This window comes from Streptococcus sp. LMAG:39, from assembly GCF_008680485.1.
GTDB classification, from domain to species: domain Bacteria; phylum Bacillota; class Bacilli; order Lactobacillales; family Streptococcaceae; genus Streptococcus; species Streptococcus pasteurianus.
In genome coordinates this window covers 576,715-634,385 of sequence record NZ_NALE01000001.1, presented here as the reverse complement: position 1 = coordinate 634,385, position 57,671 = coordinate 576,715, and the positions used below count along the sequence as shown (strand labels likewise).

Annotated in this window: 56 protein-coding genes and 3 pseudogenes (2 of these 59 only partly in view); 47 read left to right on the top strand and 12 right to left on the bottom strand. The window is 36.5% G+C overall.

Annotated features, from left to right (window positions below):
* The 7 genes from CCC20_RS03000 to scrK form a co-directional block, all read left to right on the top strand.
* A protein-coding gene (locus CCC20_RS03000; RefSeq protein WP_058692432.1) for an ABC transporter substrate-binding protein crosses the window boundary here: on the top strand, positions 1-1,162 show its 3' portion. Its footprint begins 299 nt before the window's first position; only the last 1,162 of its 1,461 coding nucleotides appear in the window; the start codon falls outside the window, past its left edge; it ends in the stop codon at positions 1,160-1,162.
* 264 nt (positions 1,163-1,426) lie between these two features.
* Positions 1,427-3,028: a glycoside hydrolase family 13 protein gene (locus CCC20_RS02995; protein WP_003065933.1), complete on the top strand. Its 1,602-nt coding sequence runs from the start codon at positions 1,427-1,429 to the stop codon at positions 3,026-3,028.
* A 19-nt stretch (positions 3,029-3,047) separates the two neighbouring features.
* Positions 3,048-5,807 carry an endo-beta-N-acetylglucosaminidase gene (locus tag CCC20_RS02990; RefSeq protein ID WP_013852149.1) on the top strand — a complete coding sequence of 920 codons (2,760 nt, stop codon included), beginning with the start codon at positions 3,048-3,050 and terminating at the stop codon, positions 5,805-5,807.
* Between the two features lie 350 nt (positions 5,808-6,157).
* Positions 6,158-6,766, top strand: coding sequence for a YesL family protein (locus CCC20_RS02985; RefSeq protein WP_003065929.1), 609 nt, complete (start codon positions 6,158-6,160; stop codon positions 6,764-6,766).
* A gap of 12 nt (positions 6,767-6,778) precedes the next feature.
* Positions 6,779-8,206, top strand: a complete 1,428-nt coding sequence (locus CCC20_RS02980) for a glycoside hydrolase family 1 protein (protein WP_003065927.1) — start codon at positions 6,779-6,781, stop codon at positions 8,204-8,206.
* 39 nt (positions 8,207-8,245) lie between these two features.
* Positions 8,246-9,118, top strand: a complete 873-nt coding sequence (locus CCC20_RS02975; RefSeq protein WP_013852148.1) for an ROK family protein — start codon at positions 8,246-8,248, stop codon at positions 9,116-9,118.
* Between the two features lie 334 nt (positions 9,119-9,452).
* Entirely contained in the window at positions 9,453-10,334 is an 882-nt protein-coding gene (gene scrK, locus CCC20_RS02970) for a fructokinase ScrK (RefSeq protein WP_013852147.1), read from the top strand.
* A 120-nt stretch (positions 10,335-10,454) separates the two neighbouring features.
* On the opposite strand, the gene CCC20_RS02965 is transcribed toward scrK, so the two are convergent.
* Positions 10,455-11,102 (bottom strand): metal-dependent transcriptional regulator, encoded by a 648-nt coding sequence (locus tag CCC20_RS02965; protein WP_013852146.1) that lies wholly within the window; start codon positions 11,100-11,102, stop codon positions 10,455-10,457.
* A 152-nt stretch (positions 11,103-11,254) separates the two neighbouring features.
* Entirely contained in the window at positions 11,255-12,091 is an 837-nt protein-coding gene (locus CCC20_RS02960; protein ID WP_013852145.1) for a peptidylprolyl isomerase, read from the bottom strand.
* Positions 12,092-12,276: 185 nt separating this feature from the next.
* On the opposite strand from CCC20_RS02960, the gene CCC20_RS02955 reads away from it, so the two are divergent.
* Positions 12,277-14,685 carry a DNA translocase FtsK gene (locus tag CCC20_RS02955; protein WP_013852144.1) on the top strand — a complete coding sequence of 803 codons (2,409 nt, stop codon included), beginning with the start codon at positions 12,277-12,279 and terminating at the stop codon, positions 14,683-14,685.
* Positions 14,686-14,718: 33 nt separating this feature from the next.
* Here the strand turns inward: CCC20_RS02955 and CCC20_RS02950 are convergent, their stop codons facing one another.
* On the bottom strand, positions 14,719-15,069 hold the full coding sequence (locus tag CCC20_RS02950) for a DUF3397 domain-containing protein (RefSeq protein WP_172456433.1): 351 nt from the start codon (positions 15,067-15,069) through the stop codon (positions 14,719-14,721).
* Positions 15,070-15,421: 352 nt separating this feature from the next.
* Here CCC20_RS02950 and rplK point away from each other — a divergent pair, with 352 nt between their 5' ends.
* The 23 genes from rplK to CCC20_RS02835 all read left to right on the top strand — a co-directional run bounded on the left by rplK (position 15,422) and on the right by CCC20_RS02835 (position 36,759).
* A complete protein-coding gene (rplK, locus tag CCC20_RS02945; protein ID WP_003065913.1) occupies positions 15,422-15,847 on the top strand; it encodes a 50S ribosomal protein L11 in 426 nt (141 codons plus the stop codon).
* 154 nt (positions 15,848-16,001) lie between these two features.
* A complete protein-coding gene (rplA, locus tag CCC20_RS02940; RefSeq protein ID WP_003065909.1) occupies positions 16,002-16,691 on the top strand; it encodes a 50S ribosomal protein L1 in 690 nt (229 codons plus the stop codon).
* A 205-nt stretch (positions 16,692-16,896) separates the two neighbouring features.
* Complete coding sequence (pyrH, locus tag CCC20_RS02935; protein WP_003065905.1) at positions 16,897-17,634, top strand: UMP kinase; 738 nt, start codon at positions 16,897-16,899, stop codon at positions 17,632-17,634.
* A gap of 22 nt (positions 17,635-17,656) precedes the next feature.
* Entirely contained in the window at positions 17,657-18,214 is a 558-nt protein-coding gene (gene frr, locus CCC20_RS02930) for a ribosome recycling factor (RefSeq protein WP_003065902.1), read from the top strand.
* A 57-nt stretch (positions 18,215-18,271) separates the two neighbouring features.
* Positions 18,272-19,138, top strand: coding sequence for a CvfB family protein (locus CCC20_RS02925; protein WP_003065900.1), 867 nt, complete (start codon positions 18,272-18,274; stop codon positions 19,136-19,138).
* Positions 19,139-19,422: 284 nt separating this feature from the next.
* On the top strand, positions 19,423-19,932 hold the full coding sequence (gene msrA, locus CCC20_RS02920; protein WP_003065898.1) for a peptide-methionine (S)-S-oxide reductase MsrA: 510 nt from the start codon (positions 19,423-19,425) through the stop codon (positions 19,930-19,932).
* Positions 19,929-20,144: a YozE family protein gene (locus tag CCC20_RS02915; RefSeq protein ID WP_003065897.1), complete on the top strand. Its 216-nt coding sequence runs from the start codon at positions 19,929-19,931 to the stop codon at positions 20,142-20,144. Before msrA ends, CCC20_RS02915 begins: the two co-directional genes overlap by 4 nt.
* 320 nt (positions 20,145-20,464) lie before the next feature.
* On the top strand, positions 20,465-21,634 hold the full coding sequence (locus CCC20_RS02910) for an MFS transporter (protein ID WP_003065895.1): 1,170 nt from the start codon (positions 20,465-20,467) through the stop codon (positions 21,632-21,634).
* A gap of 89 nt (positions 21,635-21,723) precedes the next feature.
* Positions 21,724-22,794 carry a PhoH family protein gene (locus CCC20_RS02905; RefSeq protein ID WP_003065893.1) on the top strand — a complete coding sequence of 357 codons (1,071 nt, stop codon included), beginning with the start codon at positions 21,724-21,726 and terminating at the stop codon, positions 22,792-22,794.
* Positions 22,795-22,896: 102 nt separating this feature from the next.
* On the top strand, positions 22,897-23,097 hold the full coding sequence (locus CCC20_RS02900; RefSeq protein WP_003065890.1) for a hypothetical protein: 201 nt from the start codon (positions 22,897-22,899) through the stop codon (positions 23,095-23,097).
* Positions 23,098-23,343: 246 nt separating this feature from the next.
* Positions 23,344-23,841 carry an rRNA maturation RNase YbeY gene (gene ybeY / locus CCC20_RS02895; protein WP_003065889.1) on the top strand — a complete coding sequence of 166 codons (498 nt, stop codon included), beginning with the start codon at positions 23,344-23,346 and terminating at the stop codon, positions 23,839-23,841.
* Positions 23,822-24,229 (top strand): diacylglycerol kinase family protein, encoded by a 408-nt coding sequence (locus tag CCC20_RS02890; protein WP_003065887.1) that lies wholly within the window; start codon positions 23,822-23,824, stop codon positions 24,227-24,229. The genes ybeY and CCC20_RS02890 overlap by 20 nt, the downstream gene beginning before the upstream one ends.
* Before the next feature lie 58 nt (positions 24,230-24,287).
* Positions 24,288-25,184: a GTPase Era gene (gene era / locus CCC20_RS02885; RefSeq protein WP_003065885.1), complete on the top strand. Its 897-nt coding sequence runs from the start codon at positions 24,288-24,290 to the stop codon at positions 25,182-25,184.
* 365 nt (positions 25,185-25,549) lie between these two features.
* Positions 25,550-26,371 (top strand): DNA-formamidopyrimidine glycosylase, encoded by an 822-nt coding sequence (mutM, locus tag CCC20_RS02880; RefSeq protein ID WP_117575479.1) that lies wholly within the window; start codon positions 25,550-25,552, stop codon positions 26,369-26,371.
* On the top strand, positions 26,368-26,961 hold the full coding sequence (gene coaE, locus CCC20_RS02875; protein WP_282184897.1) for a dephospho-CoA kinase: 594 nt from the start codon (positions 26,368-26,370) through the stop codon (positions 26,959-26,961). Before mutM ends, coaE begins: the two co-directional genes overlap by 4 nt.
* Positions 26,962-27,078: 117 nt before the next feature.
* A complete protein-coding gene (locus CCC20_RS02870; protein WP_003065879.1) occupies positions 27,079-28,287 on the top strand; it encodes a multidrug efflux MFS transporter in 1,209 nt (402 codons plus the stop codon).
* Positions 28,284-28,430 carry a 50S ribosomal protein L33 gene (gene rpmG, locus CCC20_RS02865; RefSeq protein WP_013852139.1) on the top strand — a complete coding sequence of 49 codons (147 nt, stop codon included), beginning with the start codon at positions 28,284-28,286 and terminating at the stop codon, positions 28,428-28,430. Before CCC20_RS02870 ends, rpmG begins: the two co-directional genes overlap by 4 nt.
* Before the next feature lie 127 nt (positions 28,431-28,557).
* Positions 28,558-28,794, top strand: a complete 237-nt coding sequence (gene secG / locus CCC20_RS02860; RefSeq protein ID WP_003065877.1) for a preprotein translocase subunit SecG — start codon at positions 28,558-28,560, stop codon at positions 28,792-28,794.
* A gap of 225 nt (positions 28,795-29,019) precedes the next feature.
* Entirely contained in the window at positions 29,020-31,353 is a 2,334-nt protein-coding gene (gene rnr, locus CCC20_RS02855; protein ID WP_003065875.1) for a ribonuclease R, read from the top strand.
* Positions 31,354-31,399: 46 nt separating this feature from the next.
* Positions 31,400-31,867, top strand: a complete 468-nt coding sequence (gene smpB, locus CCC20_RS02850; RefSeq protein ID WP_003065873.1) for an SsrA-binding protein SmpB — start codon at positions 31,400-31,402, stop codon at positions 31,865-31,867.
* 144 nt (positions 31,868-32,011) lie between these two features.
* Positions 32,012-34,273, top strand: a complete 2,262-nt coding sequence (locus tag CCC20_RS02845; protein WP_003065872.1) for an alpha-galactosidase — start codon at positions 32,012-32,014, stop codon at positions 34,271-34,273.
* Complete coding sequence (locus CCC20_RS02840) at positions 34,263-35,438, top strand: MFS transporter (RefSeq protein ID WP_061100093.1); 1,176 nt, start codon at positions 34,263-34,265, stop codon at positions 35,436-35,438. Before CCC20_RS02845 ends, CCC20_RS02840 begins: the two co-directional genes overlap by 11 nt.
* 466 nt (positions 35,439-35,904) lie before the next feature.
* Positions 35,905-36,759, top strand: coding sequence for an AraC family transcriptional regulator (locus CCC20_RS02835; protein ID WP_003065868.1), 855 nt, complete (start codon positions 35,905-35,907; stop codon positions 36,757-36,759).
* A gap of 303 nt (positions 36,760-37,062) precedes the next feature.
* Here CCC20_RS02835 and CCC20_RS02830 read toward each other — a convergent pair whose 3' ends face one another.
* Positions 37,063-37,812 (bottom strand): MurR/RpiR family transcriptional regulator, encoded by a 750-nt coding sequence (locus CCC20_RS02830; RefSeq protein WP_003065866.1) that lies wholly within the window; start codon positions 37,810-37,812, stop codon positions 37,063-37,065.
* A 166-nt stretch (positions 37,813-37,978) separates the two neighbouring features.
* Between CCC20_RS02830 and CCC20_RS02825 the strand changes: the two genes are divergently transcribed.
* From CCC20_RS02825 to CCC20_RS02800, 6 genes and pseudogenes are all read left to right on the top strand, one after another.
* On the top strand, positions 37,979-39,850 hold the full coding sequence (locus CCC20_RS02825; protein ID WP_270619880.1) for a glucose PTS transporter subunit IIA: 1,872 nt from the start codon (positions 37,979-37,981) through the stop codon (positions 39,848-39,850).
* Positions 39,850-41,322 carry a glycoside hydrolase family 1 protein gene (locus tag CCC20_RS02820; RefSeq protein WP_013852135.1) on the top strand — a complete coding sequence of 491 codons (1,473 nt, stop codon included), beginning with the start codon at positions 39,850-39,852 and terminating at the stop codon, positions 41,320-41,322. The genes CCC20_RS02825 and CCC20_RS02820 overlap by 1 nt, the downstream gene beginning before the upstream one ends.
* 555 nt (positions 41,323-41,877) lie before the next feature.
* Complete coding sequence (locus tag CCC20_RS02815) at positions 41,878-42,015, top strand: hypothetical protein (protein ID WP_013852134.1); 138 nt, start codon at positions 41,878-41,880, stop codon at positions 42,013-42,015.
* 12 nt (positions 42,016-42,027) lie between these two features.
* Positions 42,028-42,129 (top strand): annotated as a pseudogene (locus tag CCC20_RS02810) (hypothetical protein); the annotation flags it as partial.
* Entirely contained in the window at positions 42,126-42,428 is a 303-nt protein-coding gene (locus CCC20_RS02805) for a bacteriocin immunity family protein (RefSeq protein ID WP_353733551.1), read from the top strand. The pseudogene CCC20_RS02810 and the gene CCC20_RS02805, both read left to right, overlap by 4 nt.
* 47 nt (positions 42,429-42,475) lie before the next feature.
* On the top strand, positions 42,476-42,772 hold the full coding sequence (locus CCC20_RS02800) for a bacteriocin immunity protein (protein WP_043910274.1): 297 nt from the start codon (positions 42,476-42,478) through the stop codon (positions 42,770-42,772).
* Between the two features lie 126 nt (positions 42,773-42,898).
* Here CCC20_RS02800 and CCC20_RS02795 read toward each other — a convergent pair whose 3' ends face one another.
* Positions 42,899-43,576 carry an NAD(P)H-dependent oxidoreductase gene (locus CCC20_RS02795; protein ID WP_268700208.1) on the bottom strand — a complete coding sequence of 226 codons (678 nt, stop codon included), beginning with the start codon at positions 43,574-43,576 and terminating at the stop codon, positions 42,899-42,901.
* Between the two features lie 161 nt (positions 43,577-43,737).
* Here CCC20_RS02795 and CCC20_RS02790 point away from each other — a divergent pair, with 161 nt between their 5' ends.
* On the top strand, positions 43,738-43,884 hold the full coding sequence (locus CCC20_RS02790; RefSeq protein ID WP_287178974.1) for a hypothetical protein: 147 nt from the start codon (positions 43,738-43,740) through the stop codon (positions 43,882-43,884).
* Positions 43,885-43,909: 25 nt separating this feature from the next.
* Here the strand turns inward: CCC20_RS02790 and CCC20_RS02785 are convergent, their stop codons facing one another.
* Both CCC20_RS02785 and CCC20_RS02780 read right to left on the bottom strand, forming a co-directional pair.
* Positions 43,910-44,086: a hypothetical protein gene (locus CCC20_RS02785; protein ID WP_236718662.1), complete on the bottom strand. Its 177-nt coding sequence runs from the start codon at positions 44,084-44,086 to the stop codon at positions 43,910-43,912.
* 144 nt (positions 44,087-44,230) lie between these two features.
* Positions 44,231-44,659 (bottom strand): MarR family winged helix-turn-helix transcriptional regulator, encoded by a 429-nt coding sequence (locus CCC20_RS02780; RefSeq protein ID WP_287178970.1) that lies wholly within the window; start codon positions 44,657-44,659, stop codon positions 44,231-44,233.
* A 140-nt stretch (positions 44,660-44,799) separates the two neighbouring features.
* Between CCC20_RS02780 and CCC20_RS02775 the strand changes: the two genes are divergently transcribed.
* The gene (locus tag CCC20_RS02775; RefSeq protein ID WP_003065849.1) at positions 44,800-47,373 is read left to right on the top strand and encodes a PRD domain-containing protein; all 2,574 of its coding nucleotides are present in this window, start codon (positions 44,800-44,802) and stop codon (positions 47,371-47,373) included.
* A gap of 87 nt (positions 47,374-47,460) precedes the next feature.
* On the opposite strand, the pseudogene CCC20_RS11385 reads toward CCC20_RS02775, so the two are convergent.
* From CCC20_RS11385 to CCC20_RS02765, 3 genes and pseudogenes are all read right to left on the bottom strand, one after another.
* Positions 47,461-47,622 (bottom strand): annotated as a pseudogene (locus tag CCC20_RS11385) (IS3 family transposase); the annotation flags it as partial.
* 3 nt (positions 47,623-47,625) lie between these two features.
* Positions 47,626-48,003, bottom strand: a pseudogene (locus CCC20_RS02770) (transposase); the annotation flags it as partial.
* Positions 48,004-48,089: 86 nt separating this feature from the next.
* The gene (locus tag CCC20_RS02765) at positions 48,090-48,512 is read right to left on the bottom strand and encodes a DUF3284 domain-containing protein (protein WP_231729903.1); all 423 of its coding nucleotides are present in this window, start codon (positions 48,510-48,512) and stop codon (positions 48,090-48,092) included.
* Between the two features lie 303 nt (positions 48,513-48,815).
* On the opposite strand from CCC20_RS02765, the gene CCC20_RS02760 reads away from it, so the two are divergent.
* The 4 genes from CCC20_RS02760 to CCC20_RS02745 all read left to right on the top strand — a co-directional run bounded on the left by CCC20_RS02760 (position 48,816) and on the right by CCC20_RS02745 (position 52,356).
* Entirely contained in the window at positions 48,816-49,130 is a 315-nt protein-coding gene (locus CCC20_RS02760) for a PTS lactose/cellobiose transporter subunit IIA (RefSeq protein ID WP_013852129.1), read from the top strand.
* Between the two features lie 25 nt (positions 49,131-49,155).
* Positions 49,156-49,455: a PTS sugar transporter subunit IIB gene (locus tag CCC20_RS02755; protein ID WP_003065842.1), complete on the top strand. Its 300-nt coding sequence runs from the start codon at positions 49,156-49,158 to the stop codon at positions 49,453-49,455.
* A gap of 35 nt (positions 49,456-49,490) precedes the next feature.
* Complete coding sequence (locus tag CCC20_RS02750) at positions 49,491-50,789, top strand: PTS sugar transporter subunit IIC (RefSeq protein ID WP_003065840.1); 1,299 nt, start codon at positions 49,491-49,493, stop codon at positions 50,787-50,789.
* Positions 50,790-50,871: 82 nt separating this feature from the next.
* Entirely contained in the window at positions 50,872-52,356 is a 1,485-nt protein-coding gene (locus tag CCC20_RS02745; protein ID WP_003065838.1) for a glycoside hydrolase family 1 protein, read from the top strand.
* 245 nt (positions 52,357-52,601) lie between these two features.
* Here the strand turns inward: CCC20_RS02745 and CCC20_RS02740 are convergent, their stop codons facing one another.
* Entirely contained in the window at positions 52,602-53,330 is a 729-nt protein-coding gene (locus CCC20_RS02740) for a DUF554 domain-containing protein (RefSeq protein ID WP_013852127.1), read from the bottom strand.
* Between the two features lie 192 nt (positions 53,331-53,522).
* On the opposite strand from CCC20_RS02740, the gene CCC20_RS02735 reads away from it, so the two are divergent.
* From CCC20_RS02735 to lpdD, 4 genes are all read left to right on the top strand, one after another.
* Positions 53,523-54,413, top strand: coding sequence for a LysR family transcriptional regulator (locus tag CCC20_RS02735; protein ID WP_061458305.1), 891 nt, complete (start codon positions 53,523-53,525; stop codon positions 54,411-54,413).
* An 82-nt stretch (positions 54,414-54,495) separates the two neighbouring features.
* The gene (locus CCC20_RS02730) at positions 54,496-55,971 is read left to right on the top strand and encodes a UbiD family decarboxylase (RefSeq protein ID WP_003065832.1); all 1,476 of its coding nucleotides are present in this window, start codon (positions 54,496-54,498) and stop codon (positions 55,969-55,971) included.
* A gap of 559 nt (positions 55,972-56,530) precedes the next feature.
* Entirely contained in the window at positions 56,531-57,100 is a 570-nt protein-coding gene (locus tag CCC20_RS02725; protein WP_003065829.1) for a UbiX family flavin prenyltransferase, read from the top strand.
* The gene (gene lpdD, locus CCC20_RS02720; protein ID WP_013852123.1) at positions 57,101-57,502 is read left to right on the top strand and encodes a prenylated flavin chaperone LpdD; all 402 of its coding nucleotides are present in this window, start codon (positions 57,101-57,103) and stop codon (positions 57,500-57,502) included.
* Positions 57,503-57,617: 115 nt separating this feature from the next.
* On the opposite strand, the gene CCC20_RS02715 is transcribed toward lpdD, so the two are convergent.
* Positions 57,618-57,671, bottom strand: the 3' end of a protein-coding gene (locus CCC20_RS02715) for a MurR/RpiR family transcriptional regulator (protein ID WP_231729904.1). 363 nt of this gene lie beyond the right edge of the window; only the last 54 of its 417 coding nucleotides appear in the window; the start codon falls outside the window, past its right edge — the gene reads right to left on this strand; its stop codon occupies positions 57,618-57,620.

The following is a 57,671-nucleotide window of genomic DNA, read 5'->3' as shown; positions in this document are numbered from 1 at the left end:
TTATGCGACTAATGCTTCTAAGGGAGCGTTTGCTGATTTGACAGACTTAGCACCTAAGTATGCTAAAACTGCATATGAATCTCTCAATCCATCTTATATTGAAGGAAATAAGATTAATGGTAAACTTTATGCTTTTCCTGTAAATGCGAATATTTATGCCCAACAAGTAATTACTTTTAATAAACAGTATCTTGATAAGTATAATTTATCAATTAATGATGTGAATTCCTTTGCGTCAGCTCAAAAAGTTTTAGAAGAATTTCATGAAAAAGAGCCAAATATTGCAGCTCTAGCTGTTGGTCAAGGGTATAAAACACCAGGAAATGTTGATTATGTATTAGGAAATGGCCTACCATTTGCGGTTGATGTGACTGGAGATGGAAAGAAAATTCAAAATGTATATGATATTTCTTCTTATGTTGAGAATTTAAAACTAATGCATGAATATTATACAAAAGGACTTATTCCAGCAGATGCTGCTACTTCTAGTACTGCTTATGATTTGAACTCAAACAACTGGTTTGCTCGAATTGAGACTCAAGGTCCTTACGATTATGGTGATACCATCTTAACGCAAGCTGCAGGTCAAGAATTAGTTTCAAAACCTTTGACAGAATCATTGATTACAACTGACCAAGCACGTGTAGCAAATTTTGTTGTCTCAAATACTTCTAAACATAAAAAAGAAGCAGTGCAAGTTCTTGGATTAATCAACAGCAACGAAAAGCTACTTAATACTCTTGTTTATGGTATTGAAGGTAAACAATGGGAAAAAACGGGTGATAAGAAGATTAAAACATTGAAATCTTATAGTGAAGGTGTAACACACATGCCTGCTTGGAATACTGGAAATAATGCCCTTCTTTACACTACAGATGCTGTTACAGATGAGATGATTGCTAAAAGAGATGAGTCTATTAAAAATGCTTCTGTTTCACCATTATTAGGTTTTACTTTCGATCAATCAAAAGTAAAATCTGAGATTTCAAATCTTTCTAATGTGATGAGTCAGTACTTGGACCAATTAAATACAGGAAGTGTTGATCCGACTGAAACATTGCCAAAACTAAAAGATGATTTGAAGAAAGCTGGTTTTGATAAAGTACAAAAAGAAATGCAAGCACAATATGATGATTATCTTAAAAGTAAAGAATCTAACTAAAGGTATGGTTAACAACAGTCGTTTTTAAAATTAGAGTTTAATTGGTCTAACGTATTAAAACTTTGCTATACCAGAAATCTACTTGACTGAAATTCGGTAGAAAAATTAGTAAGTATCGGGACCTCTCTTGTTGTTTTTTTAAAACATCTTGGGAGGTCTTATTTACTAATAAGTTAACTCAACATTTTATTTTCTTCCTCTTGTATCTATCTTATTCTTAAGCTACATTGGAAGTTGTTCACAATAAAAAATGATTTGGAGTATATGATGACTAATTGGTGGAAAAAAGCTGTTATTTATCAGATTTATCCACGTTCTTTTAAAGATAGTAATGGTGATGGAATAGGAGATATACGTGGAATCTTAGAGAAGTTAGATTATCTAAAAAACTTAGGAATTGATGCTATTTGGCTATCTCCTGTTTATCAATCTCCCATGGTTGATAATGGTTATGATGTGGGGGATTATTGTAAAATCGACCCAATTTTTGGAACGCTATCAGATTTTGATAAGCTTGTCAATCAGTCAAAAAAACTAGGAATTCGTCTGATTATGGATATGGTGGTAAATCATACTTCGGACCAACATGCTTGGTTTCAAGAATCTTGTAAATCTAAGCATAATTCTAAAAGAAATTTCTATATCTGGCGTGATCAGCCTATCGGAAATCCTAGTAACTGGACCTATGATTCGCAGACCAATCAGTATTATTACCATCTCTTTAGTCCCCAGCAACCTGATCTTAACTGGGAAAATAAAGAAGTTCGTCAGCAAATTTATCAGATGATGAATTTTTGGTTAGACAAAGGTATTAGCGGTTTTCGTTTGGATGTGATTGATTTGATTGGTAAGCAAGTCGATAAGGAAGTGACAGTAAATGGGCCGCATCTTCATGATTATCTTCAAGAAATGCATGAGGCTACCTTCGGAAAGCGTGATTGTCTTGTCGTTGGTGAGGCTTGGTCGAGTTCACCAGAGTTGGCAAAGCTTTACAGTGCGCCAGAACGTAAGGAATTGTCGATGGTTTTTGGCTTTTGGCATATCTTGACTTCAGCTGGAAATGGTGACAAATGGAATAAACTTCCTTTAAATGTACCAAAACTAAAAGAGGCTCTACTTGCTTGGCAATCACTAAAGCCAAATCAAGCATGGAATGCTTTATTTACAAATAATCATGATTTGCCACGCATAGTATCTTTCTGGGGTGATGAAGGAGACTATCGTGAGCGTTCGGCTAAAGCTTTTGCTATTCTTTTTCACTTGCTACGAGGCACACCCTTTATTTATCAGGGAGAAGAATTGGGCATGACCAACTATCCCTTTACTGACTTGTCGGAGTTTAAAGATATAGAATCGTGGGATTTTTACAAGTTACAACGACAAATTGGGAAGTCAAAAGAAGATATTTTGAATATCTTACGTGATATGAGTCGTGACAATGCTAGAACCCCTATGCAATGGACAAGTGATATCCAAGCAGGATTTACAACGGGGATTCCTTGGATATCAGTAAATCCTAATTATGTCAATATTAATGCAAAGGATGCTTTAGCAGAGCCTCAATCTATTTTTACGACTTATCAAAATCTGATTCGTCTGAGACACGATGAAGATTGGGTCACTACGGGAGAAACTTTATTTCTAGATAGTGTTGATAGCGTTATTGCCTATCTCAGAAAAACATCTCACCAGACAATTCTTGTGGTCATTAATTTGTCATCCTATCCACAGAATTTTGAGTCTGATTTTATTATAAAACGTCTTATTATTGGTAATGTCTCATTTCCAGATTCGCTGAGTATGGTTTTGCTCCAACCTTGGCAAGCTTTTGCTATCGAAATCGATTCGGTGACTAGGGAAGACTAACTATTTATTGGAGAATGATATGAAAATAACGAAGAAAATGCTCGTTCGATTAGGTCTGTCAACAACAGGAGTGTTAACAGTAGCAACTTTATTAGCAGCTTGTAATAATATGTCTAGTGAGACAAACTATAAAGTAACCTCGGAAGCAATAGCGGACTATCAAAGTAAAAATACCCCCATTTCCTCCTATTGGATGCCCGAAAAATTCTTGAAGTGGTCAGCTAAAAAAGATAAAGATTTACTTTATAATCAATCAAGAGTTCCTCTGGCAAAACGTGTTGCTACAGAGAATTTAACTTCGTCAAATTCCTCACAAAATGAGAAGACTAAAATTGTAGCTCTTTCGATGATGAACTCGTCTACTTCGGGGAACCCATCACGTGGTAGTTCTGAATTTTCGACTTATACTTTCGACTATTGGCAATACATTGATACACTAGTGTATTGGGGTGGTTCAGCTGGAGAGGGGTTGATTGTGACTCCATCAGCAGATGTTATCGATGAAGCTCATATCAACGGTGTACCTGTTCTGGGCACGATTTTCCTACCTCCTAATGAATATGGTGGTAAGGAAGATTGGGTTAAGAAAATGCTTGCAAAGGATGATAATGGTCAATTTCCATTTGCAAGTCAAATGGTAAAAGTGGCAAAAGCATATGGATTTGAAGGTTGGTTTATCAATGAAGAAACAGATGGACTTAGCGCTGAAGATGCGGCAAATATGAAAGCCCTTATTCAACAAGTCAAAAAAGAAGAGCCTAATCTGCAAGTGATGTGGTATGATGCCATGACAAAAGATGGTAAGGTAGATTGGCAAAATCAACTTAATGATCAAAATGCAACCTTCATAGAAGATAAGGCAGCTGATAGCATGTTCTTGAATTTTTGGTGGAATACTAATAAGCTAGCCGATCAAAAGTTACTTGAGAAATCAAATCAATACGCTAAAGAACATAGTTTGGATCCGTATCAAATTTATGCGGGGATAGATGTTCAAGAAAAAGATGTGCAGACATCGGTTAAATGGGACTTATTGGAGCAAGGAGACAATAGCACCCAAACTTCTATCGGTTTGTATGCTGCTAGTGCCACCTATACCAATGCTACTGATTGGGATGATTTCCAAAATCGCGAGTCAACTTTTTGGGTCAATCAAGAAGCAGATCCAAGAAAAGTCGATGCCTCTGATGATGAATCTTGGATCGGACTTTCTAAATATGTCCTGGAAAAATCAGCAATCACAGGAGATTCGTTTACTACTAATTTCAATCTAGGAAATGGTTATAATTATTTTAAAGACGGTCAAAAAATATCCGAAAGAGACTGGAACGATCGTAGTTTGGCGGGTATTCTACCGACTTATCGTTGGATTATTGACAATGAAGGCGATAATCAGATAACTCCAAGTTTTGATTTTGCTAATGCTTATAATGGTGGTAATTCTCTTAAATTGCAGGCAGACTATCTTGCAGCAGGTAAATCTTCTACGCTTACTTTGTTTGCCACAGATTTGACCGTCAAAAAAGATGCCATTTTTTCTGTCAAGATGCGTTCCGATCAATCAGTTAAAGTTAAAGCGATTTTTGAATTATCTGATGGTAAAAAAATTGAGTTATCTGGGGATAAAAGCTTAGATAGTGATTGGTCTAATATTACTTTTGATACCAAAAAACTGGTTGGAAAAAACATTCGAAAAATTGGACTTCGCTTGACAGCAGATAAAGATATGGAGGCTCAATCTATTCATATTGGCGAAATGACATTGACAAATGGAGACAAAGCTAAAAATATTTCTGTAGCAGAGGCTAAAGTCTCTGATAAAGTCTTTGAAGAAGAAGGAACTATTGGTGGTTTTAGACTAACTTGGAAGTCAGATGCAGATGAGAGTAATCAAGTACACTATGAGATTTATCAGATCAATGCGGATAAAAGCAAGGAATTTTTAGGTAGCTCCAATATTAATGCTTTCTTTGTAAACGCTTTAAAACGTGGTAAAAATGTAGAGAAAACAAGCTTTGAGATTGTACCTGTTAACCAAGAGGGTAAAGCAGGAAAATCATCAACTACTACAGTTGATTGGCCAGACAATTCTTTACCAAAAGCAGCATTTGTAGCAGATAAAACAGTGGTTAGTATTGGTGAAAAAGTGCACTTTATAAATAAGTCAAACTTAGCTTCTGTAAAATACAAGTGGAAAATCGAAGGTGCCGATAAGGAAAGTGCAACAGCGAAAAATCCGACAGTAAGTTTTGCAAAAGCAGGTACCTATTCAGTTAGTTTGACAGCAGTAAATAATAAGGGCAAGGAAAATAAAGTGACGCAAAAAGCTTTAATAACTGTCGTAGATAAAACAGTGGAATTAACAAATTTTGCTCTCAATAAAGTAGTTGAAGTGGATGGATTTACCAATGAATCAGAAGCAGGCGAAATGGTTGTTGATGGTAAATTAGATACGAAGTGGTGTGCTGTTGGCCCCCGTAAACATAATGTGACGATTGATCTTGGAAAAGCAGAAACAATTAACCAAGTATCAATCAGCCATGCAGAAGCTGGTGGAGAATCGGCGGACATGAATACTTCCGATTATATTGTTGAAGTCTCAGCAGATAAGCAAAACTGGACAGAAGTTGCTAATGTGAAAAAAAATAAGGCGGAAGAAACACAACACGCCTTTAAGCAATGTCAAGCACGTTATGTGCGTATCACAGCAAAAAAACCAACTCAAGGTTCTGACTCGGCGGTTCGCTTGTATGAAGTTCAAGTACAAGGTTTAAAATAAATACAAAATTCACTTAGAAAAGATACTTCCTTATATTTCGGCATTTCTTAATGAATCATTATTTATGAATTTGCAACTCTTATTTGAGTAAAATAATCCTTTAGAAATAAGTAATTCTGAGAAAAATGGATCATGTACACTCTTCGAAAGTTAAAACGATACTGTACCTTCCTTGACTTACCAAATCTTGGTTATGGGGTAGTTCATTATCTAGTATAGTTTTAATTTTCGTTGAGCGCTATTTGATATTTACTGTTTACCTTAAAACGATATTAACGTTGTTTAAAAACAGTTAAGTCCTCAGAGAAGTGGTACAATAAGGAAAAACACAAATAGAAAGATAGTGAAAAATGATTGGAAAAGCATTAGAAACTTTTTTTATTCGAATATGGGTTATCGTAAAATTGACCCTATTCTTTTGGATTTTAACGGCTACTGGTTTAATTGTTGCGGGAATCGGACCTGCTTTAAAAGTTATTACCATTCTTTATTTATCATATGACTTCGATTATAAATCTATTACGTTAAGGGAAGCGTTTCAACTTTTTCGAAAAGAGTTTGCACGCGCGAACCTAATTTTTTGGATTTATACAGCTATACTTATTTTACTTAGCTACAATTTATATTTATCAGTGCAGATTTCAGGTCTATTATTCTTAGTAGTTGATTTTATTTTGTTCTTCGCTTTAATTTTTGTCATAATAGCTTTTGAGTATGCTTTATTGATCGATAGTCAATTTGAGATAAGTATAAAGAATTTAATAGGATTAAGTTTTATTTCAAATTTTGTTAATTTTATGACCTATTTAAAACTATTAGTAGGTTTAGTTTTGATTTTAGCTCTCACATATCAATTTAAGGGATTAATTCTTTTTGGGATGATAGGGCTTTTACAGGTCTATTGTGTAGCTGTTACTAAGGATTGGCGAAATCATGTTGAGGAACAATTAGCAGAATAAAAGGAGCTTTGTATGTTAGTAACATTTCCAAAGGATTTTTTATGGGGGGGAGCAACGAGTGGCCCGCAAACCGAGGGACGATTTAAGAAAAAGCACGATAGTGTCTTTGACTATGATTTTGATCACTATCAAGAGCGTTTTTGGGGAGCGCTAGGTCCAGACACTGCCAGCAATTTTTTTCATGATTTTAAAGAAGACATACGTTTGATGAAAGAAGCTGGTTTAAAATCACTAAGGACCAGTATTCAGTGGACTCGTTTAATAGATGATTTTGAGAAAAACACTGTCAATGAACAAGGACTTGCCTTTTATAATGCTGTTATTGATGAGTGCTTGGCACAAGGCATTCGCCCCATGTTGAATTTAAATCATTTTGATTTACCAATGGAGTTGATGGAACGGTATGGTGGTTGGGAGAGTCGTCATGTAGTGGATTTGTACGCAAAATTTGCTTCTGTTTGCTTCCAAGCATTTAGCGATCGTGTGGTTGATTGGTTTACCTTCAATGAACCGATGGTAGTGGTTGAATGTGGCTATCTTCTAGGTTTTCACTACCCAGATCTAGTTGATGGCAAAAAAGCAATTCAAGTCGCTTATCACCTTCAATTAGCTTCCTCGTGTGCTATTGCGAATTACCGAAAATATAATCAAAACCCCAAAGGACGGATTGGTATTATATTAAATGTTACGCCTGCCTATCCAGCGACAGACAATATAGAAGATATCAAAGCAACAGAGATGGCAGATCTTTGGCAAAATCGTTTCTTTCTAGATGCTTCAGTTAAAGGCCAATTTCCAAAAGATTTTGTGGAATTATTGGTTAAAGAAGGTATTATCTGGAACTCTAATGTAGAGGATCTGGCTTGTATTCAGAATAATACCATTGATATTTTAGGGATAAATTATTATCATCCAAATCGTGTTAGAGAACCAGAGTATTCAAGTGACAGTTTAGCGCAAGATTGGCGTCCAGATAAATATTATGCTTCTTATCAAAAACGAGGAGTACGTATGAATGCAGATAGAGGATGGGAAATTCATCCTCAGACGCTATATGCTATTGCAAAACGTTTACAAAATGATTACGGAAATCTTCCTTGGTTTGTATCAGAAAATGGAATTGGAGTTGAAAATGAAGAACGCTTCAAAGATGCAGATAATATGATCTGCGATGATTACCGTATTATTTTCATGACTGAGCATCTTTTTTGGTTATATAAAGCTATAGAGGAAGGTGCTAATTGTTTAGGATATCATGTCTGGACTCCGATAGATTGTTGGAGTTGGCGAAATTCATATAAAAATCGTTATGGATTAATTGCTCTAAATACGCATACTCAAATTAAGACGTTAAAAAAATCTGCTTACTGGTATAAACAGCTAACAGATACGTCTACTCTAGATATTTCTGAAGAAATTTTAGAAAAGTATCGAACTTGATAGTAATTTTTTAACTAATTATCTGTATAAGGAGATATTATGCCATTACTAGCTATTGATATCGGTGGAACAACCATAAAATACACCCTTTATGATAAAGGAAAATTAGGAGATATTACCAGTGTTAAAACACCGATAGATTTAGAATCTTTTTATCATTGCCTAAGTAATATAGTGGAACAGGCAAAGAAGGAACACATTATTCAAGGTGTAGCGATTAGTTCCCCGGGTGCTGTTAATAAAAACACTGGTGTTATTGAAGGAGCAAGCGCTCTACCTTATATACATGGATTTAATATTCAGTCGGAACTTGAAACACTGTTTGCTCTTCCTGTATCCATTGAAAATGATGCCAATTGCGCAGCTTTAGCAGAAGTAGCTTTTGGAGCGGCTAAAGGCTGTACGACAGCTTTGTTGTTAGTTCTTGGAACTGGTGTGGGAGGTGCTGTTGTTATCGATGGTAAGGTTCACCATGGCGAGCATCTTTTTGGTGGGGAATTCGGTTATATGTTGGTGGATGATACTCAAACTTTCTCAACTGTTGGAACGACTGTTAGCATGGCTAGACGTTATTATAAACGTACAGGGGAAAAGTTAGATGCAGTTGAGATTTTTGAAAGGGCTTTTCTTGGTGAAACCATTGCTTGTGAGGAAAAAGCTTTTTTTGTACATCAGGTAGCCAGAGGAATTTTTAATTTATCTTATGCTTTTGATCCAGACATTATTTTAATAGGTGGAGGTGTTTCTCAGGCAGATTGGTTAATTCCCGACTTGACAAAAGAATTGAATAATCTGAAGCAAATCGTTGGTATTGCGCCTTTTGTCCCAAATATTGCCAGATGTCGATTTCAAAATGCTGCTAACTTAATGGGGGCTACTGTTGATTTTTTACAAAAAAACAAATTATCTTAACATAGTAGCAGCATATTTTTTGAAAGACTTGCTATACTTAGGTTGACCACTCTTGTTCTTATTACATTTCCGGCGAAATAAACAGTGATAGAGTGGAACTATGGATGTTATTGCAATTAAGGTAAATTATTTTTAGTGTGAGGCATCTTCTTTCATAAGATTTAAGAATTGTCCATCTATTGATTGTTTGTTACTGTTACAAATGATTTACTTCTTTTCTAGTGATTTGGAGTGATGGAGCTTCTCAAAATGTTATTATGAAAATAAAAAGCGTAACACTTCTTTTTCGTTTAGTGTTGTGCCTTGAGTGAAACGAAAGGAATGATTTATAAAAATGACTAAATTATACGGTAGTGTAGAAGCGGGCGGAACCAAATTTGTTTGTGCCGTTGGAGATGAAAATTTCCAAGTTGTTGAAAAAGTACAATTTCCAACAACAACCCCTTATGAAACCATTGACAAAACAGTAGCATTCTTTAAACGTTTTGAAGCTGATTTGGCAGGAATTGCTATTGGTTCTTTTGGTCCAATCGATATTGATGAAAATTCAGAAACTTACGGCTATATCACAACCACTCCAAAACCACATTGGGCTAATGTTGACTTGGTTGGATTGATTTCAAAACACTTTAAGGTGCCAATGTATTTCACAACAGATGTTAACAGCTCTGCTTATGGTGAGACAATTGTTCGTAAAGGTGTTAAGAGCCTTGTCTATTACACAATCGGTACAGGTATCGGTGCTGGTGCAATTCAAAATGGTGAATTCATCGGCGGTATCGGTCATACAGAAGCTGGTCACGTTTATGTGGCTCCACATCCACAAGACGTTGCGAACAACTATACTGGTTTCTGTCCTTTCCACAAAGGTTGTTTAGAAGGTATGGCAGCAGGACCATCACTAGAAGGCCGTATAGGCATTCGTGGTGAATTGATTGAGTTGAATTCAGAAGTTTGGGACGTTCAAGCTTACTATATCGCACAAGCTGCAGTTCAAGCTACTCTTCTTTACCGTCCACAAGTTATTGTCTTTGGTGGTGGTGTTATGGCTCAAGAACACATGTTGAAACGCGTTCGTGATAAATTCACTGCTTTGTTAAATGGTTACGTACCAGTTCCAGATGTAACAGAATATATTGTGACACCAGGTGTTTCTGAAAATGGTTCTGCTACTCTTGGTAACTTTGCTTTGGCTAAAAAAGTATCTGAACGCTAATTATTAATGTCTAATAAACCATTGAGATTGAGGGAATCTAAGGAGATTCTATCCAATAAGCGAGCTCCAAATGAAAGGACTCCAAAACCTGGGTTTTGGAGTCCTTTTGTTATTGACTGATTATACTCGTTCAACATAAATTTGTTCAGCAATTCTTTCTGGGATAACCAATTGACGTGAGTGGTAGGCGAGTGTGTGTGTTTTGGCATAATCATCGACTTTTATCAACTCGACGACATCATTAATGGCTAATTCATGTTCTTCAAGGTAGTTTAGTAAATGAGCTTCATCGTGTGTTCGACTGATTTTGTAAGTTCCCAATGTTTCAATTTGACTGAGCGTTTGATGATGAATTTCTACTAAAAAGTCACCCTTTTTTGGAATTGTTCCACCGTGTGGACAAAATGCGGGAAAATTAAGATTTTCTTCCAAACGATCGATAAAAATGGTAGAAACCGTATGTTCTAAAACTTCAGCTTCTTGGTGAATTTCATCAGCATTGTAATGAAGATGGTTGGCTAGAAAAACTTCTATCAAACGGTGTTTTCGGTAAAGTTCTGAAACCAAAAGCAAGCCTTTTTTGGTCAGGTAGTAGCCAAGCTCTTTATCTTTGACAATGAGGTCCTCGGCAATCATTTTTTTGATCATTTCAGAAACAGCTGGCGCAGATACTTTCATTAATTCAGCAATGCGTTTGTTCGTGATTTTAGTTCTGGTTTCTCCAAGTTCATGAATACATTTTAAGTAATCTTCTTTATTTGGCGTCATATCGTCTCGCTTTCTGTTCTTATATTATAGCAAAAAATCTGTTTTTCTTGGGAGATTTGGCGTTTTAGCGGAATGATTTTAATAAAAAGGTAAGCAAAAAATCAAGGCAGGTTATCCTAGCTTGATTTTTTAATTATTTGAGGATCAATTCATTAATCAAAATCGTAGTCTTTCACGACCTCAATGCTTGTGATGGTAACATCAGTCGTTGGTTTATCATTGTCATCAGTGTCAACCGCAGCGATTTTATCAACTACATCCATGCCATCAATAACTTGTCCAAAGACAGTATAATTTTTATCTAAGCTTGGGTTACCGCCGTTAGCATAAGCATCAATAATCGATTGAGGATAATTATCTGATGAGAGTTGACTTGATTGGTCATCTGAATTTTGGTTGATGAAAAATTGGCTACCGTTGGTATCAGCACCAGCATTTGCCATGGCAAGAGCACCACGAATATTATAGAGGTAGGGTGAGATTTCATTGACAAATCCATTTCCTGAGTCGATACTCTTGTCTTTACCATTCCAGATAGATTGACCACCTGTGCCATCTCCGTTAGGATCACCTGATTGAATCATGAAATCTGAAATCACACGGTGAAATAGCAGACCATCATAATAACCGTCCTTGGCGTGTGTGAGGAAATTCTCGACCGCCAAAGGTGCGTATTTTGGAAAGAGTTTTAAGGTAATATCTCCCATAGAAGTGTGCATAATAACTTCTGCTTCGTCATTTGCGACATCTGTTGATAATTGAGGAAAGGCAGATTGGTCAGCACTCAAAGCTTTCTTTAATTCTTTTTGGTAAGCTTTTGATGAGGATGCGCTGGCGCTTGCTGAAGCAGAAGCAGCAGCTTCTGAAGAACTCGCTGCTATTTTTGCATTGACATAATCATCACCCCGAATAGCGCGTGTAATGCTTTCACAACCAGATAAACTAGCTAGGCATAATACCATTAATCCAAAAGACCAAAATTTTTTCATGTTGCCTCCTAAACAGCTCAAAATCATCAACAGCTTGTGGATATTCTGGTGATAACACGTGTGCATAATCATCATTTGAAATCAACTTATCCACAAGTTTATAAATAGAAGTGATATTAGTTATTCCATTTTATCATATTTTTATCGAAATAACCTAAAAGCTTAAAAAATGCTATAATAAGGTTATGGCAAAATCAAAAAGTAGAAAAAAAGGTCGTAAATCACGGCGACCAACAAAAGCAGAAATAAAAAGACAGAAAGCACTGCAACGTTTTATTTTGGCAATTGTGACAGCTGTTATTTTTTTCTTTGCGATTGCTCGTCTAGGAATTTTTGGCATAACAGTTTACAATATCGTCAGATTCGTGGTGGGAAGTTTGGCTTACTTCCTAATGTTTGCGGTACTTATCTATTTAATTGGATTTAAATGGTTTCATAAACAGACAGGGCTTGTCGGTGGTTTTGTGGTGACAATGATTGGGTTGTTGCTTGAATGGCATGCTTACCTATTTTCATTGATAGCTTATCGTGACAAGGAAGTCTTTTCCACAACAGCTCGCTTGCTTTATGGTGACATTATCAATTTTAAAGTAAGCAAGTTTGTCGGTGGAGGAATGCTTGGTGCTGTTCTTTATAAACCCGTAGCCTTTCTTTTTTCAAATGTTGGCACATTTCTGATCGGGACGTTGTTTATCATCTTGGGGCTCTTTTTGATGAGTCCGTGGGAAGTTTACGATATCGTAGAATTTTTTAAAGAAAAATCCCAAGAATGGGCTGCTAAAAACGAAATTAGAAAGCAAAAACGCTTTGTAAAACGAGAAGAGAAAAAAGCACTTGCTGAACAAAAACGTCAGGAAAAAGCTCAGAAAGAGGAAGAAGAACGCTTGGCTCAAATGACTGTTGACCAAGAAACAGGAGAAATTTTAGAGAATCCTACTGACAATGAGACTTCGCTATTTGATAATCTTCCAGAAAATGACTCACCTACTGAACCTGAAATTTTGGCATATGACCACACTTTGGATGGCTTAGAAGAACCGCCACTTGAAGATTATCCGACAATGGATTCGTCACCGTCGCAAGAAGCTACGCAAGCTATACTTGATGAAGAAGATGACGGCGAACCGTTAGAAGTTGATTTCACGGCGAAAGCAAATCTTCTTTATAAACTACCAACGATTGACTTATTTGCACCAGATAAACCTAAAAATCAGTCTAAGGAAAAAAATCTCGTTCGCAGAAATATCAAAGTCTTAGAAGATACGTTTAATAGCTTTGGGATTGATGTCAAAGTTGAACGTGCGGAGATTGGACCGTCTGTTACGAAATACGAAGTCAAACCAGCAGTTGGGGTGCGTGTTAACCGCATTTCAAATTTGGCCGATGATTTGGCACTTGCACTTGCCGCTAAAGATGTTCGTATCGAGGCACCAATTCCAGGAAAATCGTTGGTCGGTATCGAAGTTCCTAACTCAGAAATTGCAACGGTAACCTTCCGTGAACTTTGGGAACAAGCAAATACAGACCCTAATAAATTATTGGAAGTACCACTTGGTAAGGCTGTTAACGGAACAGCACGTACTTTTGACCTTGCTCGTATGCCACACTTGCTTGTCGCTGGTTCAACAGGTTCTGGTAAATCAGTTGCCGTTAATGGGATTATTGCAAGTATCTTGATGAAAGCTCGCCCAGACCAAGTCAAATTCATGATGATTGACCCTAAAATGGTTGAATTGTCAGTTTATAATGATATTCCGCATTTGCTAATTCCTGTAGTAACCAATCCACGTAAGGCAGCAAGAGCACTTCAAAAAGTGGTTGATGAAATGGAAAATCGTTATGAACTCTTTAGTCATTTTGGGGTGCGAAATATCGCAGGCTACAATGCTAAAGTTGAAGAATTTAATGCGCAATCTGAACAAAAACAAATTCCTTTACCATTGATTGTAGTTATTGTTGATGAGTTGGCTGACTTGATGATGGTTGCCAGCAAAGAAGTGGAAGATGCGATTATTCGTCTAGGGCAAAAAGCGCGTGCTGCGGGTATTCACATGATTCTTGCCACACAACGTCCGTCTGTTGACGTCATTAGTGGTTTAATTAAGGCTAATGTGCCATCACGTGTTGCCTTTGCTGTATCATCAGGGACAGATAGCCGTACCATTTTGGATGAGAATGGTGCTGAAAAACTTCTCGGTCGTGGTGACATGCTTTTCAAACCAATTGATGAAAATCACCCAGTCCGCTTGCAAGGCTCTTTCATTTCTGATGATGATGTGGAACGCATTGTTGATTTCATTAAAAACCAAGCTGACGCAGATTATGATGATAGCTTTGACCCAGGTGAGGTTTCTGAATCAGATTTGAAATCTGGTGGTGGCGTCCAAGAAGGTGACCCACTCTTTGAAGATGCTAAAGCTTTGGTACTTGAAACACAAAAAGCAAGTGCCTCAATGCTCCAACGTCGTTTGTCTGTTGGATTTAACCGTGCCACCCGTTTAATGGATGAATTAGAAGCAGCAGGTGTCATCGGACCAGCCGAAGGAACAAAACCACGTAAAGTTCTGATGACTAACCCAAATCCAGAAGCATAATAAAAAAACGTTAGCTCAATTGGCTAGCGTTTTTTATGTAATCGTAAAAATTAAAATCAGTATCATAATGTAAAAGAGAAAAGTCAAAATAAAACCAGAGCGCCAGAAAAATTTCCCAAAACGGCGGTAAGAAAAAGAATGATCTCTCCTAAGAAAAGTTACCGTTAAAATAATAGCGAGTAGTGACAGACAAATCAAATAATAAAAGAAAATACTACTCCCTAAAAATTTATTTCCCACCAATCCGATTTCAAAAGCAAAAATCGGAAAAGCAATGTCGGTAAATAGAATGCCAAAACGTTTTAATTTGAAAAATGTCACTAAAATATAAGCAAAAATTGGTGTCAAAAACACAAACGAGAAAGAAAATAATTTGTACATCATCATACTTTATATTTTATACTGAAACCTAAAAGATGTAAATGATTAGAGGGCTTTTCCTAAAATTTAGTTTGACTTTCTTTGTTAGTAAAAATGGACATCAATAATTTAACGTGGAATGGAAATAGGTTATTAGGAAAATCAATAGTGTCTGACGAAAAAATAGCTGGAAAGTGCTTAAATTTGATAACAGTTAATAAAAGTTGTCAAATCAAGGATTTTTAAGAAAATAAATGCAATAAACTCCTTGCTTTTTCCAAAAATTAATGTATAATGATAAGGTATGCTATTGAGCATATCTGTGGGAGGTAAAAATCTTAATTACCGCCAAAACCACAACAGGAGGATTTTATAAATGGCTAAAAAAGTCGAAAAAGTTGTTAAACTTCAAATTCCTGCTGGTAAAGCTACACCAGCTCCACCAGTTGGTCCAGCTCTTGGTCAAGCAGGTATTAACATCATGGGATTCACTAAAGAATTTAACGCTCGTACAGCTGATCAAGCTGGCATGATTATCCCAGTTGTTATCTCAGTATATGAAGATAAATCATTTGATTTCGTAACTAAAACTCCACCAGCTGCTGTTCTTTTGAAAAAAGCTGCAGGTGTTGAAAAAGGTTCAGGAACACCTAACACAACTAAAGTTGCAACAGTTACTCGTGCACAAGTACAAGAAATTGCTGAAACTAAAATGCCAGACTTAAACGCTGCAAATATTGAATCTGCAATGCGTATGATTGAAGGTACTGCTCGTTCTATGGGATTCACTGTTGTTGACTAATCAATAGCAACCCAATCTGTGATTAATTGAGGTAACCACACTGTACCGTTGAGATTAATTCACGTTAGACCCGCAAGACTTCATCGTAATTTGATGAGTGACGTGGGAGATTTTAAATCAAATCGATATGACCACATTACAAGGAGAATTTTAAATGGCTAAAAAAAGCAAACAAATGCGTGCTGCACTTGAAAAAATCGACAGCACAAAAGCTTACAGCGTAGAAGAAGCTGTGGCTCTTGCAAAAGAAACTAACTTCGCAAAATTTGATGCGTCTGTGGAAGTTGCATACAAACTTAACATTGACGTTCGTAAAGCAGACCAACAAATCCGTGGTGCAATGGTATTGCCAAACGGTACTGGTAAAACACAACGTGTTCTTGTATTTGCACGTGGTGCTAAAGCTGAAGAAGCTAAAGCTGCTGGTGCAGACTTCGTTGGTGAAGATGACCTTGTTGCTAAAATCAACGACGGTTGGCTTGACTTTGACGTAGTTATCGCTACACCAGACATGATGGCTATCGTTGGACGCCTTGGACGTGTTCTTGGACCTCGTAACCTTATGCCAAACCCTAAAACTGGTACAGTAACTATGGATGTTGCTAAAGCAGTTGAAGAATCTAAAGGTGGTAAAATCACTTACCGTGCTGATAAAGCAGGTAACGTACAAGCTATCATCGGTAAAGTATCATTTGATGCAGATAAATTGGTTGAAAACTTCAAAGCTATCCACGAAGTTGTCGTTAAAGCTAAACCAGCTACTGCTAAAGGTACATACATGACTAACTTGTCTATCACAACTACACAAGGTGTAGGTATCAAAGTAGATCCAAGTTCATTCTAATGTGATGATACAACAGAAAATCCGTTTCGTTGAAACGGATTTTTTTATGGACTGTGTGATTAATATAGAAAACAAAAAGGGAGCATTTTGTCATTGTAACATCATGATTTTGAAACCTTGAATCTTTCAAAATTCAGAGAATTTTGCTAGGTAAAACAGGTAAATTATGATAAAATAGTAAAGATAAAAGAAGGAGTAACTTGTAGTGGAACCTAAGTATAAACGTATTTTAATTAAATTATCTGGTGAAGCGTTAGCTGGTGAAAAAGGTGTGGGAATCGATCTTACAACCGTTCAAACTATCGCAAAAGAAATTGCTGAAGTACATAGTTCAGGTGTTGAAATTGCTTTGGTTATTGGTGGGGGAAATCTTTGGCGTGGAGAACCAGCTGCTGCAGCTGGTATGGATCGCGTACAAGCCGATTACACTGGTATGTTAGGTACAGTGATGAATGCCCTTGTAATGGCTGATAGTTTGCAACAATATGGAGTTGATACTCGTGTTCAAACAGCTATTCCAATGCAAAATGTAGCAGAACCTTATATTCGTGGTCGTGCACTTCGTCATCTTGAAAAAGGTCGCATTGTTATTTTTGGTGCTGGTATTGGTTCACCATACTTTTCAACAGATACAACAGCTGCCCTTCGTGCTGCTGAAATTGAAGCAGAAGCTATTTTAATGGCGAAAAATGGTGTTGATGGTGTCTATAATGCCGATCCTAAGAAAGATGCTAATGCCGTGAAATTCGATGAATTGACACATGGCGAAGTCATTCAACGTGGACTTAAAATTATGGATGCAACAGCTTCTACTCTTTCAATGGACAATGATATTGACCTTGTTGTCTTTAACATGAATGAAGCTGGTAATATTAAACGTGTTGTCTTTGGGGAATCCATTGGTACAACTGTTTCAAATAAAGCTGAACACCACAAAAAATAAGAAATGAGGATTAATAAAATCTATGGCTAATGCTATTATCGAAAAAGCTAAAGAACGCTTTGAACAATCACACAGTTCATTGGCACGCGAATTTGCAGCTATCCGTGCTGGTCGTGCTAACGCATCTCTTTTGGACCGTATCCAAGTAGAATACTACGGTGCCATGACACCACTTAATCAATTGGCTTCTATCACCGTTCCAGAAGCACGTGTTCTTTTGATTTCACCATTTGATAAATCATCTTTGAAAGATATTGAACATGCTATCAATGCTTCAGACCTCGGTATTAACCCCGCGAATGATGGTTCAGTGATTCGTTTGGTTATTCCTGCGCTTACTGAAGAAACTCGTAAAGAACTTGCTAAAGAAGTGAAAAAAGTTGGTGAAAATGCTAAAGTTGCTATCCGTAATATCCGTCGTGATGCTATGGACGAAGCTAAAAAACAAGAAAAAGCTAAAGAAATCACTGAAGACGAATTGAAAGTTCTTGAAAAAGATATTCAAAAAGCAACTGACGAAGCTGTTAAACACATCGATGCTATGACAGCTAACAAAGAAAAAGAATTGCTTGAAGTCTAATCAAAAAAGAAGGTATGGGGGTGGACTTTCCACCTCCTTTTATAAAGGAAAGAATACATGAATAATTTACTTGCCACTATTATCACAGGTCTTGTGATTGATGAGAATGCGAAAGCGTATTTTGTGCAAAAAGATGGCGTGACTTTTATGCTAGATAAGGCAGAAGGTGAGCATAAGATTGGCGATATGGTCAAAGGGTTTGCTTATACTGATGTGCACCAAAAAGCTCGTTTGACAACAGCTGACGTTGCCACAACACGTACGACTTATGGTTGGGGTGTCGTGACAGAAGTACGTCGTGATTTGGGTGTCTTTTTGGACACTGGACTTGCGGATAAGCAGTTTGTTGTTTCACTTGATGTGTTGCCAGATATGAAGGAATTGTGGCCTAAAAAAGGTGATAAACTCTATGTTCATCTGGATGTGGATAAAAAAGACCGTATCTGGGCAATTCCAGCGCAGCCAGAAGTTTTCCAAAAAATGGCTGGACCTGCTTACAATAATATGCAAAATGAAAAATTGCGCGCCATTGTCTATCGTTTGAAACTATCTGGAACATTTGTTTATCTCCCAGATAATAACATGCTTGGCTTTATTCATCCAAGTGAACGTTATGCTGAACCACGTCTTGGTGAAGAAGTAACGGCACGTGTCATTGGTTTTCGCGAAGTTGACCGTACGCTTAATTTGTCATTGAAACCACGTTCGTTTGAAATGTTGGAAAATGATTCTCAAATGATTTTGACGTATTTACAATCAAATGGTGGTTTTATGACCTTGAATGACAAATCATCGCCAGCTGATATTAAAGCAACGTTTGGCATCTCAAAAGGTCAGTTTAAAAAAGCGCTTGGCGGCTTGATGAAAGCACGAAAAGTCAAACAAGACCAATTCGGAACAGAATTAATTGACGAAGAAAAATAGCTTTGAAAAAGAATCCTGATGTTTTAGAAAGTGATGAATAGTATTTTTGAGCAATAAAAAAAGCTTGCCCAAAAAAGCTTAAGGTTTGGAATTAAATAAACTTGCTATTTAGTTTTCGGACTCGAGAAAAAATGTTCAGTGGACCGACTCGCTTTTCAATTTTCAGGCTCGTGAAAAAAATGTCCAGTGGACAACTCGCTTTTTAGTTTTTAGGCTCGTGAAAAAAATGTCCACTGGACATTTTTTTTGCTATAATATATTCACCATAATTTGGAGGTCATAGAATGGAACGTGCGATTTTTGCGGGTGGTTGTTTTTGGTGCATGGTACAACCTTTTGAAGAGCAAGAGGGGATTCTATCTGTTCGTTCGGGTTATACTGGGGGACATGTTGCAAATCCCACTTATGAGCAGGTTAAGGCGCATGAGACTGGTCATACAGAAGCGGTAGAAATCATTTTTGATGAGGAAAAGATTTCTTATGCGGATTTAGTTGAGATTTATTGGGCACAGACGGACCCAACGGATGCTTTCGGTCAGTTTGAAGACCGTGGTGATAATTACCGCCCTGTTATTTTTTATAGCGATGAGCGTCAGCGTCAAATAGCAGAGCAGTCAAAGGTAGCTTTGCAAGCTTCAGGTCGTTTTAAAGAGCCAATCGTAACAGCAATTGAGCCAGTTCAACCATTTTATTTGGCAGAAGATTACCATCAAGGTTTTTACAAGAAAAATCCTGAGCACTATGCCGAAAGTAGTACCATTAGACATCAATTTTTAAAGGAGAATTGGCAATGAGAAAATCATTTTATACTTGGTTAATGACGCAACGTAATCCTAAAAGTCATGAGCCAGTAGCCATTTTAGCGGATTTAGTTTTTGATGATACAACTTTTCCGAAACATACTGACAATTTTGAAACCATTAGTCGTTATTTGGAAGATGAAGCAGATTTTGCCTTTAATCTTAGCGAATTCGACAAAATTTGGGAAGAATACTTAGCGCATTAAGAGGTGAATCACCTCTTTTTTTGTGTAACAAAGCTGGTACAATATCATAAGAAATTTATTCTCTGTGAATTTGCGTGAATCGGCTTTATTTTCAAACTTTTTGTGCTATAATGGATGGCAATTACGATACAAAAACATAGAAATTTCAAGGGAGAGTGGGCTATATGCACGTAGATCAAATGATTTAACTCAATAACTGGCATTTGATAGGCTTTTAACTGACTTATAGGTCTGTCTAAAAGAAATCAAATTTTAAAATCTTATTTTGTTAATAATCTATGACTCTATGGAGAGTCTGACATATTTTAAGGAAATTTACTATGTTTAAAAAATCGTATCGTCATAATATTGCTTTAGTTGGAGCAAGTGAATTTTTCGGTTTTTTCGGAATCACAAGCTTCTGGCTTCTCTTTCTTAGTCAACATGGCATGAGTTTTGGTCAAATTGGGATTTTAGAAAGTCTTTTTCATCTGACCAGTCTCTTGTCTGAAGTGCCTTCAGGTGTCCTAGCTGACCGTTTTACTTACCGTACAAATCTTTATTTGGGACGTTTGATGTCAATATTGTCGTGTCTATTTATGCTATTTGGGCAAGGTCATTTTTGGATTTATGCATTTGGAATGGTACTGAACGCATGGGCATACAATTTTGATTCTGGCACAAGCACTGCCATGTTATTTGAATCGGCTAAAGAAGCAGGGTTAGAGGACAAGTTTCTCAAATTTTCAAGTTTTGTGTCTGCTGTTGCTGAAGCAACAAGAACGTTAGGCGCTGTTGTTGCAGGTTTTTTTGTTCATGGTTTATTGGATATGACGTATGTTATCCAAATTTTCTTCTCTTTGATAGTCATTATTTTGATTACTATGATGAAAGAGCCAGCGTTTAAGAAAGAACGAGAAGAGCCTGCAAGTTTATCGTGTATTTTAAAAACGGTTGTTCAGGAATTTAAAGTGAATCGACACTTATTTTATTGGCTCATCACTAGTCAAGTTTTTTGTGTCATGATGTGTATGTTTTATTTTTACTATCAAAATGAATTAGATATTTTCCCGTCATGGCAGATTAGTTTGCTGATGCTTATCTCTAGTGTTATCAATATTGGGGCTGTTTGGTTGGCAAGTAAGATTGGTAAACGGTTTAAAGCAGTCGCTCTTCTTCCTATCTTAGTTGGGGTGACGGGAATGCTTTACGTTTTAGCAATCACGAAATTACCTCTGATTTATATGATTATTTATTTGATGGCAGATGGGCTTTATGCTTTCTTTTTACCAATCTTTAATAATGATCTTCAAGTGATGATTCCAAGCGATGTGAGAGCCACAATGCTTAGTGTTACTGCCATGTTTTTCAGTCTGTTTATGATAGTCATTTTTCCGATGACTGGCTTTTTGATTGACTGGTTGGGTTTTTCACTAACATTTCTACTTTTAGGTATTGTATTAATGCTTTTAGCTCCGCTTTTCATTTTGAAGCGCAATGATTTGAAATAAAGATAGTTAAGAAATCACGCAAGTCGTGATTTTTTATGTTAAATAAGCTATAATAGGCTTATCAAATACAAAAGAAAGAGGGACTCTATTTGCAAGAGTATTCTGTTGAGATAACATTAAATCATCCTGATGATGTATTGGCGTTGTTTGGGTCAAATGAACGTCATTTGAAGCTGATTGAAGATAATCTTGGCGTTATTATCCATGCACGAACTGAGCGTGTGCAGATTTTGGGAGACGATGAGAAAAGTGTCGAGCTTGCGCGTGTGACTATCCAAGCGCTTTTGGTTTTGGTTTCGCGTGGGATGCTGGTTAATACATCAGACGTTGTGACAGCTCTTTCCATGGCACAGAATGGTTCAATTGATAAATTTGTTGCACTTTACGAAGAAGAGATCATTAAAGATAATTCTGGAAAGCCTATCCGTGTTAAAACTTTGGGACAAAAAGTTTACGTGGATAGCGTCAAATCACATGATGTGGTTTTTGGGATTGGACCAGCAGGAACTGGGAAAACTTTCTTGGCAGTAACTTTAGCGGTGACAGCTCTCAAACGTGGACAAGTCAAACGTATTATTTTAACGCGTCCAGCTGTTGAAGCTGGTGAAAGTCTTGGCTTTTTACCAGGGGATTTGAAAGAAAAAGTTGACCCTTATCTTCGTCCAGTTTATGATGCCCTTTACCAAATTTTAGGAAAAGAGCAAACAACACGTTTAATGGAACGTGATATTATTGAAATTGCTCCGCTGGCTTATATGCGTGGACGAACACTTGATGATGCTTTTGTGATTCTTGATGAAGCACAAAATACGACAATTATGCAAATGAAGATGTTCTTGACACGCCTTGGTTTCAATTCGAAAATGATTGTTAACGGTGACACTAGCCAGATTGACTTGCCTAAAAAAGTTAAGTCTGGTCTGATTGATGCGACTGAAAAATTACAACACATTAAACAGATTGATTTTGTCCATTTTTCAGCTAATGACGTTGTTCGTCATCCAGTTGTTGCTGAAATCATCAATGCTTATGAAAAAGCTGCACCAAAACAGCGCAGCTATTCTCTAAAAGTGTCAGAAGAATCTGTGGCTGAGTCAGGTTTTGCAAGCTATGAAACAATTGGTCAACCAGCTAGTGATAAAGAAGCAAATAATGATTAGAAAGAAAGTGGGACAGTTACAGGTCAATCATAAATTGGTGATGCAGGTAATGACCTTTACAAAGCTGCAACAGTAGCAGTTGTCAATAAATTCCACAACGCTATGGTTGGTGAATTAGAATACATCCATAACCCTAACGGAGACGAACAAGTTGCTATGATTGAACGTGGAAGCAAGGGAGCTGTTCTTGTCACCCTTGTCAGCGGCGACAAGTATTTGGATTCTGAAACAAACTTGGCAGATGGTACTTACACAGACCAAGTTTCAGGACGCCAGTTTAACGTTTATAACAAAGAGGTTTGAAATGATGATAGACTTATGATTAGAACTAATCCTTAACACTTCTCCTTGAAGAAGTAGCTTTACCCTGAGCTACTTCTTTTTCACAAGAAGATCAATCTTGCTATCAGTTAAAAAGTGAAAAACGATGAAAGTTGACCTGCTAAATTCTTGAGATAGTGGGGATGAGTGTTGTAAAGCGTACAGTAGCGGGCTTTATTTTATTATGGTATAATAGCCTTGATATAATTAGTTTGAAAGAAGATTTATATGTACGTTGAAATGATAGATGAAACTGGTCAAGTTTCAGAAGCAATTAAAAAACAAACCCTTGATTTATTACAATTTGCAGCTGAAAAGACAGGTAAAGACAATAAAGAAATGGCCGTGACTTTTGTGACAAATGAACGTAGTCATGAGTTGAACTTGGAATACCGTGACACAGACCGTCCAACAGATGTTATCAGCTTAGAATACAAACCAGAATCAAGTCTGTCATTTTCAGAAGAAGACTTAGAAGAAAATCCTGAACTGGCTGAAATGCTAGATGAATTTGACGCATACATCGGTGAATTATTCATTTCGGTTGATAAAGCGCGTGAACAAGCAGAAGAATATGGACATTCATTTGAACGTGAAATGGGCTTCCTTGCAGTACATGGTTTTTTACATATCAATGGTTATGATCATTACACCCCTGAAGAAGAAAAAGAAATGTTTACTTTACAGGAAGAGATTTTAACTGCCTATGGACTCAAGAGACAATAATTCACCTAAAAAGTGGAAAAATCGTACGTTAGTAGCGAGTATGGAATTTGCCATTACAGGTATTATCACAGCTTTCAAAGAAGAAAGAAACATGCGCAAGCATATGATTTCAGCTATTTTGGCGATCATAGCTGGCACTGTTTTTCGAATTTCGGTGACTGAGTGGCTCTTTTTGCTACTGGCAATTTTTTTAGTCATCACGTTTGAAATCATTAATTCGGCGATTGAAAATGTGGTCGATCTTGCTAGCAATTACCATTTTTCAATGTTAGCTAAAAATGCTAAGGATATGGCAGCGGGTGCGGTTTTAATAATTTCAGGCTATGCTGTTTTAACAGGATTGATTATTTTTGTACCGAAAATTATTGCCTTGATTTTTGCTGAATAGCCAAAACTTAGTTAGAGAGAATTGAAAGGAGCAGGGCGTTTAACGTCCTTTATATATTATGTTTAAATCAGGTTTTGTAGCGATTTTAGGTCGCCCAAATGTTGGAAAATCAACATTTTTAAATCATGTTATGGGGCAAAAAATTGCTATCATGAGTGATAAAGCTCAAACTACTCGTAATAAAATTATGGGAATTTACACGACGGATACGGAACAGATTGTCTTTATTGACACACCTGGGATTCATAAACCTAAAAATGCACTTGGTGATTTCATGGTAGAATCTGCTTACAGCACTCTTCGAGAAGTTGAAACAGTCCTTTTTATGGTGCCTGCTGATGAAAAGCGTGGTAAGGGGGATGATATGATTATCGAGCGTTTGAAGGCTGCTAAAATTCCTGTTATCTTAGTCATTAATAAGATTGACAAAGTGCACCCAGACCAACTTTTGGAACAAATTGATGATTTCCGTAGTCAAATGGATTTCAAAGAAATTGTGCCAATTTCAGCTCTTCAAGGGAACAATGTTGAAACATTGATGAACATTTTGAAAGATAATTTGGAGGAAGGGTTTCAATATTTCCCTGAGGACCAAATTACTGACCACCCAGAACGTTTCTTGGTGTCAGAAATGATTCGTGAAAAAATCTTGAAATTGACTGAACAAGAAGTGCCACATTCTGTTGCAGTTATCGTTGAGTCTATGAAACGTGACCCTGAAACGGATAAAGTGCATATCCGTGCGACAATTATGGTTGAACGTGATAGCCAAAAAGGGATTATTATCGGTAAGCAAGGGGCAATGCTCAAGAAGATCGGTAAAATGGCACGTCGTGACATTGAAATCATGCTTGGTGACAAGGTTTACCTTGAAACATGGGTTAAAGTTAAGAAAAATTGGCGTGATAAAAAACTTGACCTTGCTGACTTTGGTTACAACGAGAAAGAATATTAAGCGTAGCTTAGGTAGTTTTGTCAAAAATAACACTAAAACAGAGTGCTTGTTTAAAAGCAGCACTCTGTTTTATAATAAGCGTAGAAATGTTAACTCAAGAATTAAATAAATTTTAGAAAGGATAGAGGTTCTCAATTGAACCCGAGCGGAAAAGCTAGTGAAAAAGATGATGCGACTGGAAAATTAGGATTTTCCGCCTCATCCTTATTTGTTAAATTTTGTTTAGAAAGGAGTGCCAAGCGGTTGGTTGACTAGAACCCGCCTACGACTCTTTGAAAAAAGATAATCTTTCCTAGGTGTCTTATCACCTTCGTCAAGATTCCTATTTTTCTTTGAGTCGCTTAACGGCTTGGTATCGTATTGTTATGCCTGAATTACCTGAGGTTGAGACGGTTAGACGTGGTTTGGAGAGTCTGATTGTTGGTCGAAAAATTGTAGCTGTTGATGTTCGTGTGCCTAAGATTGTCAAGACAGATTTGGTGGCGTTTGAGACTGGGATTTTGGGGCAAACGTTTCAGAATATTGGAAGGCGTGGAAAATATTTACTATTAATGTTGAATAAGCAGGTGATTATTTCTCATTTGCGAATGGAAGGTAAGTATTTGCTTTTTCCAGAACAGGTGCCTGATAACAAACATTTTCATGTTCTTTTTCAACTTGATGATGGGTCAACGTTGGTTTATCAAGATGTTCGTAAGTTTGGGACAATGGAATTGTTGTATCTAAATCAGATAGAAGCTTATTTTCAAAAGAAAAAGCTCGGTCCTGAACCGACAAAGGAAACATTTGACTTATCAGAGTTCACTAGAAAATTGAAGGCTTCCAAGAAGATTATCAAGCCTTATCTTCTAGACCAAACTTTAGTTGTGGGGCTTGGAAATATTTACGTTGATGAGGCGCTTTGGGCAGCGAAAATTCACACAGAACGTGTTAGTTCGAGTTTAACAGATTCGGAAATAGCTTTGTTGCATGACGAGATTATTCAGATTTTGCAGCTAGGGATTGTAAAAGGTGGAACGACAATCAGAACGTATCATAATGCCTTTGGTGAGGATGGCAATATGCAGCAGTTTTTGCAAGTTTACGGTAAGACGGGCGAACCTTGTCCACGTTGTGCAACGCCGATTGAAAAAATCAAAGTAGGAGGTCGTGGGACACATCTTTGTCCTGCATGTCAAAAACGATGACAAAAATTATTGGAATCACTGGGGGAATTGCTTCAGGAAAATCAACAGTTGTGGCTGAAATTCGAAAGCAGGGCTATCAGGTTATTGATGCAGATCAAGTTGTGCATGAATTGCAAAAAAAAGGTGGCAAGTTGTATCAAACTTTAGTTGAATGGCTTGGACATGACATTCTGCAAGAAAATGGAGAGCTTGACCGTCAAAAATTAGGACACGCTATTTTTGGAAATAAAGAGATGATGGCAAAATCGTCAAGGTTGCAAAATGAGATTATTCGCCAAGAATTAGCTAATCGTCGCAATCAATTAGCCCAGACAGAGGAAGTCTTTTTCATGGATATTCCGCTGTTGATTGAGCTTGATTATATGGATTGGTTTGATGAGGTCTGGTTAGTTTATGTTGATGAAAAGACGCAGTTAGATCGTTTAGTGATGCGAAATCATTACACACGTTCTGAAGCACAACAACGTATTGCAAGTCAAATGTCAACAGAAGCTAAAAAAGCTTACGCTGATAAATTACTAGATAATCGTGGTAATCTACAAACGCTAAAAGGGCAGGTTGATCAATTGTTAAAAACATTATCGGACTGATTTTTAGCTGTATTTTTAGTGATTAAAACATAATACTTGTATAGGCAACTGTCTTTCTCATTTGACTAATATTGTGCTATAATATCAATTGACGTTTTTTAGAAAAGAGGGTGAACAATGATTAACAGCGAAATTAATTGGAAACAGAATTTGCGGGTAGCTTGGCTTGGTAACTTTTTTACCGGGGCAAGCTTTTCGCTTGTTATGCCTTTTATGGCTTTATATGTTGAACAACTTGGAGCACCTCAAAATAAGGTAGAATGGTATGCTGGTTTAGCGGTGTCACTATCAGCTTTGACTTCGGCTCTTATTGCTCCCGTATGGGGACGTTTGGCAGACCGTTATGGTCGTAAACCAATGATGGTAAGAGCAAGTTTGGTGATGACTTTTACCATGGGGGGGTTAGCTTTTGTTCCTAACGTTTTTTGGTTATTAGTCTTGCGTATCTTGAACGGTTTGTTTTCTGGTTATGTCCCTAATTCAACAGCCTTGATTGCCAGTCAAGCTCCCAAAAATCGTTCAGGTTATGCACTTGGAACACTAGCAACTGGTGTTATCGGTGGTAGTTTGGTAGGACCGTTATTGGGTGGTGTTCTTGCTGAAATCTTGGGTATTCGTCAAGTTTTTCTTTTGGTCGGTTTTATTTTATTGATTTGTAATCTGATGACTATTTTTCTTGTTAAAGAGGATTTCCAACCAGTTACTAAGGCAGAAGTTCTATCAACACGTGACCTATTTTCATCAATTAAGGATAAGCAAATTTTAATTGGTCTTTTTGTGACTAGTATGATTATCCAAGTATCAGCACAATCTATTGCTCCAATTTTGACCTTGTATATTCGTCATCTGGGTCAAACGGAGAACTTGATGTTTGTCTCGGGTTTGATTGTGTCTGCACTAGGATTTTCAAGCATGCTCTCAAGCTCGACTCTTGGGAAAATTGGTGATAGAATAGGTAATCATAGATTACTTTTGATTGCTCTGTTTTATAGCTTTAGTATGTATGTGCTTTGCGCCCTTGCTCAAAATTCATTACAATTAGGCATTGTCCGCTTTTTGTACGGTTTTGGTACGGGTGCATTGATGCCGAGTATTAATTCATTGTTGACTAAAATCACACCACGCGAGGGAATTTCACGTATTTTTAGTTATAATCAAATGTTTATGAATATAGGACAAGTTATTGGACCTTTTATTGGGTCAGCAATCGCAACTGATTTGGGATACCGTTCGGTTTTCTATGTGACTAGTCTTATCGTCTTTATAAACTTTGTTTGGAGCCTTATCAATTTTAGAAAATACTTGAAAGTTAAGGAAATTGTGTGAGAGTAAAGATTAATTTAGAATGTAGCAGTTGTGGCAGTAAGAATTATTTGACAAGTAAAAATAAAACAACTCATCCAGAGCGTATTCAAGGTTTAAAATATTGTCCGAAAGAGCGAAAAGTGACCTTACATATTGAATCTTAGGGATTTTTATGTTAGAATAATCAAGACCATAGTGTAGGAAAGGAATAGAACTCAGACTGAAAGTGCCAAATCATGACCAACTCAATTGATTTGAAAATAACTTTCTGACGCGTTCTTAGTGAAAAAGATGTACAATATACTACTGACAACTTTGCTGGTATTATCTGTTATTATTGTAATTGCTATTTTCTTGCAACCACAAAAAAATCCAAGTGGCAATGTATTTGATAACAGCGGTTCAGAAGCTTTGTTTGAACGTACTAAAGCGCGTGGCTTCGAAGCGTTTATGCAACGTTTTACAGCAGTTCTAGTTTTCTTTTGGCTAGCAATTGCTTTGGCGCTAGCGATTTTATCAAGTAAATAGATAGCAACTAACGAGGCTAAATAGTGGCTTACGTTGGCTGCGCATCTTGAATTTTGTACGAAAATTCATGGGCTGGTCACTCAGCTCATTTTTTATTATGAAGTCGTAAAAGTCTTGTTTACGACCTATTAGAATGAAGTAGAATACGAGAGGAAAATTATTGAGTTAAGCCTAGCTAGGCATTTTATGTCTGATTTTTACTAGGAATACTTACAATCACAAATTATGAACGAAAAAATTATTGCTTATTTAGGGGAGCATGGAAAAGTCAATATTAATGAATTGGCTGCTGGGCTAGACATGGCTGGCGCTGAAAAATTTCCAAAGCTTATCAAAGAGATTTCAAAATTGGAAAGCCAAGGAAAACTGCGTTTTGATGACTATGGGAACCTTGCTCTTCGTAAAAAAATAGAGAAGAAAAAAGAAATCACCGTTACGGGTGTTTTTCGTGCTAACAAAGCTGGTTTTGGTTTTTTAGCGGTTGACGAAAATGAAGATGACATGTTTGTCGGACGTAATGACGTTGGTCATGCGGTTGACGGAGATACGGTTGAAGCGGTTGTTAAAAAGCCAGCTAATCACTTGAAAGGTACAGCTGCTGAGGTTCGCATTGTCGGCATTGTTGAGCGTAGCTTAAAAACGGTTGTTGGGAAATTTATTCTTGATGACGAAAAACCAAAATACGCTGGTTACATTAAATCCAAAAATCAAAAAATTCAACAAAAGATTTATATCAAGAAAGAGCCTGTTCTGCTTGACGGCACTGAGATTATCAAGGTTGACATTGATAAATACCCAACACGAGGCTATGATTATTTTGTTGGTCATGTGCGTGACATCGTTGGACACCAAGGTGATGTTGGTATTGATGTGCTTGAAGTCCTTGAATCAATGGACATCAAATCAGAATTTCCAGAAGATGTTATGGCTGAAGCTAATGCAGTTTCAGATGCGCCGTCTGAGAAAGACATGGTTGGGCGTGTTGATTTACGTAATGAAATCACCTTTACCATTGATGGTGCAGATGCCAAAGACCTAGATGATGCTGTTCATATTAAATTGCTCAGCAATGGTAATTTTGAGCTCGGTGTTCATATTGCGGACGTTTCATACTATGTCACAGAAGGCTCTGCGCTTAATCGTGAAGCTGTTGCTCGTGGGACATCAGTTTATGTGACTGACCGTGTAGTTCCAATGCTGCCTGAACGTTTGTCAAATGGTATTTGTTCGTTAAATCCTAATGTTGACCGTTTGACACAATCATGTTTAATGGAAATTGACTGCAATGGTCACGTTGTTAATCACCAAATTTGTCAATCAGTCATTAAGACAACTTTCCGTATGACTTACAGCAATGTCAATGACATTATTGCTGGTGATGAAGAATTGATTGAGCAATATCAACCAATCGTTGACTCTATTCATCATATGACTGCTCTTCACAATATTCTTGAAACCATGCGCATGCGCCGCGGTGCTCTTAACTTTGATACGAGCGAAGCCAAGATTATTGTTAATGATAAAGGAATGCCAGTTGATATTGTGCTTCGTCAACGTGGTATTGCTGAACGCATGATTGAATCTTTCATGTTAGCAGCTAATGAAACAGTTGCAGAGCATTTTGCAAAACGTAAATTGCCATTTATTTACCGTATCCATGAAGAACCAAAAGCTGAAAAATTACAAAAATTCCTTGATTATGCTAGCATTTTTGGCGTTCAAATCCATGGTACAGCTAACAAAATCACTCAACAAGCTTTGCAAGATTTCATGGCAAAAGTAGAAGGTAAACCAGGCGCAGAAGTGTTAAACATGATGCTTCTTCGTTCAATGCAACAAGCACGTTATTCTGAACATAATCACGGACACTATGGTTTGGCTGCGGAGTACTATACTCACTTCACAAGTCCAATTCGTCGTTATCCTGATTTGCTTGTTCACCGCATGATTCGCGAATACACACAACTCACTGATGAGAAAATCGAACACTTTAGAAATGTGATTCCAGAATTGGCAACGTCATCTTCAACCCTTGAACGTCGTGCTATTGATGCTGAACGTGTCGTTGAAGCCATGAAAAAAGCCGAATACATGGAAGAATACGTTGGTCAGGAATTTGACGGTGTGGTTGCTAGTGTCGTGAAATTTGGGATGTTCATCGAATTGCCAAATACAATCGAAGGACTTGTTCACATCACAACTCTGCCAGAATTTTACAATTATAACGAACGTACATTGACCCTTCAAGGTGAAAAATCAGGAAAAGTTTTTCGTGTTGGTCAACCGATTAAAATCAAATTAACACGTGCTGATAAAGAAACTGGCGATATTGACTTTGAATACATTCCAAGTGAGTATGATGTGGTAGAGAAAGTTAAAAAATCACGCAAAGACCGTTCTGGTAAAGAAAAGCGTCGTCCAAAAACAGATAACCACAAAGGTTCAAAATCAAGCAAACCACGAAATCGTAAATCTTCCACTTCAACTTCTAAAAAGTCAGGCAAGAAACCTTTCTACAAAGAAGTTGCTAAGAAAAAATCACGTAAAGCTAAAAAATAAAACTGCTAATTAAGATAATCACTAATTTTCAAGAGAGGTATCTAATATGCCAAAAGGTGATGGAAATGTTGTTGCACAAAATAAAAAAGCGCGTCATGACTATAACATCGTTGATACAATTGAAGCAGGGATTGTTCTGACAGGAACAGAAATCAAGAGCGTTCGCGCTGCACGTATTCAGCTCAAAGATGGCTATGCCCAAATCAAAAATGGTGAAGCTTGGCTAATTAATGTTCATATTTCACCTTTTGAACAAGGAAATATTTGGAATCAAGCCCCTGAGCGCACCCGTAAATTATTGCTAAAAAAACGCGAAATCGAAAAATTATCAAATGACCTAAAAGGAACAGGGATGACTCTTGTACCACTTAAAGTCTATTTGAAAAATGGCTTCGCTAAAGTTTTGCTTGGTGTGGCAAAAGGGAAGCATGATTATGACAAACGTGAGACCATCAAACGTCGTGAACAAGACCGCGACATCAAACGCCAAATGAAAAATTTCAATGCAAGGTAAAATGGATTTACAATACTGACAAGAAATTAAAGTATATAAAAATTAATTGAATGTTTAATTTTGATAAAAAACAGTTATAAAAAACGCTTACATTTTTTGTAAGCGTTTTTTATAATGTTTTTATAAAGAAATGGAGGCGTACTTATGCATACAGATTATGAAATGAATATTATTTACCAGTCCAAAAACCAACAATTTCATTTATTTAATGGGGAGATAAGTTATATTTTTAGGGTATCAGGAGATGGTAAATTACTACACTTATATTATGGTGAAACTTTACCAGATAATGACTATAGTCATTTAATTGAGATGCATCACAGACCTATGAGTACTTATCGAAATGAAAATGATTTATTATACTCTTTAGAACACTTAAGACAAGAATTTCCTGAATATGGTACAACTGATTTTAGACATCCAGCTATTTCTATATTACAGAAAAATGGATCTCGTCTAACAGATTTTGTTTATATAGGCCATGAAATAGAAGATGGAAAGCCAAGATTAGAAGGTTTACCAGCGACTTACGTTGATAGAGATAGTGAAAGTAAAACACTGAAAGTTTACCTTTTAGATGCTATTACGAGCATTCAAGTAGAGTTATTATATACAATATATAGAGATTATCCTGTTATTACTCGTAGTGTACGAATTATAAACAAAGGAAAAGAGAGTCAAATAATTGAAAATATTAGCAGTTTATCATTAGATTTACCAGATGCTGATTATGAATGGCAACAACTCTCTGGTGCTTGGGGACGTGAGAGAACCATTAAATCGCGTACTTTACAACAAGGGATTCAATCAATTGAGTCTACGCGAGGTATCTCAAGTCATCAACATAATCCATTTGTTACTTTAAAAAGGAAAAATACTGATGAAAATCAAGGAGAAGCTATTGGTGCAGCTTTAGTTTATTCAGGAAATTTTTTAATTCAAGCAGAAGTAGATACATGGGATGTTACCAGACTTCAAATTGGTATCAATCCATTTGGATTTAATTGGCAACTTAATTCTGGTGAGACGTTTACAACACCAGAAGCAATTCTAGTTTATTCAAGTACAGGTTTAAACGGTATGAGTCAAACTTTTCACCAACTATTTAGAAAACGTTTGGCTCGTGGTGAGTGGCGAGAAAAAGATAGGCCAGTTTTAATTAATAATTGGGAAGCAACATATTTTGATTTTGATGAAGATAAGTTAGTTAGTATTGCTAAAAAAGCTTTTGATGTTGGTATAGAATTATTTGTATTAGATGATGGCTGGTTTGGAAACCGAGAAAATGATTGTGCTGGATTAGGGGATTGGTATGTAAATCCTAAAAGATTACCTGAAGGGATTAGTAGCCTCTCGGAAAAAATTCGTAGTTTTGGTATGAAATTTGGCTTATGGTTTGAACCTGAGATGGTGAATAAGGATAGCGAATTATATCGTAAACATCCAAATTGGATTATTTCGACACCAAATCGCAAACCTCATCATGGTAGAAATCAATATGTTTTAAATTTTGGTTTAGATGAAGTTGTTGAAAATATTTTTGATCAAATGTGTAAAATTATTGATGAATCTAAGTTGGATTATATAAAATGGGATATGAATCGACCGTTAACTGATGTGTTTGATAGTCATTTGTCAGCAAATCAACAAGGAGAAGTGTTCCACAGATATATACTAGGTGTATATCGTTTATATGAAAAACTGATAACAAAATATCCTAATATATTATTTGAATCTTGTTCTTCAGGTGGAGGACGCTTTGATCCTGGAATGCTATATTATGCTCCTCAAGCTTGGGCTAGTGACGATTCAGATGCAATTGAAAGACTAAAAATTCAGTACGGAACGAGCATGCTTTATCCTATATCATCTATCGGATCTCACGTTTCGATTGTTCCTAACCATCAAACAAACCGTATTGTACCTATCAAAACTAGAGGAAATGTAGCATTTTTTGGTGCTTTTGGATATGAGCTTGACTTAAATGAATTGAATGAAGACGATCTTAGTATTGTTAAAGAACAAATTAGCTTTTATAAAAAATATAGAAATTTAATCCATAATGGTACTTTTTATAGATTATTGTCTCCTTTTGATAACGACAATCAAACCTCATGGATGGTCGTCAGTCACGATAAGAAAATTGCTATTGTAGCTCATTATAAAACATTAAATGAGGTAAATGCCTCTTATCGACGTTTAAAATTAAAAGGACTGGATAGTAATAGGCTCTATCAAGTGGAACAAAATGGTTTATATTCTGGTGCAGAATTGATGAAAGCTGGTTTAGTTTGTTCAGATGCTTCTAGTGGACAAATAAATGATCAGAACCAACGTCCAGAAACATTTGACTTTGATTCTAAAGTTTGGGTTATAAAACAGGAGGAGAGCGACGATGAACAATAACAAAAGTATACTTCAAAAAGGAGCAATTTTAAGTATTTCATTAATGCTAACAAGTTCTCAGGCAATAAATGGCATTATTCCACAAATGAAACAGTCTTTAGGAATATCGCAAAGTCAAAGTGAACTTTTAGGTACTGTTCCAAGTGTGACAGTTATTATATTTATTTTGTTATCTAGTTATTTTGCAAAGAGAGTAGGAATGAAAAAAACAATAATTTTAGGATTATTGTTAGCTGGTGTAGGTGGTATCCTACCAGCTTTTATGGCTAATTTTCAAATAGTACTTATTAGTCGAGTAATACTTGGAGCTGGTTTGGGGTTATACAATTCATTGGCTGTTACATATATTAGCTCTCTATATAGTGGTGATACTAGAGCAACGCTATTGGGAATTAGAAATTCAATGGAAGCTTTAGGGCAAACAATTCTTATTTTTTTAGCTGGACTTCTAGTGAATATTACTTGGACAGCTTCCTTTTTAGTTTATGCAGTAGCGTTTCCTATAGCTTTCTTATTTGCAATGAAAGTTCCCGAGATTAGAAATGAACAAAATGACATTTCCAAAAATGATGTCAAAGAAAAAATGAATCCGATAGTTTTTGTTCTAGTCTTATTTGCAATTTTACTGGTAATGAATAGCATTGCTATTTCAGTACGATTTGCATCTATTGCTACTGAAATCAAAGGAGGAGAGTTTAATGCTAGTAATTATTTGGCTTTAATGCCTATTTTAGGAATACTAGCAGGATTTATATTCGGACCAGTAAATAAATGGATAGGAAAAGGAACACTATATTTAGGAATTATATTTTATATCGTTTCAAATCTATTAATTGCCACGTCAAATGGTAACATGACGTTTTTATTGATGGGGTTGTTCTTATCGAGTATAACAGGATCATGGTGTTTCCCATTTATTTTTAGTAACTTAGATAAAGTAACTACAAAGAATACCATTAACTTTGCTACTTCATTGATTTTTATTGGCTGTAATATTGGTAACTTTATTGCTCCTATTGTTATGGAATTGGCACAACTTCTGACTGGAAGTACACACTTAACAGCCCCATTTTATGTGTTTGCCGGAATCTTTATGCTTGTTTTATTTGTGACCTTTTTTATGACGAAGAGAAAAACTGATAGGGTAGTGACTAATTCAATTTGATTAACAAATACTGAACTATCGTTCATAACTTTTTAGTTTAATTAAAGTATTGATGATTTATTGATTTTAGAAAAAGTATTTGGCTTAAATAAAAAGGAGAAGTATCAAAATAATGTTGCATAAAAAAATCATTATGAGATGACATTTTCATTATTTTAGAGTTGGTATAATACTTGATATTGTGGACGATTGCTCAGAATATTGCTATGGTCATCAAGAAATCTAAGAGTTTGAGTTATCCATTTAACGCTCCTTAATCCATTTCTTGCAATTAAAATATGACTGTGGTAGAATACGATTAAATTTTTATATAACAAAACGGAAGGTGTTAATGACTTTCCGTTTTGTTAAGTTAGGGACAGCTCTTTTTATTCAGTTTTATATTATGATACAGGCAATATAGTTATGTTAAGAATAATCAGAAAATAACGAGAATTGTTAAAATCTAAAAATAGGAAGGTAGATAATGGAAAATTCTCTTTACTTAGTGAAAGAACCTAATACTCATCTGAAAGATTGTTACTTTAATTTCTGTGGATATTCAAAAACAGAACCGAGACATAGTTTTGGACCAGCTATTCGAAAGCAGTACTTAATACATATAGTTTTAGAAGGCCAAGGCTACTATTTAGTTAATGATCAGAAATATTATTTGAGGAAAGGTCAAGGTTTTGTGATTCCTCCAGGGATATCGACTTTCTATCAGGCAGATGAAAATAATCCGTGGTCGTATGTATGGTTGGGGTTAAGTGGTGATCTTGTCGAATATTATCTCAAAGAAATCGGTGTTGGAAAGGATCACCTTACCTTTAAAGTAGATAATTTAAGTTTATTTAAAGGATTAATTTTTGAAACTTTATCTTATGATCAAGATAATCTAGTTAGCGAGCTATCTAGACAAAAACAGGTTTATAAATTTTTAGAACTTTTATTGAGCTCAGCGAGTCATTTGAAGGAAGGAATTGTTACCAAAAAGATGAATCCTTTTGTACGTCAGGCGATAGAAATAATTCGCGAAAATGCTTATCAAAAAATATCTGTAAAAGATATTGCTACAATGCTATCATTACATGAAAATTATCTATCTCGTTTATTTAAGCTTGATATGGGAATATCAATAAAAGAGTATATTAGTGAGATTAAACTTTCAATTGCAAATGATTTATTATCATCGACTGAATATTCAATTCAGCAAATTAGTGATAAGATAGGTTTTTCAACAGTGCAATCTTTTTCAAAAGCCTTTAAGAAAGCAAATGGTGTTTCACCTGGTATATATCGAAAACATCGATTGGGCTTAGGGATTATTAAAGTTGAATAGTTTTTCATGGAATTGGTTTCGGTGTTAGTTATATGGAGTGGATGAGAATGAAGTAGGCACTCCCAGAGAGGATGAAAGTCATTCTCTTTTTTATTTCAAAAAGAAAGTGTTACATATTGGTATAGTAAAATCTCAGAATCCTATTGTAGTATTCTAGGTAGCTATGTTAGTTTTCATCAGATTTCTTATCATTGCTCTGATGCGAATGCATTTACTTTTCATTGTAGGTTGAATCATATGAGCTTTTTCTACAGTCAAAGAATTGCAGTAAGACAGAATTATGGAATCTAGATTATAGCCTTTTTATAATTTCTTGTGGGCCATATTGAGCAAAACCTCAACAAAAATCATAGCGATAGCCTGCGTATCTACAATAGATTGTTTTGAAATGGAATTTCCAGGAAGAGTAATGACATGATTAAAGTATTTCGCGGCAGCAGCGTGCTCATTTAATGTAATCAGATAGGAATTCTGTGGCATATTTTTTGAAACAGCACTTAATGTGTTATTGAAATTGGTTGACGACCCTGAAATAGAAAACATAATAAGTGTATCTTCTTCGTCAATAATATTTGAAAGATGATTTCCGCTGTTTAAATCACTTGCTAATTGACTAGCGATACCTAAATCTTGTAAACCAAAATGTAAGTACCTTGCAGGGAGTGATGATAGAAAAATACCAAGAATATGCAGACGCTGTCTTTTTAAAATACAATCAACAAGTTCGTCAATTGCTTGACGTTCTAAATGTTTCATTTGATTTAGAATAAGGTTATAATTATCCGCAATTTGGTCAAGAATATCTTCATTTTCTTCTTTTGGCTTTTGATGAATATAATTGATAGCATCGTAGCGAAAATCTTTAAAACCTTTATAGCCCAAAATTTGGCAAAATCGTAGGACGGCAGATGTAGAAGTATGTGAATTTGTTGCAATTCTAGTAATTGTCAACGTTTCTACTTTCTCAAAGTTTTCTTTGAGAAAGTGATAAACTTTTGTTTCAGATTTTGAGTATTCTGGTTCGTGGAGTTGCATTTTTTGTAAAATATTCATAGTAAAAATACCTTTCTAATCAAGTATTTTAATTATTTTTGACAAAAATGTCAAAAATAATTATAAAAAATGTCAAAAAACATTGACAAAGTTTTTGAAAAGAACTACAATGATTGTGTTAAAATTTACAAAATAAAATGACAAAAATTACAAAAGGAGGTTAGCTATGGATTATAAGAAGTTAGCACAAGAAATTGTCACAAATGTTGGTGATGTTGACAATATTCAAACCTTGTCTCATTGTATGACACGGTTGCGGTTTCAACTAAAAGATGCTTCAAAAGCTAATAAGGAAGCTTTAGAAAATTTAGAAGGGGTTATTGGAGTTGTCTATGCTGGTGGTCAATATATGGTCATCTTGGGACAACATCTATTGCAAACTTATGATGTGATAATGAATGATTTTAACATTGCATCAGGTGGTAGTATCGATGAAAATTTGGATGGTGACTTAACCCCTAAAGAACCGTGGACATGGAAGAATGCAGGCAGTAAAATTATTGGCTTTGTATCAAGTTCAGTTACCCCAATGATCCCTGGTCTGATTGCTGGAGGGATGTTAAAGGTTGTCTTATTATTGATTGTGACCTTTATTGATAGTCATTTTGCTACTTCATCAAGTTATTTGTTATTATCAGCTATTGCAGATGCCCCATTTTATTTCATGCCAATTTTTGTTGCTTACGGTGCGGCTAATAAATTAGGTGCTACACCAATTTATGCTATGGCTTCGGCAGCAGCATTATTGCATGGGAATTTTACAGGTTTAGTAACAGCAGGTGCCCCCATTACGTTATTTGGAATAAGTGTTAGTTTGCTTTCGTATGGAACATCACTTTTACCTGCTCTACTAATTGCTATTCTTGCTTATTATGTCGAAAAATTTCTTAACAAGATTATTCCAAATATTTTTAAGGCAATTTTTGTCGGAATGGGGACTATTTTTGTAGCAGGAAGTTTAGGTTTTATTATCTTAGGTCCACTTGGAAATATGTTTGGACAAGGTATCGCAAGTTTGTTTATGTTCTTGGAAGGAACTGTGGGACCAATTGCTGTGGGGCTTTTGGCTGCTGCTCTTCCTTGGATGGTTATGGCTGGAATGCATACCGCATTAGCACCATTTATGACACAGTTACTGTCTAATCCTGGATACGATGCCATGATTCGTCCTGCCTTTCTTTTACATAATATGGCTGAAGGTGGTGCTGTTATTGGTGTTACGGCACGTACTAAGGACAAAGCTAAACGAGGTGAGCTTCTATCGATTGCTATTGGTTGTATCGTGGCAGGTGTCACAGAACCTGCAATTTATGGGGTTAACTTGAAGTACAAGAAACCAATGTATGGTGTTATGGCTGGTGGTTTTGTTGGTGGTATCGTTGCTGGTATTCTTGGTGCTAAAGCCTATGAAATGGGGTATTCAAATATTCTTGCTCTACCAATCTTCGGTAAAACTGTTTTAGCAGCTGTTGCTGGGATTATTGTGACTATTGTTGTTGCAGCGGTTGTAACTTATCTACTTGGAATTGATACTACCAAAGAAGATGCTAAGTTGACTGTCACGGAACCTGTTCGTCAGGTTGTACCAGATGATGCTATCCTTGCTATTGCTAATGGTGAGTTGGTTCCATTAGAAAAGGTGAATGATGAAGTATTTGCTCAAAAATTAATGGGAGATGGTATTGCCTTCAAACCAACAAGTGATTTTATCACAGCGCCTGCTAATGGTGAATTAACAACTGTCTTTCCAACAGGACATGCGTTTGGTGTAACACGTCCTGATGGCGTTGAACTATTGGTTCATATTGGTATTAATACCGTTGAGCTAAACGGAGAAGGCTTTGATGTTTTGGCAAGAGCTGGTGATAGTATTCGCGCGGGTCAACCGATTGTGAGAATTGATCGAGACAGGATTAATCAAAAAGGTTATGATACAACAACTATGTTAATTATTACCAATGCTAATGGAAAAACGATTGAACTACCTCAAATGGGTGATGTGAAGCAAGGGCAACGTTTGGATAAGGAGGAAAACTAATGTCATACGAATTACCAAAAGGGTTTCTCTGGGGAGGAGCCACAGCAGATTTTCAATATGAGGGGGGCTTTGACGAAGGAGGACGTGGTTTACTTTCCCATGATTATGAAACAGATGGTTCACAAGAAAATCCACGTCATCATACCATGCAAATGCCAGATGGTAGCATTATCAATCCGCGTAGCTCATTTTTCTATGCCGATCCTGTTCCGAAAGAAGCACAGCCTGTCTTTTTAGAAGATGAATATTATCCTAGTCATCGTGCAGTTGATTTTTATCATCATTATAAGGAAGATATTGCTTTGATGGCTGGCATGGGATTTAATGTTTTTAGATTTTCAATTTGTTGGTCACGTATTTTTCCAACAGGTGAGGAAGAAACGCCTAACGAAGAGGGGTTAGCGTTTTACGATGATGTAATTAATGAAATGGCAAAATATGGCATGGAACCTTTAATTACGATTTGTCATGATGAGTTGCCGATGCATTTGGCGTTGAGATATGATGGTTGGTCATCACGTCATGTCATTGATTGTTATGTAAAATATTGCAAAACTCTCTTTGAACGTTACGGCAACCGTTGCCGTTATTGGTTGACTTTTAATGAAATCAATGCTGTGCGAGGCTTTGGTCCATGTGGGACACGACAATCAGAAGGGCAAGATCGTTATCAAGCTGCCCACCATATGTTTGTAGCTAGTGCGCGTGCTGTTAAACTTGGACATGAAATGATGCCAAATAGCCAATTTGGTGCAATGTATGCCATGAGTGAACTATATCCAGCAACTTGTAAGCCCGAAGATGTTTTTCATCGCTTGCAGGAACGTCGTGAAAATTGGTATTTTATTGACATTATGGGGCGAGGTTATTACCCACGTTATGCAAAAGAAATCTGGCATCGTCGAGGCGTGAAAGAAATTGTTTTTGCTGAAGGTGATGAAGAAATCCTTAGAGAAGGTCAACTTGATTTTATTTCTTTTTCTTATTATCGCTCTAATACCACTAAAGCTGGAGATGACTGGTTTAATGTTGGTGGCTCTACGAATCCATATCTTAAAGAGACGCCGTGGGGATGGCCTGTTGATCCCTTAGGGCTGCGTCACGTCATGAATGAGATTTATGATCGCATACAAAAACCAATTTTTATTGTTGAGAATGGTATGGGTGCCATTGATGAGCTTGATGAAAATGGTATTGTTCAGGATGATTATCGTATTGATTATTTACGTGATCATCTTCAAGCAATGGCTGATGCTATTATCATTGATGGTGTAGAATGTTTAGGTTACACCATGTGGGGACCTGTTGATTTAGTCTCACTTTCAACAGGAGAAATGAAAAAACGTTATGGCTTTATTTACGTGGATATGGACGATAAAGGTAATGGTAGCTTGAAACGTACTCCTAAAAAATCCTATGCTTGGATGAAAGAAATTATCGCCTCAAATGGTGCTAAGTTATCTGAAATTTAGAAAGAAAAATTCAATCAATAATGAGTGTCATCTCCTTTTGTCATTGATTTTATAAACAAAGCCAGTTCTGAACGTCAAAATTCAGAACTGGTTTTTGGTTATACGGTGTTAATGAAAGGTCTCTATCAAACTAAACGGGGGTATTAGCCTTAAGTAGTTGACAAGCATTGTCTTAGTGTATAGAATTAAGCTACTGAGAATTGTCTATTAAACCACCAAAGCCCGAAGGTATCTTAATGCCTGCGGGCTTTTTGACGTTCTTTTCAAGTTAACGGATTTGCTGATAAAATAGAGCAGAATACAGCTACGATAGCAAGGACGACGTCTGAGAGTTTGTCCACTAGTAGCACTTCCCTTCTAGTGTAAACTTGCTCAAGGGGGAAGCATTGCCTAAATAGCATGGCATATACTTGTGTTATTGTGTATGTAAAAGTTATAGTAACGGTTTACGACTAAATTCTTACGTTTTATGACTTGTACCATCATTTTCTTACGAATGTGTTATACTAAAAGCGTGTTAGCTCTCACCGTAAATGTAAAGGGGAAGTATTCGTTATGAGTGCAAAAACGTTACAAGAGTTTCAGACATTGACAGATACAGAACATGCTTCTGTTAGTAGTGGCGGTTTAGGTTATTATAAAACAGTTATAGAAGGTGCAAATGGTTATGCCTGCTGTTGTAGTAATGGATAGTGGGATTATAAAGTAACTAAGGGTGTCTTCCAAGCTACGACTGACGTTATTACGAATGATTGGATAAAGTCTATAGGGCAATCTTATTTTATTATTCCAGATTATAGAGGATAAAATCAAAGCCAAAGTTCAATAAAGAAAATATACTAGTTGAAGTCTATAATCTTATTCTTGATAGTGAAACAACCGATACAGAAAGAAAAGAATTAGTTATCTTTAAAGATGAGGTTGAAAAAGGTTTAGGCTTTGATAATGCTTTAATGAAATTAGCCGATCACTTACGTTTAATAGGTTTAGATAATGTGTTGAAACACAGAAGCATGAGTAAAAAAGTTAACAAATTTTACATGAAGATAAATTCAGTTGGTCAATTTAAGAAAAATTTTGGTATCTATTTTCCACCTATGTTTTAATTAAGTTGAGAGCTTACACAATATTATGATAAAAAGGAGATTGTTCAATGAGATTAAAATGGTTTGCTGGTGGTAAAGAAAGAAGAGACAAAGCTCTAATTATTCTTGATAAATTAATAGCCAGTTTTCATAATAATTATGGTGTGCAGCCTTTGACAGATTTATTCTTAAAGTATAAGAGTGAATTAAAAAACGGTAGAACATCAACATCGTTTGTTTTGAGTCGTATGAATATCGAGCTTTCAAGAGTATTCACTCAAAATGAAATTAGATTAACTGAAGAGCAGTCTAGATTACTCAAAGATTTAAGAAGTTTATCAAATATCAGATGGGGTTATTATTAATGTTTAGCCAGTACTGGGGATAAAGAGTTACTCATCTTTATCCCTAAATTATTTCTAAAATGTTGCAAAACACCATTTTGGATATTCGCAAATATTGATATATAGCTATTTTTACTAATTAAACTTTTAATCGAGCCATGTAATGACTTTTTCACGAGGCTTACGTGAGCGTGGGTGTTTAGGGTCATGTAGACGATAACCAAATGATACCATGCTTGCGATGCCTTCGTTGTCAGGATTAATGATGCCTGCACTAGCTAAAATGCTATTGACTTTTTCGTAATTAAACCCTTCAATTGGGCAAGAGTCAATGCCAAGCATGCTGGCTGTGGTCATCATATTTCCAAGTGCAATGTAAGTTTGTTTGGCAGTCCAGTCAAATAAAGCACGTGGATTATCAGCCATTTTCATATCATTTTTTTGGAAAGATTCGTAGGTTGCTAAACGGCTGTTAAGAGCATCATCTTCACCGAGACCACGTCGAATAAGGCTATTTTTGACCGATTCAGAATCATAGCGTGCATTTTTTTCAGCAATGAGGAGAACAAAATGACTTGCTGTATCTAATTGGTATTGAGCCCCCCAAGCAACGGCTTTGAGTTCATCACGAAGTTTTTCAATTTGTTTGCGGTCAAGAACAACGAAACGCCAAGCTTCCAAACCAATAGAAGAAGGGCTCAACCAAGCTGTATCAAGAATAAAATCCATGTCATCATGGGAAATTTCTTGGTCGTTGTAAACACGGACAGCAACACGGTGGTCAAAGGCAGTACGAATTTGTTTTTTGATATCTTCTTTTGACATAGTTTTCTCCAGTTTTCTTTCTATGGTAACACTTAAAAGCTATTTTTGCTAGTTTTTAGCAAAAGAAACAAGCCCGTCTAACCAAGCTTGGTGACCAAGCATCATTGTGTTAGGAATAGTTTTTGCTAACTCCTTAGCAGGTGTAACGATTTGAGATTCTTGTGTCAAGATACGAACACAGTTGCGGCCCAATTTTTGAACTAACCAAGCATGGTAAACGTCAAGAAATTCATCGCCTTCAGCTTCGTTCCAACCATGCTAAGCGTAAAACACCATTTTCAGTATCTAAATCATATGCTTCAATTTGAGCTTCAACGGTCAAAAACAAATGTTTTAAAACGGAAGCGTGTGTCGTTTATAAGAAATAGTAGGCTCTTGACTATACATGTGCACGTCTGATGAATTTTCGTAATAAGTTTCCCATTTGCTAGCATCAAGCAGACCGTTGAGAATATTGTCAAAGTCAAGGTCTTTAAGGATACCCTCGTTTGAAACAAAGTTATCAGTCAAACCTGGTGTGAATTTTCTGGAAAATTAATAGATAACATCAAATATACAACTAATATTTGTTAATAGAACAGTATAACAAATATTAGTTGTACACACAATTATTGAAACTCAAAAATATAAAAATCGGAGTTACTTGCTCTCCGATTATCTCAATTTTTCTGAATTGATATTGATGATAGAAGCCAAGTCATCGGCGTAAGCATCACCAAGAATAGTTTTATAACGGGTATGCAGATTGTCCCAAGCTTCTCGGATATCTGGTAAAAGTTCTCTGCCATTGACTGTAAGATAAACTTTTCGAGTACGTCCTTCAGTTAGTGTTGTGACATAACCTTTATAGACCAATTTTTCGATAAGGCGTGTCAAGGTAGAAGGTGCAATATAAAGTATTTGTGCAATATCCTTTTGCAACCTACCATCTTCTTCCGCAAGAATAAGAAGAATAAAGGCATAAGTTGGAGCCATTCCAACTGTTTGGAAAGCTTCCGCCGCCAATTTGTTGAGGGCACGATCCATCTTTTTTACAGTAAAAAATAGGCAAGAGTCAAGTGATTCTTGAATAGATTTAGACATAGGATTCCTCTCTTCTGTCAATCATATTAGCATACAGAATGGAAATTGGCAAATGGGAGAGATTCATTTTTTTGAAAAGGGTTACATTATAAGGCGAAGTAGTGTATACTAATCTGTATAAATAACTTTGAGGTCTGCTGATGAAAACAAATAAAGAAAAAATTTACGATTATCTGATGACTGATGTTTATGAGACAGGCAAGATAGCTGTAGTAACACAAGAAATTGCTGAAGTTTTCGGACTTCAGCGTTCAAATGCTAGCAGCCTTCTCAATGAATTAGTTAAAGAAGGTCGCTTGGTCAAGCAAAGTGGACGCCCTGTAAAATATATCATCAATGACCATTTTGAAAGTCAAAACAAGCAATTTCCAAAAATGATTGGGGATGATGGTAGCCTTAGTAAAGCTATTCAGCTGGCTAAGGCAGCGATTTTATATCCTAAAGAAAATATCAATGTACTGATAATTTCTGAAATGGGGACAGGTAAAACGGAGCTTGTTCGAAATATGTATGCGTTTGCGACTTCAAATCATGTACTGGGAGTCGATTCACCCTATATTGAGTTTAATTGTCATCATTTCAAAAAAGAGATGCAAACTTTGGTCAATGAATTGTTTGGTTCACGTCTTGAAGATAGTTTATTTGCCAAGGCAGATAATGGTCTTTTGTTTATTGATAATGCAGATATTTTACCAGCAAAGGAACAAAGCAGGCTTTTTAAGCTATTAGAGACAAAGCGTCTATACAGCGAGGACATGACAGATTACATTGATTGCCAGCATTTAAAACTTATTTTAGGTATCTCAGGAGATATAGACAATCAATTTAATCAACATGTCAATATGATTATCAACTTGCCTTCCCTAGATGAGCGAAGTGTGGAAGAAAAGTATAATATCATGTTATCTTTGTTCAAGGAAGAAGCAGCGCGTGCCAATAGACGCATCGAAGTATCCAAGGAAGTGTTGTCACAACTTCTTTTAGCTCATTTTGAGTTTAATATCAAAGAGTTGGGTTACCAACTAACTTCGGCATGTGCCACGGCCTATTTGAGAGTTATTGATAATGAAAAGCCTATCAAGGTTAATTCAAATGACTTGGTTTTAAGAGATAATCAAAAGCTTATTCGTGAGTTGTCCTATCGTCAAAAAGTTTTAAATCTGCTAGAGGATGTTGACTATGTCAGTTTCTTACCTGAAGGTGACAGTTATTTAACCAAGCACAATATCTATCATAAACTGGACAAGAAGTTTCAGGAAATGGGAGATGTGAGTCAGGCTGATAGTTTATTGAAAGAAGTTCATTCGCATATTGGAAAGATCCTTTCCAAATATTTTAAAGGGAGTGAGGATGGTTTAGCGCAGCTGTCGAAAATTGTAGATAATCGTTTGATTACCACCGTTAGTGATTTTTTGCAGCAACACCACATCGAACTTGAGCGTAGTCGGTTTTACGGTTTGTGTCTGCATGTAAATGCTCTCCTAAAAGACAATCACAATCAGCAACAACTTTCCCAAGAACGTTATGTTGAAATGATTAAAAATTATCCAGAAGAGTATCTCCATGCTAATCAATTAGGTAAGGTTTTGGAATCAGATTTTCACCTTGATTTAAGTTTTGAGGAGACTATTATTCTTGCTGCATTTTTTATCAATGAAGAAATGGTAACACCAGTTTCAAAGACTGTTTTGCTGTATATTTTACACGGTGAAGGAACAGCTACGTCATTGGCAGAAACGACCAAGACACTCACTCAGGCAAATAATGTCTATGGTTATGACCTCCAGTTGAATCAAGATATTAGTGATGTAAGAGATGATCTGAAGGACTACATTGCGAACATTCATCAGGGGAAAGGGCTTATCGTTATTTATGATATGGGGTCAATAAAATCTATGCTTAATGAGATTGCTCTGCAACTGAATATAAAAATAAGACGTTTAGAAGTTCCTATTACTATGCTGGGGATTGATATTGCCAGAAGGTTGCAAATGGAAAATGATATTGATGATGTTTTCCATGATACCGCTCTTGAATGGAATAGGTATGCTAATAAAGAGCATAAAGAAAGAATTATTATCACGCTTTGCCACACGGGAGAAGGTGGTGCCTTGCAGATGAAACAGGTAATTGATAAAAATTCTCGGCTGGGCTATAAGGTTATCCCTTTGGCGATTTCAGATAGGGACCTGCTCAATCAAGAGGTTTATTCTCTAAAGAAAGCCTACTATATTCATTGTTTTGTAGGTACTTATGATCCGCGAATGCTGGGTATTCCTTTTATCCCATTACGGTCAGTCTTTGATAATGGTATTGATAATATTGATGCAACGCTGACTTTTTCTCCTATCGCAACCAATCGTGCTAACTATGATCCTATTTATGAAAATCTTGCTGAGAATTTGAAATACACACCGATTGATAAAATCAAAACGTATTTACCAGACTTTATCAATCAGTTGGAGCTGATTTATACCTTATCAGAAGACCAACAAGTTGGACTTTTAATGCACATATCTGCTATGATAAATCGTCTCCGCAGTCCTAATCTAACGGATGTCAATTATAAAATTGATACAGACTATTTTTTACAGCATTTCAAAGATGACTATAAATCAATCCGACGGATGCTAAAAAATCTTGAAAAGCACTTTAATATTATTATTAGTGATGATGAAGTTGCATTGTTAATCCAAATCATTAGGCAAATTTAAAATCCAACCAAACTCTAAAAAATAACTCCCTTAGACAACTGTACTGGCCCCTAAAAGTTGGACAATTAATTATTGAAAGGATTTAGTTCTATATTGCATAGGGCTGAATCCTTTTCGTTTTGTCTTGATTCGTTTATTGTTATAGTAAAAAAATATAGTCTGTAATGGCTTTCTCAAACGCATCAAGAGACTGATAAGACTTCCCGTATAAAACATCTCGGACTTTAGAATGCCAAAGAAAGATTCCATCTATTCCCAAGTTTTCTTTGGTTTTCGCCCCATCTTTGGTGGGCTCCCTCTAGTTTTCTCAACAATAGTACCCCCATTTTTCTTATATTGTGCCAGCCACTTTGCCAGATGACTATAATTGAGTAAGGCATAATCAAGAGCTAGTTGCTTTTGGGATTGACCTTTAAACAAAACTTTAGCAATCATTTCTTGCTTTAAGTCTGGAGAGTAATAGATATTTTTCCTTTTCTAGACGATACCTATTCCATACCGATCAATCAGTCGAAACATATATTTGATATAAGCCTTAACAATACTAAACTTTTCTGATAAGGAGTTAATCGACTCTCCATTTTGGCGTAACTCATAGAGTTGAACCTTGTTTTCATAACTTAATGTCATACAAAAAGCACTCCGATCGTTAGATGTCGTGTCTAATGATCGGGGTGCGAGTCAAGGATATTTAAGGTGTTTTCTTGAACTTTGATTTAGTCCTTAACAGGACGTTGACTATGGATTTTTTTCTGAATGTCAAATAAGGTGTCTGACATGCGTCCGTAATAAACACCTTCACTAAACCAACGCATGAGCTTGTTTTGCTTTTGCTTGTTGAAACTATCAATCTCTTGAATAAAGATAATGTCAAGTCCTTTGTCGCCTTCTTCAGTCTGATAATCAATGGTAATAGTATCCGTATGACTTTTGATGATGGCTTTATAACGCTTATTTCGCGTATAATGGTCAATAGTGATTGTCATTGGTTGATGTTCAGCGACAGCAGTGCTATACGTCATTCCTTCCTTGATATCACCAGTGTATAGCATATTTTTTGCTTTGCTGTACTGTTCACGTACCTCAGACTCTAGATAATCGTAAAATTCGTCTTGTGTGACATCTAAAGTTCGTATCATTTTCATGACTTTAGTTTATCATATTTCAAAGATGATATGAGTGAATTCATCAAAACTCTTTTTAAGTTGGTTTTGTCTATACAAATAGCTGTAATGCTTATACACTAAAGAGGAATAAAGCCTCAAAAGATATACACTACGACTTTTGAAAAATTTTAGAGAGGATTTATTTTCAAATAGAGTTTATACAGCTATGGAAAGTGTATAAAATAAGCTTAAAAAGCGCTCAAAATCAATTTTGACAGCGGTTACGGAAGTGATAAAATAAAATCATCAAATAACAAAACACAAAGGAGTTAAGTTATGACTGAAAATAGTTCTTCAGAATTGATGGCAATGACCTTAATTGCTAATTCAGGTGATGCACGTTCCTTAGCCTTTCAAGCCTTAGAAGAGGCTAAGGTTGGAAATTTTGATGAAGCAGATAGACTACTTAAAGAATCGGATGAGAAGTCCAAAATCGCCCATCATGCCCAGACGGAACTCCTCTTTTCCGAAGCAAATGGCGATCATCTTGAATTAAACGTCTTACTTGTCCACGCTCAGGATCATCTTATGACAAGTATGTTAGCAGTCGAAATGATTCGCGAATTTATCACTCTGTACAAAAACAAATAAATCACATCTAAAAGGAGAAATTATCATGAAAATTTTACTCGTATGCGCAGGCGGAATGTCAACTTCAATTCTTATGCAAAAAATGGCTAAATATTGGGAAGAACAAGGTCAAGAACTTACAATCAAAGCGGTTGGACTAGGTGACTATGAAAATGTCTATAAAGATTTTGATATTGTCATGATGGGCCCTCAAGTGTCTTATCGTTTAAAAGAAGTAAAAGAAAATACAGGCTTGCCAACAGCAGCTATTCCATCTTTTGAATATGCTATTGGTGACTGTCCAAAAATTATGAAATTAGCTGAACAACTTTATGCAGAAGTCTAAATAAATCTATAAATTATCATTTTTGGAGGTAACACATGGAGTCCTTATTCAATAGTCCTTTTATGGTCAAACTTCAAGATTTTGGGCAAAAACTAGGATCTAACAAATTTCTATCCGCTCTGCAAGGAGCCATGATGTCATTAATGGGAATTATCATGATTGGAGCTATATCCCAAATCATAACTTCTATTGGGAGTACAATGTTTGGTTTATTTTCAGCTGATAGTGAAATCTATGCAATTTTGTACTCACCTTATAATTTCACGATGAACTTACTTTCAGTGTGGGTAGTTGCTTTCTTTGCTTATAACTACGGCAAAAACTTAAAAATGAAAAATCCATTGATTACGATGGTGGATGCTTTGGCAGTGTTCTTCTTAGTTGTTTCACCTATTGTGGTAACTGAAGTAGGTGTTTCAGCACTTGACATGACCTATCTTGGTTCAACAGGTATGTTTGTCGGCTTTGTCATTGTTTTCATTGTTGTTCAACTTGAGAAATTCTGCGCTGACCACAATATTCGTATCAAGATGCCTGATGTAGTTCCTCCCTTCTTGCAAGATTCATTTGCTGCTATTTTGCCATTATTCTTTAATGTTGTTTTGTTCTTAGGGCTTGATGGCATTGTTTCAGTAGTAACTGGTGGGGCATATTCAATTCCTTCAGGATTCATGGCTCTGATTGGTGCTCCTTTAAACGCTCTAACATCAGTACCAGGTATGTTTATTCTTTGTACCTTTGCTGTTTTACTTTGGTGTTTTGGTATTCATGGTACCATGATTCTTGTACCAATTATCATGCCTCTTGGCTTGCAAGCAGCGGCAGCAAATGCAGCAGCTCATGCGGCAGGTGATCCACTAACTTTCTATCCAGTAGCATTGTTTGCAGGTATGGCATGTGCAGGTGGTACAGGTAATACGCTTCCTCTTGCTCTGATGGGACTTCGTTCAAAATCAAAACAGATCTCTGCTATTTCTAAAATCTCAGCAATACCAGGCTGGTTTGGTATCAATGAACCATTGACATTTGGTATGCCAATCATGTACAATCCAATTCTTTGTATCCCTTATGTTCTCAATGTTCCAATTGTCATGTTGCTGACGCTTATTGCATATAAGATTGGTTGGCTCATGCCTGCATGGATTTCTATTTCGGCTCTTCTACCTATGGGCTTTGCCCAATATCTAGGAACTTTGAATTGGTTCAATGCTGTTTGGGATTATCTCATGCTAATTCCTGCAACTATTGTTTATTACCCATTCTTCAAAGCGTATGAAAAACAACTGATTGCAAAAGAAGCAGAAATCGAAGCAGCAGAAGCTGCTAATGCGTAAAGTATTTGATATAAGATGCAGCTGACATTAGCGAAATTGTGTCTTTACATCTTATTTTTAAGTGAAATAAGGAGAACAATAAATGACTTTTCCAGATCATTTTTTATGGGGTGGTGCGACAGCTGCCAATCAATATGAAGGTGGTTTTTCTGCTGGTGGTAAGGGAGTTAACACTTCTGATGTTTTAACAAGTGGCTCACACACAAGCCCACGTCGTATTACTTGGCGTAACCCTAAAACAGGCGATACTGGTGCTATTGATATGACTTTTGGTCAAACTCTATCCTTGCCAGAAGGTGCTATTCCTGATGTGGTTGAAGGCTATTATTACCCAAGCCATACTGCAACTGATTTTTATGGGCATTTTAAAGAAGACATCGCTCTGATGGGAGAAATGGGATTCAAGACTTTTCGGTTATCAATGAATTGGGCGCGCATTTTCCCAAATGGTGATGATAAAGAACCTAACGAAGAAGGACTAGCTTTTTATGATGCGGTTTTTGATGAGTGTGCTAAGTATGGAATTGAACCACTGGTAACTCTCTCCCATTATGAAACGCCGATTCATTTAACGCATGCTTATGGTGGCTGGAAGAACCGTGCTTTGATTGACCATTTTGAAAACTATGCTTCAACAGTTTTTAAACATTACCAAGGGAAAGTTAAGTATTGGCTAACCTTCAATGAAATCAATATGATGGAGTGGAATCCTTTTATGGCGGGAGGAATGACTGACTTTTCTCCTCAAGCAAAGGCCCAAGGTGCTCATAATCAATTGGTAGCATCAGCAAAAGTTGTTCGATCTGCTCGTCAAATTAGTAAAAGCATTAAAGTTGGCATGATGTTAGCCTACCAACCGATTTATGCATATACGTGTGATCCCGATGACCAGCTACAAGCTAAACTAAGTGAACAAACAACTTTGTTCTATTCAGATGTTCAAATGGGTGGCTTTTATCCTGCTTCTCGTTTGAAAAAATACAATCGAGAAGGAATCATATTGGAAGATACTCCTGAAGATTATGATTTACTGCGTGATTATTCAGCTGATTTTCTAGGTTTTTCTTGTTATGGTTCTAGTACCATTACGACACACAAAGATATTTTGGAAAAATCAGGTGGTAACTTGATGATGGGCGTTCAGAATCCTTATCTTGAAACGAATGCTTGGGGATGGGCAACAGATCCTAATTGCCTTCGTATTGCTTTAAATGTTCTTTATGATCGTTATCATAAACCTCTTTGGATTGTTGAGAATGGAATCGGATGGGACGATAAAATAGAATCAGATGGTTCTATTCATGACAACTATCGAATTGATTATTTAAGACAAAATATTAGCTCAATGTTTGATGCTATTAATAATGATGGTATTGAGCTTATGGGTTACACTATGTGGGGTTGTATTGATTTGGTGTCAGCAGGAACTGGTGAAATGAAGAAACGCTATGGTTTTGTTTATGTTGATCGTGATGATCAAGGTCATGGAAGTTTGAAACGTAGCCGTAAGGATTCTTTTTATTGGTATAAAAAAGTAATTGCCAATCAGGGCAGTGATTTAACTTAATGGAAATAATAAAACTGAGGTTAGTCGTCAGATAATCTCAGTTTTATTGTATTTTCAAATCTATCTTAAATTTTTGCGTTTATGAAATTATTATACGGTTGAGCAATTGAATCTATGGTTTAATGATTGAACATAACAATAAAAGAGTTATATAGTTATTCGCCAATATCAATATAAGGATAAAATACTTTTGTAAGATTGGTTTTATCCTAATTACTTACAGTATTAATTTTTGAAAATTGCTATTATAGCAATGGTAGAATAACATTAACCCAGAACCAAGAAAGTGGCATGACGAGAATCATGGCTGGTATCATATCGGCAATTGGGAACATTTTCAGTTTTACCATACGGAAACCTGTGGCAAGCATTAGAAAACCACCGCAGGCTTTGAAATCAGCAATCATATCAGGTGTTGTAAGTGGCACGATGAAAGCTGACAAGGAGAATAGGCAGCAGAAAATGATAAATTGTGGAATGGCAACAAGTGATACCACATAACCTAGATTGCAAGCAAAAATAGCTGCTGTGAAGAAGTCCAAAATTGATTTTGAAATCAAGATTGTTGAATCACCAGTCATTCCTGCATCTAGACTACCATAAATACCAGTACCGCTTGCGCAGAAAAGTACGATAACAGTTAACAAGGTAGCAAGGTAATCTTCATGAGATAGTGATGAATGGTCGTTTGGCACGATTTTTGCCATGCTACGTTGCATGAGGGCACCGCCTTTGTTAATCCAATCACCGAGATGAAGTGCAAGTCCAATCCCTGTTCCGATAACGATAGCAAAGATAACAGCGGGCATGTATTTCATCAATCCGATAGATGAAATCCCCATTCCCATTGAGCAGACCCCAAAAATCATATTGATTTGTGTCTTGAAGTCTTCTGATAATTTGTTTCCAACAAGACCACCTAGTAGCCCTCCAAAAACGACTGATAGGGCATTAATGATGACGCCAGTAGGCATACAATTTTCCTCCTTCATAAGAAACAAAGTCATTAACAGTTTGAAAACATTAGTGTTGACTGCTAGACCGTGTTCTATTATTGTGAATTCTTTCTTTTCTGTTACATTTTAACACCAACTTTTTAAAAAACAATTCAGATTTTTGTGATATACTATTCTAAAATGGAATAGTATTAAGAATAGGAGCAGGAAATGAATTTCCAAAAATTTCAAGTCTTTCTTAGCTTGTGTGAAACGTTGAATTACACCGAGACAGCAGAACAACTTTATACAACGCAAGGAAGCATTTCAAAGCAAATCATTGCGCTTGAAAAAGAGTTGGGTGTGATTTTGTTTAATCGTAAACATCGTCAAATTTCTCTGACAGAAGAAGGGGAGATTGTGCGAGTTTATGTTCAAAAGATTATGGGCACTTTTCAAGAAATGCAAGAGACATTAGAGGATTTGTCTGAACAAGAAAAACATAAACTAACCATTCATGGTATTCCGAGTATGTCTTCTTATCCTATTATTTCAGATATTGCAGCTTTTCAAAAGCAGTATCCTGATGACACGGTTGTTGTCGAGGAAGAAGAGGCTGACCAGCTGATGCATAGTTTAGATGATGGCATCTGCGATGCGGTCTTTACGCGTTCTTTTACCAAAGCTGCTCCTGATATTTATGATAGTCTAACCTTAGATTATGACCGTTTTGTCTTGGTTTTGCCTGAAAATCATCCCTTAGCCAACAAGGAAAAACTTGATTTGGCTGAATTGAAAGATGAGACATTCTTCCAACTTGGCAATAAAACGCAGTTGCTCCAAAAAGTACGAGAACTTTGTCATACCTATGGTTTTGAACCGAAAATGGGCTATCAAGGAAATCGTATCAATCTCATCATTGATTTTATTGAAAAAGAAATGGGTGTTTCGGTGATGATGGAAAAATTGGTTGCACCGTTTAAAACGAAAGCAATTATCTGTCGTCCGTTGGAGGTTGATATGGTGTCAGAAATGAACTTAATCCGTCGTAAGAAGAAAACAACACCAGCTTTGGATGTATTCTGGAAAGGAATGCAAGAAAAATATTCCAAACAGGAATAGGAAAACGCCTAACTTGAATTGTTTATCGGTGATTGAAGGTTTACACTTTTAATATGAAATCTTTAAGAAGGAAGTAAATCTTATGTCAGAACAACCTTATGATTTGCGTAAAGTCTTGGAAGAACTTAAAGAAATTCCAGGACAATACCATGAAACGGATGTTGAAATCGATCCAAACGCTGAAATTTCTGGCGTTTATCGTTATATCGGAGCTGGCGGTACCGTAGAACGTCCAACTCAAGAAGGTCCAGCAATGACCTTCAATAACATTAAGGGATTCCCTAATGTTCGTGTCAATATTGGTACAATGGCAAGCCGTAAACGTGTTGGTCATATTCTTCATCATGATTACAAAGACCTTGGACATCTTTTGAACAAAGCCGTTGAAAATCCAGTGAAACCTGTTAAAGTTTCTAAGGACCAAGCACCTGCTCAAGAAGTTGTTCACTTAGCAACTGATGATGATTTTGATATTCGTAAGCTCATTGCTGCGCCAACAAATACAGAATACGATGCAGGACCTTACATCACAACTGGTTTGGTTTATGGTTCAACGCCAGATAAATCAATGAGTGACGTTACAATTCACCGTATGGTTTTGGAAGATAAAGATACTATTGGTATTTATATCATGCCTGGTGGTCGTCACATTGGTGCTTTCTTGTCAGAATATCAAAAACTTAACAAACCAATGCCAATTACAATCAATATTGGTCTTGACCCTGCTATCTTGATTGGGGCGACATTTGAACCACCAACGACACCACTTGGTTACAATGAACTTTGGGTTGCAGGTGCGCTTCGTAACGAACCTGTTCAATTGGTTGATTCTATCGCTGTTGATGAAGTTGGTATTGCACGTTCTGAATTTATCATTGAAGGTGAAATCCTTCCAAATGAAACAATTCAAGAAGACATTAATACGCATACAGGTCATGCCATGCCTGAATTCCCAGGTTACAATGGTCCAGCCAATCCAGCTTTAAATGTTATCAAAGTTAAAGCGGTCACTCACCGTAAAGATAATCCAATTATGCAAACAACAATTGGGCCTTCTGAAGAACACGTGTCAATGGCAGGTATTCCAACAGAAGCTTCTATCCTTAACTTGGTTGACAAAGCTATCCCTGGTAAAGTGCTTAATGTTTACAATCCACCAGCTGGTGGCGGTAAATTGATGACAATCATGCAAATCCGCAAAGAAAATCCTGCAGATGAAGGGATTCAACGTCAAGCTGCCTTGCTAGCATTCTCATCTTTCAAAGAACTCAAAACAGTTATCCTTGTTGATGAAGATGTGGATATCTTTGATATGAATGATGTCATGTGGACAATCAATACACGCTTCCAAGCCCACAAAGATATTATGTCGTTGGAAGGTATGCGTAACCACCCACTTGACCCATCAGAACGTCCAGAATATTCACCAGAACACATCCGTGTACGAGGAATGTCATCTAAACTTGTCCTTGACGGTACAGTACCATTTGACATGAAAGACCAATTTGAACGTGCTAAATTTAAAGAAGTTCCTGATTGGAAGAAATATTTAGATTAATTGCTACTCATTTTAGATAACGAAACTGCCATTATTTGATAAAATGAGATAGAAGATAAGGAAAGTAATCATGAATAAGAGGCTGGAGCTAATCTTCCAACCTCTTATTTTAAGAGACAAAGGGCGTTTAAAGAGCAAAGAAAAATGGTGGTAAGCCAGAAATCTATGATTTCCTCTGCATACCCCTGCCAGAACGACTAGAAAGGTGCGGTTGACTGTTAAGGTGACAAAGTTTTCAGTCGTTTACGGCTGGTAGTAACTAGCTAACGATACAGATTTCCACCCCTCACTCTCCCTTTTCTTGGTTCGGGCTGAAATCATCCAGTGGATGATTTCACTGCACAGCCTAGGTCATCTTCAATTAAGAATTTTTAAGTTGATAGTCGTTAATACGCTAGCTAAGCAAGTGGCAAGCTAAAAAACGATTGTCCTTATACGCTTTGAAAATCAGACTTAGAGCTTGTTGACTTATTTTGACGAATTTCGGTTATATCTGCATTTGCCTTGTTTAGTCTAATGTTGATTTTCAGTGAGTATTTATTACAAAAGTGAGGTGCTTATGAGCAAAAAACGTATTGTGGTAGCTATTTCTGGCGCTTCAGGCACAATCTATGCTATCAATTTATTAAAGAAACTAAAAGAATATCCTGACATTGAAACGCATGTGGTCATGTCTGACTGGGCACATGAGAATTTAAAACTGGAGCTCGATATGTCACATGATGAATTTGCCAGTTTGTGTGATGTGCTTTATTCTAACAAGGATTTGGGTGCCAAAATTGCTTCAGGGTCTTTCTTGACAGACGGTATGGTGATTGTTCCAGCTTCCATGAAAACTGTTGCAGGTATCGCTTGCGGTTTTTCAGACAATCTTATTGGTCGTGCAGCTGATGTGGCTTTAAAAGAACAACGTAAACTCATCATTGTCCCACGTGAGACACCGTTAAATACGATTCATTTGGAAAATTTGACAAAATTATCACGGATGGGTGTACAAGTCATTCCGCCTGTACCAGCCTTTTACAATCATCCTAAGACTTTGCAAGATATTATCGACCACAATACTGCTAAATTACTAGATGCTTTGCACATTCGCAATGATTATGCTGGACGTTGGGATGGTGATTAGATGGCAACATTTGAAGTGACAGAATATGGGTATTCTATTCAAGTGCAGGTTGACTATATTGGCGCTGACTTGTTTATTCAATTGACAGGTGGAAGCCACCCTCATATTGGCACAGTAACCACTTATTGTAAAGAAAATGCGGACAAGCAAGTGGTGCGTTTTCCAAGCCATTCAGGGCGTTTTCATAAAGATGACGTTTTGGCTGATGTTCTTTTGGAAGAAATAGCAGAGCTGTTGCCGCAAAATTGTGTGATCACCTCAGGTGTCCATGTTGACGGTATTAGCAAAGAACAAATTGCTGGCGCTTTTGAAATGACCAAAGAACTTGCTAGTAAGATTGGCACATGGTTAAAAATTGAAAAATCACCAATCAGTCACCCAAAATACCAAACAATAAACTAGTTTAGACAAATACAACTCAAAAAAACGAAACTCCTTTTAATCCATTTCAGTGAAAAAATAAATAAGCCACCCGTTTTCAACAATTTCAACAATCGGGTGGCTTTTGGCTGTTGCGTTAGTTTTTCATTTGTTTGGCATAGTGTGTGACAAGGAGTTCTGTGAAGATGTC

Excerpts from the sequence above, each read along its gene's own strand:
- CCC20_RS02995 (WP_003065933.1), top strand. The coding sequence starts at position 1,427 with ATGATGACTAATTGGTGGAAAAAAGCTGTTATTTATCAGATTTATCCA.
- CCC20_RS02990 (WP_013852149.1), top strand. The coding sequence starts at position 3,048 with ATGAAAATAACGAAGAAAATGCTCGTTCGATTAGGTCTGTCAACAACA.
- CCC20_RS02985 (WP_003065929.1), top strand. The coding sequence starts at position 6,158 with ATGATTGGAAAAGCATTAGAAACTTTTTTTATTCGAATATGGGTTATC.
- CCC20_RS02980 (WP_003065927.1), top strand. The coding sequence starts at position 6,779 with ATGTTAGTAACATTTCCAAAGGATTTTTTATGGGGGGGAGCAACGAGT.
- CCC20_RS02975 (WP_013852148.1), top strand. The coding sequence starts at position 8,246 with ATGCCATTACTAGCTATTGATATCGGTGGAACAACCATAAAATACACC.
- scrK (WP_013852147.1), top strand. The coding sequence starts at position 9,453 with ATGACTAAATTATACGGTAGTGTAGAAGCGGGCGGAACCAAATTTGTT.
- CCC20_RS02965 (WP_013852146.1), bottom strand. The coding sequence starts at position 11,102 with ATGACGCCAAATAAAGAAGATTACTTAAAATGTATTCATGAACTTGGA.
- CCC20_RS02960 (WP_013852145.1), bottom strand. The coding sequence starts at position 12,091 with ATGAAAAAATTTTGGTCTTTTGGATTAATGGTATTATGCCTAGCTAGT.
- CCC20_RS02955 (WP_013852144.1), top strand. The coding sequence starts at position 12,277 with ATGGCAAAATCAAAAAGTAGAAAAAAAGGTCGTAAATCACGGCGACCA.
- CCC20_RS02950 (WP_172456433.1), bottom strand. The coding sequence starts at position 15,069 with ATGATGTACAAATTATTTTCTTTCTCGTTTGTGTTTTTGACACCAATT.
- rplK (WP_003065913.1), top strand. The coding sequence starts at position 15,422 with ATGGCTAAAAAAGTCGAAAAAGTTGTTAAACTTCAAATTCCTGCTGGT.
- rplA (WP_003065909.1), top strand. The coding sequence starts at position 16,002 with ATGGCTAAAAAAAGCAAACAAATGCGTGCTGCACTTGAAAAAATCGAC.
- frr (WP_003065902.1), top strand. The coding sequence starts at position 17,657 with ATGGCTAATGCTATTATCGAAAAAGCTAAAGAACGCTTTGAACAATCA.
- CCC20_RS02925 (WP_003065900.1), top strand. The coding sequence starts at position 18,272 with ATGAATAATTTACTTGCCACTATTATCACAGGTCTTGTGATTGATGAG.
- msrA (WP_003065898.1), top strand. The coding sequence starts at position 19,423 with ATGGAACGTGCGATTTTTGCGGGTGGTTGTTTTTGGTGCATGGTACAA.
- CCC20_RS02915 (WP_003065897.1), top strand. The coding sequence starts at position 19,929 with ATGAGAAAATCATTTTATACTTGGTTAATGACGCAACGTAATCCTAAA.
- CCC20_RS02910 (WP_003065895.1), top strand. The coding sequence starts at position 20,465 with ATGTTTAAAAAATCGTATCGTCATAATATTGCTTTAGTTGGAGCAAGT.
- CCC20_RS02900 (WP_003065890.1), top strand. The coding sequence starts at position 22,897 with ATGGTTGGTGAATTAGAATACATCCATAACCCTAACGGAGACGAACAA.
- ybeY (WP_003065889.1), top strand. The coding sequence starts at position 23,344 with ATGTACGTTGAAATGATAGATGAAACTGGTCAAGTTTCAGAAGCAATT.
- CCC20_RS02890 (WP_003065887.1), top strand. The coding sequence starts at position 23,822 with ATGGACTCAAGAGACAATAATTCACCTAAAAAGTGGAAAAATCGTACG.
- era (WP_003065885.1), top strand. The coding sequence starts at position 24,288 with ATGTTTAAATCAGGTTTTGTAGCGATTTTAGGTCGCCCAAATGTTGGA.
- mutM (WP_117575479.1), top strand. The coding sequence starts at position 25,550 with ATGCCTGAATTACCTGAGGTTGAGACGGTTAGACGTGGTTTGGAGAGT.
- coaE (WP_282184897.1), top strand. The coding sequence starts at position 26,368 with ATGACAAAAATTATTGGAATCACTGGGGGAATTGCTTCAGGAAAATCA.
- CCC20_RS02870 (WP_003065879.1), top strand. The coding sequence starts at position 27,079 with ATGATTAACAGCGAAATTAATTGGAAACAGAATTTGCGGGTAGCTTGG.
- secG (WP_003065877.1), top strand. The coding sequence starts at position 28,558 with ATGTACAATATACTACTGACAACTTTGCTGGTATTATCTGTTATTATT.
- rnr (WP_003065875.1), top strand. The coding sequence starts at position 29,020 with ATGAACGAAAAAATTATTGCTTATTTAGGGGAGCATGGAAAAGTCAAT.
- smpB (WP_003065873.1), top strand. The coding sequence starts at position 31,400 with ATGCCAAAAGGTGATGGAAATGTTGTTGCACAAAATAAAAAAGCGCGT.
- CCC20_RS02845 (WP_003065872.1), top strand. The coding sequence starts at position 32,012 with ATGCATACAGATTATGAAATGAATATTATTTACCAGTCCAAAAACCAA.
- CCC20_RS02840 (WP_061100093.1), top strand. The coding sequence starts at position 34,263 with ATGAACAATAACAAAAGTATACTTCAAAAAGGAGCAATTTTAAGTATT.
- CCC20_RS02835 (WP_003065868.1), top strand. The coding sequence starts at position 35,905 with ATGGAAAATTCTCTTTACTTAGTGAAAGAACCTAATACTCATCTGAAA.
- CCC20_RS02830 (WP_003065866.1), bottom strand. The coding sequence starts at position 37,812 with ATGAATATTTTACAAAAAATGCAACTCCACGAACCAGAATACTCAAAA.
- CCC20_RS02825 (WP_270619880.1), top strand. The coding sequence starts at position 37,979 with ATGGATTATAAGAAGTTAGCACAAGAAATTGTCACAAATGTTGGTGAT.
- CCC20_RS02820 (WP_013852135.1), top strand. The coding sequence starts at position 39,850 with ATGTCATACGAATTACCAAAAGGGTTTCTCTGGGGAGGAGCCACAGCA.
- CCC20_RS02815 (WP_013852134.1), top strand. The coding sequence starts at position 41,878 with ATGAGTGCAAAAACGTTACAAGAGTTTCAGACATTGACAGATACAGAA.
- CCC20_RS02800 (WP_043910274.1), top strand. The coding sequence starts at position 42,476 with ATGAGATTAAAATGGTTTGCTGGTGGTAAAGAAAGAAGAGACAAAGCT.
- CCC20_RS02795 (WP_268700208.1), bottom strand. The coding sequence starts at position 43,576 with ATGTCAAAAGAAGATATCAAAAAACAAATTCGTACTGCCTTTGACCAC.
- CCC20_RS02780 (WP_287178970.1), bottom strand. The coding sequence starts at position 44,659 with ATGTCTAAATCTATTCAAGAATCACTTGACTCTTGCCTATTTTTTACT.
- CCC20_RS02775 (WP_003065849.1), top strand. The coding sequence starts at position 44,800 with ATGAAAACAAATAAAGAAAAAATTTACGATTATCTGATGACTGATGTT.
- CCC20_RS02765 (WP_231729903.1), bottom strand. The coding sequence starts at position 48,512 with ATGATACGAACTTTAGATGTCACACAAGACGAATTTTACGATTATCTA.
- CCC20_RS02760 (WP_013852129.1), top strand. The coding sequence starts at position 48,816 with ATGACTGAAAATAGTTCTTCAGAATTGATGGCAATGACCTTAATTGCT.
- CCC20_RS02755 (WP_003065842.1), top strand. The coding sequence starts at position 49,156 with ATGAAAATTTTACTCGTATGCGCAGGCGGAATGTCAACTTCAATTCTT.
- CCC20_RS02750 (WP_003065840.1), top strand. The coding sequence starts at position 49,491 with ATGGAGTCCTTATTCAATAGTCCTTTTATGGTCAAACTTCAAGATTTT.
- CCC20_RS02745 (WP_003065838.1), top strand. The coding sequence starts at position 50,872 with ATGACTTTTCCAGATCATTTTTTATGGGGTGGTGCGACAGCTGCCAAT.
- CCC20_RS02740 (WP_013852127.1), bottom strand. The coding sequence starts at position 53,330 with ATGCCTACTGGCGTCATCATTAATGCCCTATCAGTCGTTTTTGGAGGG.
- CCC20_RS02735 (WP_061458305.1), top strand. The coding sequence starts at position 53,523 with ATGAATTTCCAAAAATTTCAAGTCTTTCTTAGCTTGTGTGAAACGTTG.
- CCC20_RS02730 (WP_003065832.1), top strand. The coding sequence starts at position 54,496 with ATGTCAGAACAACCTTATGATTTGCGTAAAGTCTTGGAAGAACTTAAA.
- CCC20_RS02725 (WP_003065829.1), top strand. The coding sequence starts at position 56,531 with ATGAGCAAAAAACGTATTGTGGTAGCTATTTCTGGCGCTTCAGGCACA.
- lpdD (WP_013852123.1), top strand. The coding sequence starts at position 57,101 with ATGGCAACATTTGAAGTGACAGAATATGGGTATTCTATTCAAGTGCAG.